The 57,039-nt window shown below is 63.1% G+C and carries 52 protein-coding genes, 3 tRNA genes and 1 other RNA gene (1 of these 56 only partly in view); 40 read left to right on the top strand and 16 right to left on the bottom strand.

Translation table 11 applies throughout. The features are described from left to right. From RM190_RS18305 to RM190_RS18295, 3 genes are all read right to left on the bottom strand, one after another. Positions 1-431, bottom strand: partial view of a PfkB family carbohydrate kinase gene (locus tag RM190_RS18305; protein ID WP_311760905.1) — the 5' end (the start) only. Its footprint begins 481 nt before the window's first position; 431 of the gene's 912 nt are visible here — the first part of the coding sequence; it begins with the start codon at positions 429-431; the stop codon falls past the left edge of the window. Positions 432-494: 63 nt separating this feature from the next. After that, positions 495-591, bottom strand: an RNA gene (gene ffs / locus RM190_RS18300) — signal recognition particle sRNA small type. A gap of 49 nt (positions 592-640) precedes the next feature. Then, positions 641-2,500, bottom strand: coding sequence for a bifunctional 2',3'-cyclic-nucleotide 2'-phosphodiesterase/3'-nucleotidase (locus RM190_RS18295; RefSeq protein WP_311760904.1), 1,860 nt, complete (start codon positions 2,498-2,500; stop codon positions 641-643). A gap of 143 nt (positions 2,501-2,643) precedes the next feature. Between RM190_RS18295 and RM190_RS18290 the strand changes: the two genes are divergently transcribed. After that, positions 2,644-3,102: a hypothetical protein gene (locus RM190_RS18290; protein WP_311760903.1), complete on the top strand. Its 459-nt coding sequence runs from the start codon at positions 2,644-2,646 to the stop codon at positions 3,100-3,102. A 21-nt stretch (positions 3,103-3,123) separates the two neighbouring features. Here RM190_RS18290 and RM190_RS18285 read toward each other — a convergent pair whose 3' ends face one another. Next, positions 3,124-3,996, bottom strand: a complete 873-nt coding sequence (locus tag RM190_RS18285; RefSeq protein WP_311760902.1) for a prephenate dehydratase — start codon at positions 3,994-3,996, stop codon at positions 3,124-3,126. Positions 3,997-4,142: 146 nt separating this feature from the next. Here RM190_RS18285 and RM190_RS18280 point away from each other — a divergent pair, with 146 nt between their 5' ends. From RM190_RS18280 to RM190_RS18255, 6 genes are all read left to right on the top strand, one after another. Further along, complete coding sequence (locus RM190_RS18280; RefSeq protein ID WP_311760901.1) at positions 4,143-4,670, top strand: c-type cytochrome; 528 nt, start codon at positions 4,143-4,145, stop codon at positions 4,668-4,670. A gap of 177 nt (positions 4,671-4,847) precedes the next feature. Next, the gene (locus tag RM190_RS18275; RefSeq protein ID WP_311760900.1) at positions 4,848-6,761 is read left to right on the top strand and encodes an extracellular solute-binding protein; all 1,914 of its coding nucleotides are present in this window, start codon (positions 4,848-4,850) and stop codon (positions 6,759-6,761) included. 35 nt (positions 6,762-6,796) lie between these two features. Further along, positions 6,797-7,942, top strand: a complete 1,146-nt coding sequence (locus tag RM190_RS18270) for a microcin C ABC transporter permease YejB (protein WP_311760899.1) — start codon at positions 6,797-6,799, stop codon at positions 7,940-7,942. Further along, positions 7,942-9,048, top strand: coding sequence for an ABC transporter permease (locus RM190_RS18265; protein WP_311760898.1), 1,107 nt, complete (start codon positions 7,942-7,944; stop codon positions 9,046-9,048). The genes RM190_RS18270 and RM190_RS18265 overlap by 1 nt, the downstream gene beginning before the upstream one ends. Continuing rightward, complete coding sequence (locus tag RM190_RS18260) at positions 9,045-10,640, top strand: ABC transporter ATP-binding protein (RefSeq protein WP_311760897.1); 1,596 nt, start codon at positions 9,045-9,047, stop codon at positions 10,638-10,640. Before RM190_RS18265 ends, RM190_RS18260 begins: the two co-directional genes overlap by 4 nt. After that, on the top strand, positions 10,637-11,854 hold the full coding sequence (locus RM190_RS18255; RefSeq protein ID WP_311760896.1) for a glycosyltransferase: 1,218 nt from the start codon (positions 10,637-10,639) through the stop codon (positions 11,852-11,854). The genes RM190_RS18260 and RM190_RS18255 overlap by 4 nt, the downstream gene beginning before the upstream one ends. On the opposite strand, the gene RM190_RS18250 is transcribed toward RM190_RS18255, so the two are convergent. The 6 genes from RM190_RS18250 to RM190_RS18225 all read right to left on the bottom strand — a co-directional run bounded on the left by RM190_RS18250 (position 11,851) and on the right by RM190_RS18225 (position 16,949). Beyond that, positions 11,851-12,351, bottom strand: a complete 501-nt coding sequence (locus RM190_RS18250; protein WP_311760895.1) for a hypothetical protein — start codon at positions 12,349-12,351, stop codon at positions 11,851-11,853. The genes RM190_RS18255 and RM190_RS18250 overlap by 4 nt on opposite strands. A 52-nt stretch (positions 12,352-12,403) precedes the next feature. Continuing rightward, positions 12,404-13,129, bottom strand: coding sequence for a TerB family tellurite resistance protein (locus RM190_RS18245; protein WP_311760894.1), 726 nt, complete (start codon positions 13,127-13,129; stop codon positions 12,404-12,406). 61 nt (positions 13,130-13,190) lie between these two features. Beyond that, positions 13,191-14,015 carry a sulfate ABC transporter permease subunit CysW gene (gene cysW / locus RM190_RS18240; protein ID WP_311760893.1) on the bottom strand — a complete coding sequence of 275 codons (825 nt, stop codon included), beginning with the start codon at positions 14,013-14,015 and terminating at the stop codon, positions 13,191-13,193. Beyond that, a complete protein-coding gene (cysT, locus tag RM190_RS18235; protein WP_311760892.1) occupies positions 14,012-14,857 on the bottom strand; it encodes a sulfate ABC transporter permease subunit CysT in 846 nt (281 codons plus the stop codon). The genes cysW and cysT overlap by 4 nt, the downstream gene beginning before the upstream one ends. Then, positions 14,854-15,849, bottom strand: a complete 996-nt coding sequence (locus RM190_RS18230) for a sulfate ABC transporter substrate-binding protein (protein ID WP_311760891.1) — start codon at positions 15,847-15,849, stop codon at positions 14,854-14,856. Before RM190_RS18230 ends, cysT begins: the two co-directional genes overlap by 4 nt. Next, positions 15,846-16,949, bottom strand: a complete 1,104-nt coding sequence (locus RM190_RS18225) for a sulfate/molybdate ABC transporter ATP-binding protein (RefSeq protein WP_311760890.1) — start codon at positions 16,947-16,949, stop codon at positions 15,846-15,848. The genes RM190_RS18230 and RM190_RS18225 overlap by 4 nt, the downstream gene beginning before the upstream one ends. Positions 16,950-17,233: 284 nt before the next feature. Between RM190_RS18225 and RM190_RS18220 the strand changes: the two genes are divergently transcribed. The 12 genes from RM190_RS18220 to RM190_RS18165 all read left to right on the top strand — a co-directional run bounded on the left by RM190_RS18220 (position 17,234) and on the right by RM190_RS18165 (position 29,394). Next, positions 17,234-17,731 (top strand): GNAT family N-acetyltransferase, encoded by a 498-nt coding sequence (locus RM190_RS18220; RefSeq protein WP_311760889.1) that lies wholly within the window; start codon positions 17,234-17,236, stop codon positions 17,729-17,731. 44 nt (positions 17,732-17,775) lie between these two features. Next, a tRNA-Arg gene (locus RM190_RS18215) sits at positions 17,776-17,852 on the top strand. A 189-nt stretch (positions 17,853-18,041) separates the two neighbouring features. Next, a complete protein-coding gene (locus RM190_RS18210; RefSeq protein WP_311760888.1) occupies positions 18,042-18,404 on the top strand; it encodes a hypothetical protein in 363 nt (120 codons plus the stop codon). 558 nt (positions 18,405-18,962) lie between these two features. Then, positions 18,963-20,813 (top strand): ABC transporter permease, encoded by a 1,851-nt coding sequence (locus RM190_RS18205; RefSeq protein WP_311760887.1) that lies wholly within the window; start codon positions 18,963-18,965, stop codon positions 20,811-20,813. Beyond that, positions 20,813-21,961, top strand: coding sequence for an ABC transporter ATP-binding protein (locus RM190_RS18200; protein WP_311760886.1), 1,149 nt, complete (start codon positions 20,813-20,815; stop codon positions 21,959-21,961). The genes RM190_RS18205 and RM190_RS18200 overlap by 1 nt, the downstream gene beginning before the upstream one ends. Before the next feature lie 20 nt (positions 21,962-21,981). Then, positions 21,982-23,073 carry an ABC transporter substrate-binding protein gene (locus tag RM190_RS18195; RefSeq protein ID WP_311760885.1) on the top strand — a complete coding sequence of 364 codons (1,092 nt, stop codon included), beginning with the start codon at positions 21,982-21,984 and terminating at the stop codon, positions 23,071-23,073. 63 nt (positions 23,074-23,136) lie between these two features. Next, a complete protein-coding gene (locus RM190_RS18190) occupies positions 23,137-24,243 on the top strand; it encodes an ABC transporter substrate-binding protein (protein ID WP_311760884.1) in 1,107 nt (368 codons plus the stop codon). Between the two features lie 12 nt (positions 24,244-24,255). Beyond that, positions 24,256-25,353: an ABC transporter substrate-binding protein gene (locus tag RM190_RS18185; RefSeq protein WP_311760883.1), complete on the top strand. Its 1,098-nt coding sequence runs from the start codon at positions 24,256-24,258 to the stop codon at positions 25,351-25,353. Positions 25,354-25,413: 60 nt separating this feature from the next. Continuing rightward, the gene (locus RM190_RS18180; protein WP_311760882.1) at positions 25,414-26,253 is read left to right on the top strand and encodes an inositol monophosphatase family protein; all 840 of its coding nucleotides are present in this window, start codon (positions 25,414-25,416) and stop codon (positions 26,251-26,253) included. Positions 26,254-26,342: 89 nt separating this feature from the next. After that, entirely contained in the window at positions 26,343-27,188 is an 846-nt protein-coding gene (locus tag RM190_RS18175) for an inositol monophosphatase family protein (protein WP_311760881.1), read from the top strand. Then, a complete protein-coding gene (locus RM190_RS18170; RefSeq protein ID WP_311760880.1) occupies positions 27,185-27,808 on the top strand; it encodes a dual specificity protein phosphatase family protein in 624 nt (207 codons plus the stop codon). The genes RM190_RS18175 and RM190_RS18170 overlap by 4 nt, the downstream gene beginning before the upstream one ends. Then, positions 27,805-29,394, top strand: coding sequence for a metallophosphoesterase family protein (locus RM190_RS18165; protein ID WP_311760879.1), 1,590 nt, complete (start codon positions 27,805-27,807; stop codon positions 29,392-29,394). Before RM190_RS18170 ends, RM190_RS18165 begins: the two co-directional genes overlap by 4 nt. 3 nt (positions 29,395-29,397) lie before the next feature. Here RM190_RS18165 and RM190_RS18160 read toward each other — a convergent pair whose 3' ends face one another. Continuing rightward, positions 29,398-30,411 carry a LacI family DNA-binding transcriptional regulator gene (locus tag RM190_RS18160; RefSeq protein ID WP_311760878.1) on the bottom strand — a complete coding sequence of 338 codons (1,014 nt, stop codon included), beginning with the start codon at positions 30,409-30,411 and terminating at the stop codon, positions 29,398-29,400. Positions 30,412-30,622: 211 nt separating this feature from the next. Here RM190_RS18160 and RM190_RS18155 point away from each other — a divergent pair, with 211 nt between their 5' ends. From RM190_RS18155 to RM190_RS18140, 4 genes are all read left to right on the top strand, one after another. After that, complete coding sequence (locus tag RM190_RS18155; RefSeq protein ID WP_311760877.1) at positions 30,623-32,281, top strand: Na/Pi cotransporter family protein; 1,659 nt, start codon at positions 30,623-30,625, stop codon at positions 32,279-32,281. An 85-nt stretch (positions 32,282-32,366) separates the two neighbouring features. After that, complete coding sequence (locus tag RM190_RS18150) at positions 32,367-32,741, top strand: DUF488 domain-containing protein (protein ID WP_311760876.1); 375 nt, start codon at positions 32,367-32,369, stop codon at positions 32,739-32,741. Positions 32,742-32,743: 2 nt separating this feature from the next. After that, positions 32,744-33,760, top strand: coding sequence for an NAD(P)H-dependent flavin oxidoreductase (locus RM190_RS18145; protein ID WP_311760875.1), 1,017 nt, complete (start codon positions 32,744-32,746; stop codon positions 33,758-33,760). Beyond that, on the top strand, positions 33,757-34,446 hold the full coding sequence (locus tag RM190_RS18140) for a 5-formyltetrahydrofolate cyclo-ligase (protein WP_311760874.1): 690 nt from the start codon (positions 33,757-33,759) through the stop codon (positions 34,444-34,446). Before RM190_RS18145 ends, RM190_RS18140 begins: the two co-directional genes overlap by 4 nt. 66 nt (positions 34,447-34,512) lie before the next feature. Here RM190_RS18140 and RM190_RS18135 read toward each other — a convergent pair whose 3' ends face one another. Together RM190_RS18135 and RM190_RS18130 are read right to left on the bottom strand one after the other, a co-directional pair. Further along, positions 34,513-35,283, bottom strand: a complete 771-nt coding sequence (locus RM190_RS18135) for a Bax inhibitor-1/YccA family protein (RefSeq protein WP_311760873.1) — start codon at positions 35,281-35,283, stop codon at positions 34,513-34,515. Between the two features lie 122 nt (positions 35,284-35,405). Continuing rightward, positions 35,406-36,353 carry an NADPH:quinone oxidoreductase family protein gene (locus RM190_RS18130; protein WP_311760872.1) on the bottom strand — a complete coding sequence of 316 codons (948 nt, stop codon included), beginning with the start codon at positions 36,351-36,353 and terminating at the stop codon, positions 35,406-35,408. 186 nt (positions 36,354-36,539) lie between these two features. Here RM190_RS18130 and RM190_RS18125 point away from each other — a divergent pair, with 186 nt between their 5' ends. The 5 genes from RM190_RS18125 (at position 36,540) to RM190_RS18105 (ending at position 42,269) form a co-directional block, all read left to right on the top strand. Further along, a complete protein-coding gene (locus RM190_RS18125; RefSeq protein ID WP_311760871.1) occupies positions 36,540-36,899 on the top strand; it encodes a helix-turn-helix domain-containing protein in 360 nt (119 codons plus the stop codon). 76 nt (positions 36,900-36,975) lie between these two features. Next, positions 36,976-37,812, top strand: a complete 837-nt coding sequence (gene hisN / locus RM190_RS18120) for a histidinol-phosphatase (protein ID WP_311760870.1) — start codon at positions 36,976-36,978, stop codon at positions 37,810-37,812. A gap of 76 nt (positions 37,813-37,888) precedes the next feature. Further along, positions 37,889-39,274: a magnesium transporter gene (gene mgtE / locus RM190_RS18115; RefSeq protein WP_311760869.1), complete on the top strand. Its 1,386-nt coding sequence runs from the start codon at positions 37,889-37,891 to the stop codon at positions 39,272-39,274. After that, positions 39,259-39,810, top strand: a complete 552-nt coding sequence (locus tag RM190_RS18110; protein ID WP_311760868.1) for a 5-formyltetrahydrofolate cyclo-ligase — start codon at positions 39,259-39,261, stop codon at positions 39,808-39,810. The genes mgtE and RM190_RS18110 overlap by 16 nt, the downstream gene beginning before the upstream one ends. 923 nt (positions 39,811-40,733) lie before the next feature. Next, positions 40,734-42,269, top strand: coding sequence for a DegQ family serine endoprotease (locus RM190_RS18105; RefSeq protein ID WP_311760867.1), 1,536 nt, complete (start codon positions 40,734-40,736; stop codon positions 42,267-42,269). A gap of 81 nt (positions 42,270-42,350) precedes the next feature. Here RM190_RS18105 and RM190_RS18100 read toward each other — a convergent pair whose 3' ends face one another. Then, positions 42,351-43,124 (bottom strand): invasion associated locus B family protein, encoded by a 774-nt coding sequence (locus RM190_RS18100; RefSeq protein ID WP_311760866.1) that lies wholly within the window; start codon positions 43,122-43,124, stop codon positions 42,351-42,353. A gap of 520 nt (positions 43,125-43,644) precedes the next feature. Here RM190_RS18100 and RM190_RS18095 point away from each other — a divergent pair. Further along, positions 43,645-45,219, top strand: a complete 1,575-nt coding sequence (locus RM190_RS18095) for a helicase HerA-like domain-containing protein (protein WP_311760865.1) — start codon at positions 43,645-43,647, stop codon at positions 45,217-45,219. Here the strand turns inward: RM190_RS18095 and RM190_RS18090 are convergent. Beyond that, entirely contained in the window at positions 45,182-45,526 is a 345-nt protein-coding gene (locus tag RM190_RS18090) for a DUF6477 family protein (RefSeq protein ID WP_311760864.1), read from the bottom strand. The genes RM190_RS18095 and RM190_RS18090 overlap by 38 nt on opposite strands. Positions 45,527-45,737: 211 nt before the next feature. Here RM190_RS18090 and RM190_RS18085 point away from each other — a divergent pair, with 211 nt between their 5' ends. The 9 genes from RM190_RS18085 (at position 45,738) to RM190_RS18045 (ending at position 53,378) form a co-directional block, all read left to right on the top strand. Beyond that, on the top strand, positions 45,738-46,931 hold the full coding sequence (locus tag RM190_RS18085) for a DUF6456 domain-containing protein (RefSeq protein WP_390908636.1): 1,194 nt from the start codon (positions 45,738-45,740) through the stop codon (positions 46,929-46,931). Positions 46,932-46,997: 66 nt separating this feature from the next. Further along, complete coding sequence (locus RM190_RS18080; RefSeq protein ID WP_311760863.1) at positions 46,998-47,747, top strand: TerC family protein; 750 nt, start codon at positions 46,998-47,000, stop codon at positions 47,745-47,747. 132 nt (positions 47,748-47,879) lie between these two features. Then, entirely contained in the window at positions 47,880-48,815 is a 936-nt protein-coding gene (gene lipA / locus RM190_RS18075) for a lipoyl synthase (RefSeq protein WP_311760977.1), read from the top strand. 48 nt (positions 48,816-48,863) lie between these two features. Continuing rightward, positions 48,864-48,947, top strand: a tRNA-Leu gene (locus RM190_RS18070). A gap of 160 nt (positions 48,948-49,107) precedes the next feature. Beyond that, complete coding sequence (locus RM190_RS18065; RefSeq protein ID WP_311760862.1) at positions 49,108-49,308, top strand: CsbD family protein; 201 nt, start codon at positions 49,108-49,110, stop codon at positions 49,306-49,308. Positions 49,309-49,514: 206 nt separating this feature from the next. Continuing rightward, complete coding sequence (lon, locus tag RM190_RS18060) at positions 49,515-51,932, top strand: endopeptidase La (protein WP_311760861.1); 2,418 nt, start codon at positions 49,515-49,517, stop codon at positions 51,930-51,932. A 76-nt stretch (positions 51,933-52,008) separates the two neighbouring features. Continuing rightward, on the top strand, positions 52,009-52,347 hold the full coding sequence (locus tag RM190_RS18055; RefSeq protein ID WP_311760860.1) for an HU family DNA-binding protein: 339 nt from the start codon (positions 52,009-52,011) through the stop codon (positions 52,345-52,347). Between the two features lie 69 nt (positions 52,348-52,416). Continuing rightward, positions 52,417-52,491 (top strand) — tRNA-Val (locus RM190_RS18050). Between the two features lie 506 nt (positions 52,492-52,997). After that, positions 52,998-53,378 (top strand): low affinity iron permease family protein, encoded by a 381-nt coding sequence (locus RM190_RS18045; protein WP_311760859.1) that lies wholly within the window; start codon positions 52,998-53,000, stop codon positions 53,376-53,378. Positions 53,379-53,479: 101 nt separating this feature from the next. Here RM190_RS18045 and RM190_RS18040 read toward each other — a convergent pair whose 3' ends face one another. Then, positions 53,480-54,949, bottom strand: coding sequence for a glycosyltransferase (locus tag RM190_RS18040; RefSeq protein WP_311760858.1), 1,470 nt, complete (start codon positions 54,947-54,949; stop codon positions 53,480-53,482). Positions 54,950-55,257: 308 nt separating this feature from the next. Between RM190_RS18040 and RM190_RS18035 the strand changes: the two genes are divergently transcribed. Together RM190_RS18035 and RM190_RS18030 are read left to right on the top strand one after the other, a co-directional pair. Further along, positions 55,258-56,103, top strand: a complete 846-nt coding sequence (locus tag RM190_RS18035) for a polysaccharide pyruvyl transferase family protein (RefSeq protein WP_311760857.1) — start codon at positions 55,258-55,260, stop codon at positions 56,101-56,103. 61 nt (positions 56,104-56,164) lie between these two features. Beyond that, positions 56,165-56,977, top strand: coding sequence for a hypothetical protein (locus RM190_RS18030; RefSeq protein ID WP_311760856.1), 813 nt, complete (start codon positions 56,165-56,167; stop codon positions 56,975-56,977). Positions 56,978-57,039 lie beyond the last annotated feature (62 nt).

The raw sequence follows: 57,039 nt of genomic DNA, 5'->3' as shown, positions 1-57,039 counted from the left end.
ACCAGCGTTCCGTCCCAGGGCCGGGTGGCGTCGCCCAGCCTGCCATCCTGCAGGGGGGCTAGGATCGCCGGGCCCGCGGCCTCCAGCCCATGGGCATCGGCAATGGCGGCGACCAGCCCACCCGGAGCCTCGATCGCCATGTAAAGATCGGTCGGAAGGGGTCCATCGCGCCACAACCAGTCGGTCGCGACGCCCAGGGCCCGCGTCTCGGCGATCAGGGCCTCTCCGGGCGAATCCCGGCCGACGGCAGAGATGATCGAGGGGGCAAGCCCGTGGCGGGCCAGCGCAACGGCGACATTCAGCGCGACTCCGCCCGGTCGCTGATGAATGCGTCCCGCGACATCGTCTCCGATGCGCAGGATGACCGGACTGTGGCCGATGACATCCCAAAGCATCGCGCCAAGGCAAATGATCCGGGGCGTTTGCGACATGAGGCGGCTCGTCGTGAGGGGCGGTAAGGGTGCGGTCGAATCGCCGCAAGTCGGCGTTCCGCGGGTGAGAGGCTGGACAACGACCCAAGCGGGGCTCGTTACGGCTGCTTCCTTCCGGACCTGACCGGGTTGGCGAGGCGCTCGCCCGCGCCAACCTCTCTCGGCCTAGATAGGCGGGTCACGCGCGGGATGCAACCCGTTCCTGACAGTCAAAGATAAAGACGGAGGTCAAGAAAGCCGTCCGGGGTCTGGCCGATCTGATCATAGCGGAAGCCCAGAAGTTCCAGATGACGCGCGGCACCGGGTCCGGTGGCATAACGGATCGTGGTTCCCGGCATGGAAAGAAAGTTCCATCCCAAGGGGCCGGGTGGCGCAACCATGCGTTGGGTGGCGACATATTGGCGCAGAACATCGCGCGTCCGGGCGCCCCCTTGCAGAACAACCCTGCGCCGCGCGGCGATGGCAGAAAAGACGCCGCTGTCCGACAACCGATAGCTGTTGGTCACCAGCACAAAGCGCTGGTCGGGTGTGACCGGCCGCCCCCGGTGGCGAAGGTTCGTGACGCGCCTTGCATCGGGATCAAGCAATCGCCCGTCCGCGGCATAGCGCGACGGTTGGGACAGGTCCAGTTGCCAGCCGACCCCGTCGATCAGGTCGAAATTATAGCTGGGAAACTCGGGGTCGATCAGCGGCTGATCTTGCGCTCCCGGCGCGATGCGCAGGAAGATGCTGGCTGAACGCTCCAGCCAGCAGGCAACATCCGCGCCCGAGACCAGGATTGCGCATAACCGGTTGGGAAACAGGTACAGGTCGGCCAGGCTGCGCAGGGTCAACGGACCTGCCGGAACATCGGTATAGTGATCCGGCCCGCCGCGCCCGCCCGCGCGAAAGGGGGCTGCGGCCGAAAGGATGGGCAGGTCACGCCAAGGCCCGGCCGCCAGAAGTCGGCGGGCGTGCCAGCGCTGTGCCATGCAGACAAGCCGCAGGCCGGGATCATGTCCAAGCATGGTGAAGAAGCTGGTCAGCGCCACGTCGCTGCGCCCGATTCTGCGCCGGAAATGCTGCAGCGTGGCACGATGCGCGGGCTGGGCCGTCCGGATGACGGGCTGATGCGGGGGCAGGGCGCGCACGGGTTCTGCCCGGCAGCGAAAATTGGCCACGGACCACTTCCCTGCGGAGGATCTTTGCAGCGCAAGTTCGATCACGCCAAGATGCGATCCCCAGAAGCCCGGCATCACGCATGGCTTGCCCGCGAGTGTCCCGCGCTGCGGATCGATTCCCGGACCCGCAGGATGCTGGTCCGAGGGAAAGACCCGATGCGTGTGCCCTGCAATAACCGCATCGATTCCGGGCAGCGCCGCCAGCGCCGTTGCCGCGTTTTCCATCATGGGAACGGGTTGCAAATCCCCAATACCGCTGTGGGACAGGGCAATCACCAGGTCCGCGCCCCCCGTCCGCAATGCGGCAATGCCGGCTTGCGCGTGTTCTAGAATATCCCCGATCCGGGTCGCCTGCCGCAACTCTGGTTCCCAGTCGACGGTCTGCGGGGGCAGGAATCCCAGTATCCCGATCCGCAGCGGCCAGGCTCCGCCCCGGCGATCCCGCATCATCCGTTGCAGCATCACGCACGCGTGGACCGGCAGACCGCGACGGCTGAGAAGATTGGTCGAGACGATCGGGAAATCCGCATCGCGCAGGGCATTGTTCAGATAGCGCAGCCCGTGACTGAAATCGTGATTTCCCAGCGTCGCCGCATCATAGCGCAGTGTGTTCATTGCCGCGATGGCCGGGTGGCCAGACCTGCCGCGCCACCCGGCATCGGCTAGGAAATCCCCCATCGGCCCGCCCTGAAGGCTGTCGCCATTGTCAAGAAGCAGGCTGTTCGCAGCTGTCGCCCGTTCGGTCGCGATCACTGTTGCCGCGCGGGACAGGCCAAAGCGCTGGCTGGGCCGGTCCGCAAGATAATCGTGATCCAGGATGTACATGTGCAGATCCGTCGTGGCGAGGATCTTCAGATCCATCATCACCGGTTCAGATGCGGGCGGGCTGGGGTCTCGCGGGGCGGACATCAGGGCTGGATGCTTTTTTGAGCTGACAATTGCAACCTATGATTGTATCAGCAAAAACATTCCTAGCTGAGCGTGGCGGCCTTGCAATGGCCGGACCGATTTCGTTTAAGAGGGCCATTCCTTTTAAAGCTGCTCGGTGAACGATGAAATTTTCCACGCGCCAGGATACCGATCTGCCCGCCGAGGTGCTGTTCGGGGCGGTCAGCGATTTCGACAGGCTGGAAAGATTGTTGCTGCGCCGCGGCGCAGAGGTGCGGCGCAAGGATGCCGGTCCGGTCAGGGCCGGCACCTCGTGGCAGATCGATTTCGACTGGCGTGGCCGACCGCGAGAGCTTGCGCTGACGCTTGCCACCTATCAGCCGCCCGAGCAGATGGTCTTCGAGGGGCAGTCGTCGCATTTCAACGTCGAGATCAAGATAACCGTCGTCGCGCTGACCCGGACGAAATCCCGGATGCTGTGCGAAATCGACGTGGCACCGCGCGGAATGAAGGCGCGGTTGATGATCCAGACGGCAAAACTGGCCAAGGGACAACTCGACCGGAAGTTCGCGCACCGGATCGAGGAATTCGTCAACCAGATCGCGGTCGGCCAGCCCGGCTGATCCGCGATCCGGGGACGGATTTCAGGCCGTCTGGCCGACGCGTTGTTCCGCCCGCAGCGGATCGGCCGGATAGACGCCCAGGATTTCCAGGCTTTCCGTGAAATAGCCCAGCTCGGCCAAAGCCAGGGCGACCGAGGGATCCTCGGGATGGCCCTCGATATCGGCATAGAACTGGGTCGCGGTGAAGATGCCGTCGACCATGTAGCTTTCCAGCTTGGTCATGTTGATGCCGTTCGTGGCGAATCCGCCAAGCGCCTTGTAAAGCGCGGCCGGGATGTTGCGGACGCGGAAGACGAAGGTCGTCATCATCGTCTGGCCGCCCTGCGCATTCGCGCGGCGGCTGAAATCGGGCTCGCGCGACATGATCAGGAAACGCGTCGTGTTGTTCTGGCGATCCTCGATCCCCGAGGCCAGGACGTCGAGGCCGTAGATCTCGCCGGCGAGGGGAGAGGCCAGCGCCGCCAGCGCCGGTTCGGCGCGTTTGGCCACCTCAAGCGCCGATCCGGCGGTATCCGCGCCGACGATGCCGCGAATCCCGTGCTCGCGCATGAAGCCGCGGCACTGGCCCAGCAGGACCGGGTGGCTCATGGCGTCGGTCACGTCCGAAATCTTTGCTCCGGGAACGCCAAGAAGGGCGATTCTGACCCGAACGAATCCCTCGTCAATGATGTGAAGGCCGCTTTCCGGCAACAGGTGGTGAATGTCGGCGACCCGGCCATAGGTCGAGTTTTCGACCGGCAGCATGGCCAGTTCCGCGCGGCCCTGGCGGACGGCGTCGATCGTGTCCTCAAACGTGCGGCAGGGCAGGACTTCCATGCCCGGCCGGTAAAATCGGCAGGCCTGGTGGCTGTAAGCGCCCGGTTCACCCTGGAATGCGATCACGTTCTTGGTCATGTCGAAGCCTCAAATCCGGCCGTGGCAGGTGACGCACACCGCCGCAGCCTGTTCCATGCGAAGGCACAACTATACCTTGATCCAACAGAACAAAAGCGCCTAGATACGCCTGTTCCACGGACAGACCGCACAAGGGATCCGCAGATATGTTCGACACGATGACCGTCACCAAGGCAGCCGGAGCATTTATCGGCGCGCTCCTGTTTCTTTTGCTGATGAATTGGGCCGCGTCGGGCATTTTCCACGTCGGCTCATCCGGTCACGGCGGCGAGGGCGAAGAACATGCCCAAGCCTATACCATTCCCGTTGCGGAAAGTGCCTCGGCAGGGGACGAAGGCAAGGATGCCGGCCCCGACTTCGCAACCGTGCTTGCTTCGGCCGATGCCGCAGCGGGCGAAAAGGTCTTCAGCAAGTGCAAGGCCTGCCACAAGCTTGACGGCGCGAACAGCACCGGGCCGCATCTTGATGGCGTGGTCGGCCGCCCGGTCGCCACGGTGGAAGGCTTCGGCTATTCCGACGGCATGAAGGCCCATGGCGGCGACTGGACGCCCGAGGCGCTGCAGGAATTCCTGACCAACCCGAAATCGGTGGTCAAGGGCACCAAGATGACCTTCGCGGGTCTGCCCAAGGTCGAGGATCGCGCAAACCTGATCGCCTATCTGCAAAGCCAGTAAACCGTCGCCGGAAGGCCAGCGATTGCAGGGCGCCCCGAAGCGGGCGCCCTTTGTCATTGCAGGAGCGGGACAGTGGATCACGCAATTGCTTGTTGAACCGGGCGGCCCTGCTGCTAGCGTGTCGGGCAAGGGCTGGGATGCGCCGGACCAAACGAGCAAGAGGATCAACAAGACCCCATGACGATGCAGATGCTGCGACATGCCCCGATGTTTGCGTTCCTGGCATTGGTTCCCGGCCTGGCCGCCGCGCAGACACCGCAGCCTGTGCCCGATCCCGGCACCACCCCGCCTGCCGCAACCGCGCCGCAAGCCAACGGCAAGACCATCACCTCGCATGGCATTGCCACATTTGGCGCCCCGGCGCTGCCGGCCGATTACAAGCACCTGCCCTATGTCAATCCGGACGCGCCCAAGGGGGGCGAAATCTCGGAATGGGCGATGGGAGGCTTTGACAGCTATAACCCCTTCACCCATCGCGGGCGCGCAGGACCGCTTTCGGTCATCATGCTTGAACGGCTGATGGAAGATGCCCTGGACGAGCGCGGTTCATCCTATTGCCTTGTCTGCGAGACAATCGAGTATCCCGAAAGCCGGGACTGGGTGATCTTCCATTTGCGCCCCGAGGCGAAGTTCTCGGACGGGACGCCGCTGACGGCGCATGACGTTTTGTTCTCGTTCGAGCTTTTGCGCGACAAGGGCCTGTCTTCCTATCGCACCGGTATCGCCAAGATGGTCGCCAAAGCCGAGGTGATCGACGACCACAGCATCAAGTTCATCTTCCAGCCCGGCTATCCGCGCCGCGACGTGATCCAGCAAGTCGGCAGCCAGATCGTCTTTTCGCGCGAAGATTTCCTGAAAAACAAGCGGGATATCGAGCAAAGCTCGGACAAGCCTTTCGTGGGGTCGGGGCCCTATGTCTTCGACACGGCCGAGATGGGCCGCTCGATGACGGTGAAGCGCAATCCGGATTACTGGGGCAAGGATCTGCCGATCAATGTCGGGCGTCACAATTTCGACCGCATCCGACTGGAGTATTTCGGCGATTACGACAGTGCGTTCGAGGCTTTCAAGGCGGGCGTCTATACCTTCCGCAACGAGGTGTCGTCGATCCACTGGGCGACGCGCTATGATTTTCCGGCGCTGAAGAATGGTACCGTCAAGCAGGAGGTGGTGCCGCGCGGCGACATTGCCTCGGGTCAGGCATGGGTCTTCAACCTGCGCCGTCCGCAGTTCCAGGACATCCGCGTGCGTGAAGCCATGGGGTTGGTGTTCAACTTCGAATGGTCGAACGAGACCCTGTTCTATGGACTGAACACGCGGGTCAATTCCTTCTGGGACAACAGCGACCTGGCCGCCAGCGGCAAGCCGTCCGAGGGCGAACTAGCCCTGCTTCAGCCTTTGGCCAAGGATCTTCCGCCCAGCGTCCTGACCGAAGACGCGGTCGTGCAGCCGGTGTCGGGCAAGAACCAGCTTGATCGCAGCAATCTGCGCAAAGCGTCGAAATTGCTGGACGAGGCTGGCTGGGCGGTCGGCCCCGACGGGCTGCGCCGCAACTCCAAGGGCGAGATCCTGAAGCTTGAAATTCTGAACGACAACCAAAGCTTCGATCGCATCATCAACCCCTATGTCCAGAACCTGCGCGCGCTTGGCGTCGATGCGGTCAATGCCCGGGTCGACGATGCCGAGATGACGAACCGCACCCGCAGCCATGACTTCGACATGGTCACAGACAGTCTGGGCCAAAGTTTCTACATCAGCGGCGGGACCGAGCAGGTCTTCGGTTCCGAAAATACTGCCGATGTCTTCAACCCGATGGGCTTGGCCAATCCCGCCATCGATGCGCTTATCAAGAAGGGGATCGAGGCGACCTCGCAGGAAGAGATGGACACCACCATCCACGCACTGGACCGCGCCCTTCGCAGCCTGCGCTTCTGGGTGCCGCAATGGTACAAGGCAGATTACACGCTGGCCTATTTCGATATCTTCGGCCACCCCGAGAAGATCCCGCCCTATGCGCTGGGTGAGCTTGATTTCTGGTGGTATGACGCGGATAAGGCTGAAAAGCTGAAACAATCCGGCGCTTTGCGCTGAGCCTGCCAAGCGGGCAAGACTAGAGACGGGGCAGGATGGCAGCCTATATTCTGCGGCGGTTGCTGCTGATCATTCCAACGCTGATCGGCATCATGCTGGTCAACTTCACTTTGACGCAGTTCGTTCCCGGTGGTCCGATCGAACAGGTGATCGCCCGCGTCCAGGGCGAAGGCGACGCGTTCCGCAATATCGCGGGCGCGGGCGGCGATACGCAGCAAGCCCAGTCCAGCGAATATGCGGGCGCCCGGGGTATCCCACCCGAGCTGCTGGACCAGCTTGAAGTGCAGATGGGCTTCGCCCGGATCACCTGCACGGCCGAACATCAGGGCGAGCCGGACCTGAAATCGCCCGATTGCCACAAGGAAAAGATCGGCGCGGCGAAACGCTTCATGATCATGCTGGGCAATTACCTGCGCTTCGATTTCGGGGTCAGCTTCTTCCGTTCGATCTCGGTCATCGACCTGGTGCTGGAAAAGATGCCCGTCTCGATCACGCTGGGCCTGTGGTCGACGTTGATCGCCTATTGCATCTCGATCCCGCTTGGTATCCGCAAGGCCGTCAGGAACGGCACGCCCTTCGATACCTGGACCAGCGGTGCGATCATCATCGGCTATGCGATCCCGGCCTTCCTGTTCGCAGTCCTACTGATGGTCGTCTTCGCTGGGGGAAGCTATTGGCAGATCTTTCCGCTAAGAGGTTTGACCAGCGACAATTTTTCTGAGCTGAGCCTGTTTGGTAAGGCCAAGGACTATCTGTGGCACATCACGCTGCCAGTGATCGCGACGACGATTTCCAGCTTTGCCACCCTGACCCTGCTGACCAAGAACAGCTTCCTTGACGAGATCAACAAGCAATACGTGATGACTGCCCGCGCCAAGGGCCTGACCGAGCGCAAGGTGCTTTACGGCCATGTCTTCCGCAACGCCATGCTGATCGTGATCGCGGGTTTTCCGGCGATGTTCCTGGGTGTGTTTTTCGGTTCCAGCATTCTGATCGAGACGATCTTCTCGCTTGACGGGCTGGGGCGGCTTGGCTTCGAGGCGGCGGTTCAACGCGATTACCCGGTCATTTTCGGCACGCTTTATGTCTTTGGCCTGCTGGGGCTTCTGGTCGGGATCCTGTCGGATTTGATGTATGTGCTGGTCGACCCCCGCATCGACTTCGAGAAAAGGGCCGGCTGATGGCGATGACCGAACTTAACCGGCGCCGTCTGCGGAATTTCCGCCGCAACAAGCGCGCCTTCTGGTCGCTGGTGGTCTTCACCATCCTGTTCGTGGCGTCGTTGTTTGCGGAACTGATCGCCAATGATCGGCCGATCGTCGTAAACTTCAAGGGCGGCTGGTATTTCCCCGCCTATCGCTTCTACCCCGAGACGGCCTTTGGCGGTGATTTCGGGACCGAGGCGATCTATTCCGACCCCGGTGTGCAATGCCTGATCCGTACCGGCGGACGAGAGGAGTGCTGGGACGATCCCGATGCGGTCCAGAAGGAAGCGGCCGAGACCGGTATGGTCGCTGGCGAAAAGGTGCAGCAGGGCTGGATGCTATGGCCGCCGATCCCCTACCACTATCGCACCATCAACAACGTGGGCACTGCCCCCAGCGCACCCGACAGCCAGCACCTGCTGGGCACGGATGACACCTCGCGCGATGTGCTGGCGCGGGTCATCTATGGTTTCCGCCTGTCGATCCTCTTCACGCTGATCGTCACCATCGTCGGTTCCACGATCGGCATCGCCGCCGGCGCGGTCCAGGGTTATTTCGGCGGGCGCACCGATCTGGTCCTTCAGAGATTGCTTGAGATATGGGGATCAACCCCCTCTCTTTACGTTATTATCATCCTGTTCGCTATTCTGGGGCGCAGCTTCTGGCTGCTGGTCTTCGTCTCGATCCTGTTTGGCTGGCCGGCGCTGGTCGGCGTCGTCCGGGCCGAGTTCCTGAGGGCGCGGAACTTCGAATATGTCCGCGCGGCCCGCGCCCTTGGCGTCAGCGACCGCAAGATCATGTTCCGCCACATCCTGCCCAACGCGATGGTGGCGACCCTGACGATGCTGCCCTTTGTGGTGACCGGCACGATCTCGTCGCTCGCCGCACTGGACTACCTGGGTTACGGGCTGCCAACCTCGGCTCCCTCGCTGGGGGAGCTGGCATTGCAGGCCAAGCAGAACCTGCAAGCACCCTGGCTGGGCTTCACCGCCTTCTTCTCGTTTGCCATCATGCTGTCGCTGCTGGTCTTCATCTTCGAAGGCATCCGCGACGCCTTCGATCCAAGGAAGACCTTTCGATGACGCCGGTTCTTGAAGTCTCGGACCTGCGGATCGGGTTTCGGCAGGATGGCAAGCTAGTCCCCGCTGTTCGCGGGGTCAGCTTCACCGTGGGAAAGGGAGAAACGGTGGCGCTGGTCGGGGAATCCGGCTCGGGCAAGTCGGTCACGGCGCTGTCGACCGTCGGCCTGCTGGGCGATGCCGCGCAGCTTTCCGGCTCGGTCCATTACCTTGGCAAGGAGCTTGTCGGCGCGTCCGAGGCCGAACTTCGCCGCGTGCGGGGCAATGACATCAGCTTCATTTTTCAAGAGCCGATGACTTCGCTGAACCCGCTTCACACGCTGGAACGCCAGCTTGCCGAAAGTCTTGCGCTGCATCAGGGCTTGCATGGGGATGCGGCGCGGGCGCGTATTGTTGAACTGCTGACCCGCGTCGGCATCCGTGATCCTGAAACGCGGCTGGCGGACTATCCGCACCAGTTGTCGGGCGGGCAGCGGCAGCGCGTGATGATCGCGATGGCGCTGGCCAACGGCCCCGAACTTCTGATCGCGGATGAGCCGACCACCGCACTCGACGTGACCATCCAGGCCCAGATCATGGATCTTCTGGCCGAGTTGAAGGCAGCCGAAGGGCTGTCGATGCTGTTCATCAGCCATGATCTGGGATTGGTGCGCCGCATTGCCGACCGCGTCTGCGTGATGAAGGGCGGCGAGGTTGTCGAGCAAGGTCCGGTCGAGGCGATTTTTGCCGATCCGCAGCACGAATATACCCGGATGCTGTTGGCCGCAGAACCGCAGGGTCGTGCGGATCCTGTTCCCTCTGACGCGCCAGAGGTGGTCTCGACCCAGGATCTGAAGATCTGGTTTCCGATCCAGCGCGGGTTTCTGCGCCGCACCATTGGCCATGTGAAGGCAGTGAACGGGGCAACGCTTGCGGTCCGGGCGGGGGAAACGCTGGGCATCGTCGGCGAATCCGGTTCGGGCAAGACGACGCTTGCACTGGCGATCATGCGGCTGATCGAAAGCGAGGGCAGTATTGCCTATCTGGGGCGTGATATCTCGCATCTGTCGGGGCGGCCGCTGCGCGCGCTGCGCCGGGACATGCAGATCGTGTTCCAGGATCCCTTTGGCAGCCTCTCTCCGCGCATGACGGTCGAGCAGATCATCTCGGAAGGTCTGGGCGTTCACGGGGTCGAGCCGGGCCGGAACCGCCGCGACATGGTGGACGAGATCATGCGAGAGGTGGGGTTGGACCCCGCGACCATGCATCGCTATCCGCATGAATTCAGCGGCGGACAGCGACAGCGGATCGCGATCGCGCGTGCCATGATCCTGAACCCCAAGCTGGTGGTGCTGGACGAACCGACCAGTGCGCTGGACATGACCGTCCAGGTCCAGATCATCGAGCTTTTGCGCAGGCTCCAGCGGCGCCATGGGCTGGCCTTTCTGTTCATCAGCCACGATCTGCGCGTCGTTCGCGCGATGTCCCACCAGATCATGGTGATGCGTGCGGGCGAGGTGGTTGAACATGGATCGACCGATGCCGTGTTCGAAGCCCCGGAAAGTGACTATACCCGGCGGTTGATCGACGCGGCATTCCTTGACCAGCGCAGATGAAAATTCTGCTCGTCCATCAGAATTTCCCCGGCCAGTTCCTGCATCTGGCCCCTGCGCTGGTCGCGCGCGGGCATGAGGTCCTGGCGTTGACGGACGAACAGAACAAGCGGGCCTCGCCGGTGCGCACCGTCCGTTACAAGGCCCCGCCGGCGGAAAAGCCGCCAAGCGGACTGGCGCGCGCCTATGCGGAACATGCCGGGCGGGGGTGGTTGGCGGCGCGGGGCTGCCGCGCTTTGCGCGATCGTCACGGCTATACGCCCGATCTGATCTTTGGGCATAGCGGCTGGGGTGAGACGCTGTTCCTGCGCGAAATCTGGCCGCAGGCGAGGCTGCTGGTCTATGCCGAGCTTCTGTATCGCACGCGCGGGCACGATGTCGGTTTCGATCCCGAAATCAACCCGGATACCGACGATGCGCGCGCATTCGCGATCACCCGCTCGGCCCATTTGATCCAGGGATTGGTGCAGGCCGATGGGGGCTTGGCGCCGACCGCCTATCAGGCCAACTCGTTTCCGCCCGAGCTGCGTCAGAAGCTGACCGTGATCCATGACGGCATTGATTGCGAAAAGGTCCGCCCCGATCCCGAGGCCCGACTGGAATTGCCCGACGGCCGGGTGCTGACCGCGGCGGATGCAGTGCTGAGCTATGTTTCCCGCTCGCTTGAGCCGTATCGCGGCTTTCACCGGCTGATGCGCGCGCTACCTGACGTGTTGGCCGCGCGGCCGCAGGCACAGGTCGTGCTGGTCGGGGGCGATGGTGTCAGCTATGGCAGCCAGCCGCGCGATGCCGCCAGTTGGAAGGACAAGATGCTGGCCGAACTGGACGGTCGGCTGGACCTTGACCGCATCCATTTCCTGGGACGCGTGCCTTACCAGCAATATCTTTCCTTGCTGCGGATAAGTCGGGTGCATTGCTATCTGACCTATCCCTTCGTGCTAAGCTGGTCACTGACCGAAGCGATGGCGGCGGGGTGCTATATCGTCGCTTCCGACACCGAACCCGTGCGTGAACTGGTCACGGACGGAGAAAATGGGCGGCTGGTTCCCTTTTTCGACCAAGAGGCACTGGTGTCGGCGTTGGTCCGTGGACTGGCGGGTGATCCCGAAGCCGCCCGGCTTCGAGCTGCAGCGCGCCGGACAATCGCCGAAGGCTATGACCTGCAAACGCAAAGCCTGCCGCGACTGGTCGATTGGATCGAAAGCTTCGCGCCCTAAAGCTCGATCTCGGTGCCGTTCTGGTCGGGCAGGGGTTCCGGGATATCCGAGGGAGGCGGCTCGCTTGGCGCAGCTTCCGGCTGTCGGGGCTGAGCCTGCCCGTCGCTGGACGGGGAATTTGGGTTCAGAAAATCGCGCAGCGTGTCCCCGATCGGCGGAGGCGGCGGGGCGTCCGCGCGGCGTCGGATCAGGATGTCGCCATTCTCCAGACGCTCGGGCGTTTGATAGTTTCCGACGTCATCCATCAGATCGCCCAGTTCGTCAAAGACCGGTCCGAAGCTGTTTACGGTGTCGTTCAGGTCGCGGCCAAGCTGGTCCAGATGCGGCTGGACCTTGTCCAGCAGCTTGTCCATGAAGCCGTTCAGGCCATCCTCGATCTGGCTTTCCACGTCGCCCTGATGGTTTTCGTCGGCCGGCGGCGGCTCAAAGGTCGACTGGGCGGCGACCGGACCGATGGCCAGACCCGAGACGAGCAAGACTGCAGCAAGACGTTGCATCGGTTTTCTCCTTGATCGAAGGATCAGCGGCCTTGCGGCCGGTGACCGCCTGTCAGGCCGGACGCAATTCCTGCATGTTGCGGAAGGCGTCCCAAGCCTCGTTCAGGGCGCGCGTCCTTGCCTCGGCCAGGCGGATCGCCTCGGGCGGCAGGCCGCGGGCGATGGCGCGGTCGGGATGGGATTCACGCACAAGATCCCGCCAGCGCTTGCGCGCCTCGGGCAATGGGGTGTCGGGGGCGATGCCCAGTACCTCGCACGAGGGGCAGCCCCGGCGACGGTCATAGCGCACGCGGATGGCGGCGACTTGCGCGGGCGCGAGGCCGAAGATCCGCGCGACCTCGTCGATGAAGATGATTTCGGCTTCATGCAGGTCGCCATCGGCGACCGCGATGATGAACAGCCCCTCGATCACGTCGGCAAGCACAGGATCACCCGGGCCAAACATTGCGGCAATACGCCGCGCCCAGGAATCGAAGCCGGCGACGTCCTGCCGTGCCAGATCAAAGACGCGGGCTGCATTCTTTTCCTCGGCCCGAGGGATGATGAAAACACGGCGGAATGCCGCGACCTCGGACCGGGCGACGGCGCCGTCTGCCTTGGCCAGCTTTGCGCCAAGCGCGATCACGGCGATGGTGAATGCCACCGACCTTTCCGGGGGAGATGCCGGACGGCGCGCCCCGACGATCGCCGCAAGGCGATCTGCGATCCGTTGCCAGAAGCTGCGGGGCTTCGGCAATTCGGGGCAGCTGCTGGGTTTGTCTTTCAATGCGGCGTCCATGGCATCAGCCTAGGCGGGGTCCGGGATCAAGTCCACTGACAATACTGCAACTTGCGGTGCTTCACCTGCGGCTTTCCAGCGCAGCTTTGGTGACAAGGACGACCAGCGCGATGACCGTCAGCGTCGACGCTGCGGCAAAGGCTCCGGTCGTGTTCAGGTCGTTGAACATAAGCTCGATCTGCAGCGGCAGGGTATTGGTCTGGCCCCGGATGGAGCCCGACACCACCGAGACTCCGCCGAATTCGCCCACCGCTCGCGCCGTGCACAGAACTGCGCCGTAAAGCAGCGCCCAGCGGATATTGGGCAGGGTGACGCGGGAAAACACCTGCCAGCCGCGAGCGCCCAAGGTGACGGCCGCCTGTTCCTGTTCGGACCCCTGCGCCTGCATCAGCGGCAGAACCTCGCGCGCAACGAAAGGGGCGGTGACGAACATGGTGACCAGCAGGATGCCGGGCAGGGCGAACATGACCTTCAGATTATGTGCGGCCAGCCAGGGGCCAAGCAGTCCCTGCCGCCCGTAAAGCAGCAGGTAGCAGATCCCCGCGATGATCGGAGAGATCGAGAACGGGATCTCGATCAATGTCAGCAGCAGCCGCCGCCCCGGAAACCGGAAGCGGGCGATCAGCCAGGCGGCGGCCATGCCGAAGGCTATATTGACCGGAACCACGATCACCGCGACCAGCGCGGTCAGCCCGATGGCATGAAGCGTCAACGGATCGCGGATATTCGCGATATAGGTTGCCCAGCCCTCGGCAAAGGCGCGCCAGAAGATAAAGGCCAGCGGCGCCACCACGAAGATCGCGGTCAAGACGAAGGCCAGCGCGATCAGCAGGCGCGGTGCGGTGCGGCTTTGGCTTGCGGGCATGGTCAGCGTCCGGGTGGTCATGACCCGACCTCCAGATGGCGGGCCGCGCGGAATTGCAGCAGGTTCGACACGACAAGCAGCAGCAGGGCCAATGCCAGCAGCACAAGTGCGATCGCGGCCGCACCCTGATAGTCGTATTCCTCAAGCCGGATGAAGGCCAGCAAGGCCGCGATCTCGGTCTTGAAGGGCAGGTTTCCTGCGATAAAGACCACCGCGCCGAATTCGCCCAAGGACCGGGCGAAGGCGACCGTCGATCCGGCCAGCCAGGCGGGCAGGATCGCGGGCAGGATCACCCGGCGGAAGATCGCGAAGGGTCTTGCCCCCAGCGTCATCGCGGCTTGTTCCAGTGCCGGGTCAAGATCCTCCAGCACCGGTTGGATCGCGCGGACGACAAAAGGCGTCGAGGTGAAAGCCATCGCCAGCATCACACCGCCCAGCGTATAGACGACCTCGATCCCGGCCGAATGCAGGGTGCCCCCGAACCAGCCATTGGCGGAATAAAGCGCGGTCAGAGAGATGCCCGCGACGGCGGTGGGAAGGGCAAAGGGCACGTCCATCAGCGCGTCAAGGATACGTTTGCCGGGGAAGTCATAGCGCGTCAGCACCCATGCCATCAGCAGCCCGTAAAGCGCATTGAACAGCGTCGCCACCGCCGCGGCGGTCACGGTGACGCGCAGCGCGGCCAGCGTGCGCGGGGCGGTGACGATGGACCAGAACTGCGCGGGTCCGATCTCGGCCCCCTTCAGGACCAATGCGACCACCGGCAGCATGATGACAAGCGCGACATAAAGCAGCGTCGTGCCGAGGCTCAGCGAGAACCCCGGCAGGACACGTTTCGCACGGATGGGTGCGCGCTGGCTCATCTGTTGACGAAGACCTTGTCGAGGATGCCGCCATCGGCCAGATGCTCGGACTGGACCTTGTCCCAGCCGCCGAAAACCTCGTCCACCGTCACCAGCTTCACGTCGTCGAATTCGCCGGCGTGCTTGGCAAACACGTCCTTGTCGGTGACGCGATAGCTGTTCTCGGCCAGGGTCTCCTGCGCTTCGGGAGTGTAGAGCCAGTTCAGATATTCGGTCGAGACCTCAAGCGAGCCGTTCTTTTCCGCATTCTCGGTGACAAGCGCGATCGGGAAGGCGGCGAACAGGCTGAGCGAGGGAGTGACGACCTCATAACCCTGATCGGCATATTGCTTGGCGATGCCTTTGGTCTCGGCCTCGAAGGTGACCAGAACGTCGCCGATCTCGCGCTCGGCAAAGGTCTGGGTCGCGGCGCGCCCGCCGGTGTCGAAGACCGGGACGTTGGCGAAGATCTTGCCGACGAATTCCTGTGCCTTCGCATCGTCGCCGCCATCCTGCGCCAGCGCATAGGCATAGGCCGCAAGATAGGTGTAACGACCGTTGCCGCTGGTCTTGGGGTTCGGGAACACCGGCTTCACGTCCTCGCGCGCCAGGTCCGACCAATCCTTGATCCCCTTGGGGTTGCCCTTGCGCACCAGGAAGGACGGCAGCGAGTAATAGGGCGAGGCACCGTTCGGGAATGCGTCGCGCCAGTTTTCAGCGACCATGCCACCCTTGGCCAGCGCATCGATGTCGGTTTCCTGGTTGAAGGTCACCACGTCGGCCGGAAGCCCCTCAAGAATGGCGCGGGCCTGTTTCGAGGAACCGGCGTGGCTCTGGTCGATGGTGACCTCGCGGCCGCTTTTTTCCTTCCAATGCGCCTGGAATTCGGGGTTCAGCGCCTCGAACAGCTCGCGCGCGACGTCATAGCTGACGTTCAGGATCTTGTCCTGCGCGAGGGCGGGGGTTGTGCCCAGAAGCAGGGCCAGCGCGGCGAAGCGAAGTTTCGGGATCATAGGGACTTCTCCTTGCGGGGGAATTCTTGTTGCCGGCTTTGCACCGGGACCGGCGCGCGCCGGTCGGAAAAGATCGCGCCCGCCTCGGGGCGCAGGTTGGCGCGGGTTCCGACCGCCAGCCCCTGCGCCTCGGGCGCGCGGCGGGGCAGGTCGACGTGAACGGTCGCGGCATCGTCGCTCAACTCGATACGCAGGACTGCGCCATTGCTGGCGCAGCGGACCACCTGCCAGCGCCCGCCGGGATCGGCCACCGGGACGATTTCGGTCGGACGCAAGAACAGCGTTGCCGGGCCGTCGGGCAGAGCGCGGCGGGGCAGGCGGCTGGTATCCAGCCCCGATGCCTCGGCCCGGCCGGAATGCATCTGCACGGGCAATTCGATCGTCGCACCCATGAAGCGGGCGACGAAAGGCGTGGCGGGATGATCGTGGATCTGGTCGGCGTCGCCGATCTGTTCGATCCGCCCATCGCCCATCACGACGACCCGGTCGGCCAGTTCGAATGCCTCTTCCTGGTCATGGGTGACGAAGATCGTGGTCGATCCCGTTTCTTCATGAACGCGCCGCAGCCACGCGCGCAGATCGCGGCGCACGGCCGCGTCAAGCGCGCCGAAGGGCTCATCCAGAAGCAGCACCGTGGGTTCGATCGCCAGCGCCCGACCCAAGGCGACCCGCTGCCTTTGACCGCCGGATAGCTGGCCCGGAAATCGGTCGGCAAGATGCGCGATCTGCAGGAATTGCAGCAGCTCGTCGACCCTTGCCGCAATGACCGCCTTGCCCGGGCGTTCCACCCGCGGGCGGACGGTCAGGCCGAACGCGATATTGTCGCGCACGCTCATATGGGGAAACAGCGCGTAATGCTGGAAGACAAACCCGATGCGGCGGTCCTGCGCGGCAAGGCCCAGCCAATCGCTGCCATTGACCACCAGCCCGCCTGCATTGGGCCATTCCAGCCCGGCGATGATTTTCAGAAGCGTGGTCTTGCCCGATCCGGAAGGTCCCAGCAGGGCGACAAGCTCGCCCGAGTCGACTGTCAGGTCGATCCCGCGCAGAACGGATGTTCCGCCGAAGCTTTTGGTCATGTTTTCTATGACGATCGACATGGCACCTCCGAAATTCCGCCCAGAGGTAGCTTTGACCTTTCGATGCGGCAAGCGGTGCGCCGTGCCCAACCGGTGGCGGGGGGCGAAGGAAGTTCCGGTCTGCGCGTCTTGGCGGATCGCTGTTCCTTGGCCAAGCGCGGGGCGCGGAAGTTCTTTCGTCCGGTTGCCGGGGTGGGCCGCGGATGTCCTTATTTTTTCGATATCTTTGGGTGGTGCTGCAACTGGCCCCTTCTGCCCGCGATCCGGCTTTGATAAGCCCGATTCAACAATGGGAGTCCGTCAGGATGAGTCAGACAAGCGATCGCGACCAGACCATGTGTCTTCGGCGGGAAAGCCCGCTGACCGAGGATCTGGAGCTGCTGTTCCAGCGCCATACGCGCGACATGCATGCCGACACGCCGCCGGAATCAATCCACATGATGCCGCGCGAGGCGCTGGTGCATCCGGAAATCGACTTCTTCGTCCTGCGCGAAGCGGACCGCGCCATCGGCATGGGCGCGGTCAAGCGGATGAACGTGGATCATGGCGAAATCAAGTCCATGCATGTTCTGGATGAGGTGCGTGGTCGCGGCCTGGCCCGGCTTTTGCTGGACGAGTTGATCGGCCATGCGAGATCCGCCGGATTGACGCGGCTTAGCCTTGAGACCGGGACGCAGGCCAGTTTCCTGCCCGCGCGCAAGCTTTATGAGCGTGCCGGTTTTGTGGAATGCGGACCCTTCGGCGACTATCGGCTGGACCCGAACAGCGTCTACATGACCCTGACCCTGTCATCGGGCGAATGAACTGTTGATTAAGGCGCCGGGCTTTGCCATGAAGCGCCCCGTGCGGACCCGTAGCTCAACTGGATAGAGCAGGGACCTTCTAAGTCCAAGGTTGAGGGTTCGAGCCCTTCCGGGTCCGCCAATAAATTCAATCGGTTATATTCATTTTTGGCTTTGGCGCGTTGTTGCGTGTCGTCAGTCTTGATTATGGCAATCGGGCAAGTGGCAAATCTGTCCGACGCAAATTGGACGGTATGTGACGCTCGTTCGGAAAGCTTGCCCGAATCCCTGAAATCTGCAACGAAATAGGGGGGTTAATCAGGAGGTCGGAATGAAGCGGATTATTGGAGTCGTTGCACTGGCCCTGCTTGCGGGAGCCTGCAGCGATACCAGCACTGCCACCAACGAGGACGGAACGCCGATGACGGCGCGTATGGTTGTCGCACCTGGGGATGGTGGCCACCAGATCACCATGACTTCGCGCAAGGGCTTTACCTGTACGGCCCTTTTCGACCAGAAGGCCTATGCCGCGTCCAAACAGCCAAGCCTGGAGCTTCCCGTCACCTGCGACAATGGCGATCGGGGAACCGCGATCTACAGCAACGCCAACTATCGCCAGGAGGTATTCACCCCTGGCCAGACGCAAATCGCCTATCAGCTTGAGAGCGGCGCGAAAGGCTCGATCTCGTTCTGACAAGTGACATGCAAGACTTGCGAGGAGCGCTGCAATGGCGCTCCTTTGCGTTTGGCTTGAAGCGATTCCGCTGCACACTGTCCTTCCTCACGGCGATGGGTCGCCCGCGCCAATGACGGCCGAGGCGTTCGCCCCGCAAAGGGGCCCAGTGATCTGCTCGTTCAAAGAATTTATGCAATCCTGTGCAGTCGCGGCGGCCGCATCATCCGCTTGCGAAGACAGTCTTTCTTGAACGCATCCGTGACCCGGATCAAAGCGAATCCATGCGATTCCCGCTGAGTAATCCCGAAACCCGCATTTGAAAATCCTTATGTGGCCTGCCTGCCGGCAATGATCATTCGCCACCACCGGGCGATGGCTGCTTTATGGTTCCTTGCGATTTGAGCGAATTGATGCACACGAGTGCAATAATTTGTTGACAGCGCGCGATCCCGCCGCAATCCTGAATGCAAGGAGCGCCGCGGACATCACTGCATGTCGGGGCGCGGGCCGTGGGGACGGCCTGGAGGATTGATTAAGGGGGGATCGACTTGCAGGGAATTGCGAGCGCAGTTGTCCATGTCAGGACAACGCCGGGACACGCGCATGTATCCGGCTGATTCCGAAGTCGCCGCGTCACGTAGCGGCCGCCAGCTCCGCTATCGGCTGAAGCTCGCGCTGCGGGATCCGACCACATTGATCGGTATCCTGATGGCGGCGCTGTTTCTGTATCTGATCGTCGTGCCGATCCTGTCGATCCTGTCGGACGCGGCCACCGTACAGTTTGGCGATGAACGCCGGGTCAAGGGCGAGATGGGCAGCTTTACGCTGTACTACCTTCATCGCGCGTTTGCATCGCCGGTGGCGCATGACCTGTTCTGGCGACCGCTGATGAATACGCTGAAGGTCGGCTTCGGGGCGATCCTTGTTTCCGTGACGGTCGGGGGCATCCTGGCCTGGCTGATTGCGCGCACCGACCTGCTGGGGCGGCGCTGGTTCGCGACTGCGTTGATCGTTCCCTATATGCTGCCCGCCTGGACCTTTGCGCTGGCCTGGACCACGCTGTTCAAGAACCGCACCATCGGCGGCCAGCCGGGCTGGCTGGAAAGCATGGGCCTTTCGCCGCCGGACTGGCTGGCCTATGGACAGGTTCCGATCACGATCATCCTGGCACTGCATTACACGCCTTTCGTGATCCTGCTGTTCGGCTCGGCCCTGAAGCGCTTCGACAGCCAGCTTGAGGATTCGGCGCGGATCCTGGGCGCGTCGGGGCGAACCGTGGCCTGGCAGGTGATCCTGCCGCTGATGCGGCCCGCGCTGATGTCGGCCATCGTCCTGATCTTTGCGAAATGCCTTGGCGAGTTCGGTGTGCCCTATGTCCTTGGCCTGCCGGTCAAGTTCGACGTGCTGGCGACGTCGCTCTATCGCTCGATCGGGTCGCGTCAGACCGGGGTCGCCGGGGTTCTGGCGGGGGCGATCATGCTGATCGGGATGATCGCGATCCTGGTCGACGCCTATCTTGCGCGAGAGGCGCGGCGCTTCGTCACCGTCGGCTCGAAGGGTTCGATGAACCGTGTCTCGCAACTTCGGGGGTGGCGCCTGCCTGCCACGGGCTTTGCAGGGGCGATCTTCATGGTCTCGGTCTGCCTGCCGCTGCTGACGCTGGCGCTGTCCACGGTCATGCGCCAACCCGGCAACTTCGCCTGGTCGAACTTCACGCTGGATTTCTGGATCGGGCAGGATCTGCCGACTGTCGCCATGCGCACAGGTATCCTCTTCAGCCCCGACCTGTGGCAGGCGGCATGGAACACGATCTGGATCGTTGGCACTGCCTCGGTCTGCTCGGGTGTGCTGGGGATCCTGACGGGCTATGTCGTGGTCCGCACCACCTTCCGCCCGCTTGCGATCTTTCTGCGACAGGTGACGTTCATGCCTTATCTGGTGCCGGGGATCGCGTTTGCTGCGGCCTATCTGTCGCTGTTCGCGGTGGCACGCGGCCCGGTTCCGGCGCTTTACGGCACCTCGATCATCCTGATCCTCGCGCTGATGGCCGACCAGATGCCCTATGCGTCGCGCGCCGGGATCTCGGCGATGATGCAACTGGGCAAGGACCCCGAGGAGGCGGCCCAGGTTGTGGGCGCGGGCTGGTTCCGGCGCATGATCTGGGTCGTGATCCCGATCCAGAAGGGGTCTTTGGTCACGGGGGTGCTGCTGCCCTTCATCTCGGGGATCAAGGGGCTTTCGTTGTTCGTCATCCTTGCGGTGCCCGCGACTGACGTGCTGACCACCTTCTCGCTGCGGCTGGTCGATTACAACTATACCCAGGCGGCGAATGCGGTCGTGCTGATCATCGCGGGGCTCGCCTATGGCGGAACACTGCTGGCGCAGAAGCTGACCCGCACCAATCTTGCCGAAGGACTTGGAAACTGATGCCCGACATCATTCTCAGCAATGTGCAGAAATCCTATGGCGGCAGCGGACCGAAGGCGGTCAGCGACCTGAACCTGCATATCGGCGACGGCGAATTCATGTGCCTGCTTGGTCCATCGGGCTGCGGCAAGACAACGACCTTGCGCATGATTGCAGGCTTGGAGCACCTGACCGGCGGCGACATCCGCATCGGCGAGCAGGTGATCGACAGCCCTGCGCAGGGCAAGTTCGTCGGCCCTGAAAAGCGTGGCATGGGGCTGGTGTTTCAGTCCTATGCATTATGGCCGCACCTGACGATCGAGCGGAACACGGATTTCGGCCTGCGCCTGCGGAAGGTGCCGCGGGCCGAGCGTGAAGAGCGCGTGGCCAAGGTCATGAAGGCGCTGGATATCGAGAAATACCGCGACCGCTATCCCAGCCAATTGTCGGGTGGCCAGCAGCAGCGCGTGGCACTGGCGCGGATGTTGGCGGTGAACCCGCAAGTCCTGCTGCTGGACGAGCCGCTGTCCAACCTGGATGCGCGGCTGCGCCTTGAAATGCGGGCCGAGCTGAAGCGGATCCATGCGGAATTTCACACCACCATCGTCTTCGTGACCCATGACCAGTGGGAGGCGATGACGCTGGCGACCTCGATCGGGGTAATGAATGAGGGCACCTTGCAGCAACTTGGCAGGCCCCATGATATCTATGACCGCCCGGCAAACCGCTTTGTCGCGGAATTCGTCGGCAGCCCGCCCATCAACATCATCGAGATGGGCGGCGGCCACGCGCTGGACCGCGCCGCGCAGGATTGGCTGCGCCCGCGTCTGGGTGATGCCGGGCAGGTCGGATCGGTCGGCCTGCGCCCCGAGGCGCTGATGCTTGCCTCGTCGGAAGGTGCCGTGCCCCAAGGCAGCTTCGCCCATATGGCCGAAGTGACGGGCATTCTGCCCACGGGCGGCAGCTGGATCATCGAGCTGAAGGTCGAGGGTCGCGTGATTTTCCTGACGACTACCGCCTGCCCCACGCTGACCGGGGGCGAAACGGTCTGGCTTTATGCCCGGCCGACGGCGCTGCACGTGTTCGACAAGGATGGGCAGCGGATGGGAGCTGCGGATGAAGCGCTGTCCCGTGCCGAAGGCGGGGTCCAGGTGGTGCGCAAGGCATGATGAGATCAAGGAAAGCCGGGATGAGACAGCAGGGCGCGCTTGCGCTGATGATCGCATTGGCAGCGGGTGCGGCCCAAGCGCAGGATTTTGATCTGCAGGCCTTGGTCACCGCGGCAAGGTCAGAGCCGCCGACCACGGTCTATGCCGTGACCGGCAAGATCGTCGACACCGTTGCGGCATTCAACGCGAAATACGGGCTGAACGTCACCGGCAAGAAGGTGAACGAGGCCGGTCAGGTGGACCTGCTGATCCGCGAACATCAGGCGGGTGCGGTGACTGGGTCGGTTTCGCTTGCATCGGATGTGGCGGTGATCGCCTCGGACCTGATGTCGCGCGGGGTGGTCGAAAGCTGGGTGCCGCCGGATATTGCCCCGAACCTGACGGACGCGGCGCGCGATCCGCTGGTCGTGGTCAGTGATCCGCATGTCTGGGCCTATAACGCCGAAGCGGGCGAGACCTGCCCGGTCCAGAACGTATGGGAACTGACCGAGCCGGAATGGAGCCGGCGGGTCGCCATCATGGATCCGTTGGAAAAGCCCTTCTATGCCGATTGGTTCAACCAGTTGGCCAAACACCACGAAGCCGAGATGGCCGCGGCCTATCAGGCGCATTTCGGCAAGCCGTTCCAGGGCGAAAGTGCGGCCAAGGCCTGGGTCACGGCCTTCGCCGCCAACGGCCCGCTGGTTTCGGACAGTTCGGGCGTGGCGGATGCGATTGGCGCGCCGGGGCAGGAGAAACCCTTCTTCGGCATACTCTCGACCGCGAAATTCCGGGACAACAAGGACAAGGGGTACAAGCTTGCGATCTGCGCGGGAATGCAGCCATTCAGCGGCTGGCTTTATCCCGGCCTTGGCGTCATCGCCAAGAACACCCCCGCGCCGAACACTGCCCGGCTTTTCGTGCATTACCTGCTGACCGATGAAGGCATTGCGGCCCAAAGCGTGGATGGCAAGGTTCCCGCCGATCCGCGCATCGGCCTGCCTGCGGCAGAGGCTTCGGGCGTTGGCGGGCACCTGGACGAGCTGATGATCTGGGACACGGCCAGTTCGGCCTCGGACCTGGACCGGCGGCAAGACTGGCAGGATCTCTGGATGACCGAGTTGAAGCGTTGAACGCGGCGGCCCCCGGCCGGGGAGGGCAGGGGTTCCGCCGACGATAAAGAGGGAGGACAAGAGGTGAAGACATTCCTGATTTCCGCTCTGGCCCTGACAGCGGGTCTGGGCGTCGGGTCCGGCAGGGCGGCCGATTTCGATCTGAACGCCTTGATCGAGGCGGCCAAGGCCGAACCGCCGCTGACCGTCTATGACAGCACAGGCAAGATCACCGAGATGGCCGACGCTTTTGCGGCGAAATACGGGTTGCAAGCCACGGGAACCAAGACCAAGGCGACCGCACAACTGGAAACCATCATCCGGGAGGTGCAGTCGGGCAATGTCCAGACGGACGTGTCCTTCATCTCGGACGTGCCCGCTGCGATGGGGCAGCTTTTGCCGGGCGATTTCGCGGAAAGCTGGCTGCCGCCCGATCTGGCCGCCGACATTTCGCCCGAGGCGCAGAACCCGCTGCTGATCGTGTCCAGCCCGAACGTCCTGACCTATAATACCAAGCTGTTCGACAAATGCCCGATCACCAACATCTGGCAACTGACCGAACCGGAGTGGAAGGGCAAGGTCTCGATGCAGGATCCGCTGGGGAAGCCGTCCTATACGGATTGGTTCAACCAGATGCGCAGCCATGCCGACGACCGGATCGCCGCCGCTTATGAGGCGAAATACGGTAAAAAGCTGGACGCCGCAGCCGCCAGCGCGACCGAAGCCTTTGTTGCCGCGCTGGCCGCGAACGGGCCGCTGCTGACCGATTCCGACAGCGCCGCGGCCGAAGCCGTCGCTGCGCCGGGGCAGACCCAGCCGTTCGTCGGCCTCGTCTCGGCTGCGAAGTTCCGCGACAATGACGGGGCGGGCTTTACGCTGGGCCTGTGCGACGGCGTGGACCCGATCATCGGCTTTTCCAATGCGACGGTGGGGCTGATCGTCAAGGGCACCGACAGCCCGAATGCTGCGAAGCTGTTCGTCCATTACGCCATGACGGCCGAGGGGATCGCCCCGCAGGCTGAGGATGGCAAGCTTTCCTCGAACAAGACCGTGGGACTGCCCGCCGATGAGCCGTCCGGTGTGGGCGCGCATTTGGACAAGGTGCTGCCCTATGACCCCTCGACCGGGGTCGAGGATTGGGACACGCGGCAGGATTGGCAAGACCTGTGGCGCCTGAACTATAAACGGTAAGGGGGGTGGAATATGACGATAATTCGGATTTCGATTGTCGCGGCCCTGCTGGCGACGCCCGTGCTGGGGCAGGAGTTCAACCTTGATGCGATGATCAAGGCGGCCAAGGCCGAACCGCCGATCACCATCTATGACAGCACCGGCAAGATCGTCGACATGGCCGAGGCCTTCACCGCGAAATACGGGGTGCAGGCCACCGGGCAGAAGGTCAGCGCCAACAGCCAGCTTGAGATGCTGATCCGCGAGGCGCAGGCTGGAAATGTGCAGGGCGATGTCGCGCTTCTGACCGATACGCCCGCCGCCATCGCGCAGCTTCTGCCGACCGGGGTGCTGGAAAGCTGGGTGCCGCCCGATCTTGAGGAGACTATCCCCGCGCGCTATCGCAATCCTCTTGCGATTTCGACCAATGCCAATGTCTGGGCGTATAATACCGGGAAATACCCGGAATGCCCTGTCACCAACATCTGGCAACTGACCGAGTCGGAATGGAAGGGCAAGGTTGCCCTGATCGATCCGCTGACCAAGGGGACCTATACGGACTGGTTCAACCAGATGGCGACCTATGGAGACGAGCCGCTGCGCGCCGCCTATCAGGCGCAATATGGCAAGCCGCTGGAAAGCGACCAACCCTCGGCCGCGGCGGCGTGGCTGGCGGCAATGGGGGCGAACGCGCCGCTGATGGCCGATGGCGATGACCGGATCTCGGAAGCGGTGGGTGCCGCGGGGCAGGAGGCGCCTTTCATGGGCCTGCTGAGTTCCGCCAAGTTCCGCGACAACGCGGACAAGGGCTATCAGCTTGGGCTTTGCGCGGGCATGGATCCCTGGCCGGGCTGGACCTATACCAAGCTGGGCCTGATCGCGTCGGGCACAGACAGCCCGAACGCGGCCCGGTTGTTCATCCATTATATCCTGACCGAAGAAGGCATCATGCCGCAGATGCGGGACGGCAAGATGCCGACCAGCACTGCGATCAAGCTGCCCGAGGACGAGCCTTCCGGCCTGGCAGATCATGCCGAGGCGCTTTTCGCCTATGACGCCAGTTCGGGACTGGACGATTGGGACCGGCGGCAGGACTGGCAGGATTTCTGGCGCGTCCATTACACGCGCTGACCCCTTATGCGCAGCGGCGGGGCGCGCAAGCGGCCCGCCTTACTCTCGACAGGATGCAAGATGACCGACCAGATACTTCGCACCGCCATTGCCGCCGCGCGCCTGCCGGGGCCGGACCTTCTGGCCGCCTTTCGCGGCGACATGCGTGTCGATTTCAAACGCGACCGCCACGACCTGGTGACGGAGCATGACCGCCGCGCCGAGGCGATGATCCGCGATCTGATCTTTCGCGAGGTGCCCGATTCCACGTTCATCGGTGAAGAAGGCGGCTCGACCGGGACGGGCAGGGTCGGGTGGTTCGTTGATCCGATCGACGGTACCTCGAACTTCGCCAGCGGCATCGCGTTCTGGTGCGTCTCGGTTGGTGCGGTGGTTGGCGGCAAGGTGGTGGCCGGGGCGATCTTTGACCCGGTGGCCGACAACCTGTTCTGCGCCTCGGCCGAAGGGGCGTGGCTGAATGGCAAGCCGCTGCGCTCTGCCGGGGCTGCCGCTGAAGAAAACGCGACGCTGGTCTGCGGCTATCCTGTGACGCGGGATTTCAGGCTGGATGGAAAGGATCTGTCCCTGCAACGCTTTGGCCGCATGGTCGAGACCGTGGCGACATTGCGCAGGCCCGGCAGTGCGGCGCTGTCATTGGCCCATGTCGCGGCGGGCTGGGTCGATGCCGCCATGGGGTTCGGCGCAAATCCCTGGGACGTCACCGCCGGAATGCTGATTGTCGAGCAGGCGGGCGGGCGATACCTGCCCTATGCCCTGGGCAAATGCCCGGCTGGCGCACCCGCCCATCACCATCCCGGGTATCTCGCGCTGCGGGGCGGGGCGGATTATCCGACGCTGCAGGGAATCGCGCGGGAGATCTCGCGGCAGCGGGAAGATGAGGCCGTGGCGCGGCAAGCCTGAGGGTCCGGACCCGCGCCGCGCCAGCATTCCGATTTTGATTGCACTGCTGTGCAAAACTGGACATGACGATGTCAGCGAAGGATGTACGCATGACACTTGACACCGAAGCGATCGACCGCCGCGAGGCGTTCCTGATGGACCTTGTCCGAACCGCGGGGGCGCTGGCGCAAGAGGGGTTCTCGCAGCAATCCGGGCGGCCCATCGGGATGAAGGGGCCGCAGGACTACCTGACCGAGACCGATGGTCGGGTCGAGGCGCATATCCGCGGTCGGATCACCGAAGCCTTTCCCGAGGATGGCTTTCTGGGCGAGGAAACCGGCGGCAAGCCCGGCAGTCAGGCCTGGGTCGTGGACCCGATCGACGGGACAGCGAATTTCGCCCGCGTCATCCCGCATTTCTGTATCTCGATCGCCTTCGTCGCAAATGACCAGGTGCAATTGGGGGCGATCGCGAACCCGGTGCTGGGCGAGGTCTATTTCGCGCGCCTTGGGGGCGGGGCGCAGATGAACGGCAAGCCGATCCGCGTCTCCGCGACGGCCGACATCACGGGCACATCCTTCGAGATGGGCTGGTCGAACAGACGACCGACCTCGGACTATATTGCGGCGGTGTCGGCGCTTTTCGATGCGGGCAGCAATGTGCGCCGTGCGGCCTGCGGAGCGCTGGGGCTGGCCTATGTCGCCGATGGCCGCAGCGAGGGCTATGCCGAATTGCACATGAATTCATGGGATTGCCTTGCCGGACTGCTGCTTGTGCGCGAAGCGGGCGGCGTCACCGGCCCGTTCCTGTCCTTGGGTGGGCTGACGCAAGGGGCTCCGGTGCTTGCCGCCAATCCCCATGTCGGCGGCATCCTGTCCCATGCGACGGGCATTCCCCTGCTGGCAGGGCCCGATCTGCTGGCGCAAGGCGATGACAAACTGCTGAGGACCGCATGAAACCCACTGCACGCTATGACCGCCCGCCGATCAGCCCGGTTTATGAGAACCTGCCGGGCTATGGTGTCGATCTTTATGTTGGCGGGCGCGAAGGGGCCTCGGACGTGCCACTGCTGCGCGCGAACGGCATCAGCACTGTGCTGAATTGCGCGGTCAACCTGGACTTCAACTATGTCGCGACCCCCGACGAGGTGTCGCATGACAGCCGCGTCGGATACGGCCCGGCGCTGATCCGCTATTACAAGCTGGGGATCGTGGACGGGCCGGGCAATCCCGATACGATGATGCTGGCGGGCTATTACCAGTTGCGCGGTGCGCTGGAGCAGGTGATGCCGGAAAAGGCCAGCTACCCGTTGCGCGAACGCGGCAACGTTCTGGTGAACTGCCGGGCGGGGCGCTCGCGCTCGGTCGTCCTGGCGGCGCTGTTCCTGCACCTGCATCTGCCGACCGAGTTTCCGACCCTTGCCGCCGCGATCGACCATGTCCGCGTCAGGCGGGATCTGCATCCTGACGAGTGGCACGAGACGCCGAAGCCGATGCTGATTGCGGCGGCCGAACGCACCGCCCACTGGGTAGGACTGGTCGAGGCCGCGCGCGCCAAGGAAGAGATCCCGGCGTGATCCGTGTCGCGGTCATTGCCGACCCGCATGTGCACGATTGTGGCTGGGCCCCATCCGGAACAAGGCTTGGCGGCGCCATTCGCAGCTTTGGCGACACCGCAGCCTCGACCCGTGTCTTCAACGAAAGCCTGCCCGCCTTTCGCGCCGCGCTGGAACGCGCGGTGGCCGAGGGGGCAGGGCTTGTCTTGCTGGTGGGCGACCTGACCGATGACGGGCAGGCGCCGAACATCGCGGCGGCGCTGTCGCTGATCGGGGAATTCAGGCAGCGCCACGGGCTTCGCGTACTGGCGACCCCCGGGAACCACGATCTATTCGCAATCCGTGGACGCCCGCAGGAGAAGACCTTTTTGGCGGTGGACGGAGCGCCCGTGCTGTTGCGTAGCGCCGATTGCCCCGAGGCCGCGACGCTGGGCACCCATGACGCGCTGGCTCTTATGCAGGGCTTGGGCTATCGCCCCGAACCCGCGGACCTGCACTGGGAATGTCCATTTGGCACCGATCCTTCCTGGCAGGCGCGGGAATATCCTGTCTCCAGCCCTGATGGCCGCGTGACTGTGCGGATGATCGACGCCTCTTACCTGATTGAGCCGGCCGAGGGGCTTTGGGTCCTGTCGATCGACAGCAATGTCTGCGCGCCGCGGAATGGGGTGACCGACATGGCCGACGCGGCCAGTTTCCGCGATCCGACCGGAGCGGGCTGGCCCGCTGTCCTGCGCCATCGCGCGCATCTGCTGCCCTGGATGCGCGATGTCGCCGCGCGGGCGGCACGGCTCGGCAAGCAATTGGTCGCGTTTTCGCATTACCCGGTGCTGGACGTTTTGGCCGGCACCGGAGAGGACGAGATGCAGGCCTTTGGCCCGACCGGACTGGCCCGCCGTGTGCCACCGCCCGAAGTTGCCATCAGCTTCGCCTCGACCGGCGTGCCGCTGCATTTCTCGGGACACCTGCATGTCAACGACACCGCGCGTCATATCGGGCAGGGGCAGGGGTTCTTCAACATCTCCGTGCCCAGTCCGGTCGGGTTCTGCCCGGCGATGAAGATTGCAGATCTTGACGGCGCGCAGGTCAGGATCCGCAGTTTGCCTTTGGTCAAGGTGCCGGGTCATGACCTGGCTTTTGCCGCCTATCTGGCCGAGGCGGGGCTGGCCGGCCATCCGGCACCGCCCGCATCCTGCGCACCCGATCACGGCAGCTTTCTTGACCGCCATCTGGTTGAACTGGTCCACGGCCGCTATCTGCCGCGTGAATGGCAGGTGGACATGGCAGAGTTCGTGTCGAACCGCCGCATCCCCGACCTCGTGACGCTGCTGGGGCTTTCATTGGGGCAGGTGCCGGATTTCAGCCTGCGCCATCTGGTCGAGGACTGGTATCGCCTGCGCAAGGGCGGCACGCTGGGCATGGCCTATGTCGCGCCGGACCGGTTGGAGTTCTATCGCCATCTTTGCGCCAATCTGCCCGAGTTTGCAGATGACGGCCTTTCATCGCGACTGGTCGCCTTTCTGCGGATCATGCGCGGTTATCTGGGTCGGCTTCCGAATGGAGATTTCACGCTGGATTTGCGCGATCTTTCGATCAGCGGGAATTGAAGGTCAGGGGCGCACGGTTCTGCGCCAGACGACGCGCGCCGGGAAATGCATTTGCGCAGGGCCGCCGTCTTCGTCTTCAAGCATCCCGGCGATGTGGTCCGCGATCTCGGCGATGGGTTGGCGGAAGGTGGTCAGGTCATAGCCAAGCCAGCCTGCCGCAGCGATGTCGTCAAAGCCCATGACGCACAGATCCTCGGGGATGCGCAGGCGGAATTCGATCCGGGCGGCGTCAAGAAAGCCAAGTGCCAGCAGGTCGGTCACGCAGAAGACCCCGTCCGGCCGGTTCGCGCCTGCAAGCAGCTGGCGCGCGCTTTCCGCCCCCGAGGCATAGCCGGTCGGCCCGGCGCGGTTTACCAGAACCTCGATTCCCGCGGCCTGCGCCGCGTCGACGAAGGCGGTCTCTCGCGCGACGATGCTGGGCGTGCCAGCGGTCGAGCTGACCACCGCCAGCCGAGTGCAACCGGCGCGGCGCAGGATGAAACAGGCCTCGGTCGCCGCGGCCTCGTTCTCGATCATGACGAATTGCGGGCCTTCGATCGCATCGTTGCGGTTGATCAGGATGACGCGCTGGCCATTCTCGATACAGGTTTCGACAAGGGATCGCGGCGGCGCGCCCGAAACGACAACGGTCGCTTCGGCGCGATAATTCAGCGTCTGGCGCAGGGCGGCCTCGACATTCGCAGGCTTGCCGGCCGTGTTCAGGACCATGACCACCTTGCCCTTGTCCTGCAGGCTGCGGGTCGCGGCCTCGACAAAGCTTGCCTGAAAGGGGGTCTGCATCTCGGCCACGATCAGGCAGACGATGCCCGAGCGGTGGTGGATCAGGCCGCGCGCAAGATGGTTGACGTGGTAGCCCAGCTTTTCGGCCGCAGCCAGCACCTTGGCCCGTGTCTCGGGCGAGACGCTGGCGCCGTCAGTGAAGGTGCGCGACACGGCCGAACGAGACACGCCCGCGACCTCGGCCACCTTGCTGGCGCTGACCGAGGACTTCTTGGGTCTGAGCTTTGCTTTCGCCACGGTCACCTCATATCGCGGTCCTGCGGAGCGCCTTGCCTGCGTGCGATCTGTCGCCGGATCCTACGACGTTCATTCAGGACATGCAGCGGAAAAGCAAGCCGAGGCAATGGGCTGCAAAATCCTGTTGCACTTTCTTGCGACAAACTTGCACTGCTGTGCAACAACTGTCAATCTGCGATGCAGAGGCTACCGCCGGATAAGGGAGCGGCCCGTGAATTCGACCATTCAGCTGATTGACCTTCTGGGTGCCGCGGCGCTGCTGCTGTGGGGGTTGCGCATGATCAAGACGGGCGTCCTGCGCGCCTATGGCGCGGTGCTGCGACAATGGCTTGCTCGGGGCGCCGGAAACCGTGTCGCCGCGGCCTTCTGGGGGTTTGTCGCGACGCTGGGCCTGCAATCCAGCACGGCGACAGCGGTCATCATCGGGTCCTTCGCGGGACGGGGCATCGTGCAGCCGCGAATGGGGCAGGCGATGATGCTGGGGGCCAATCTGGGCACGGCGATCGTCACGCTGGTGCTGTCGGCGGACGTCCATTGGATCGGCAGCGCGGCGATCTTTCTGGGCGTGCTGACCCACAACCTGTCGCGGGGGAACCGCAGCCGGAACCTGGGTCGGGCCGTGCTTGGCCTTGGCTTCATGCTGTTGGCCCTGCAACTTCTGGGCCATGTGACCGAACCGTTGCGCGACTCTCCGACGGTTGCGGCGATCCTGTCGGGGCTTGGCGACGCGCCGGTCTTTGCGCTGCTGCTTGCCGCCGGTCTGGCCATCCTTGGATCATCCAGCCTGGCGGTGGTGGTGCTGGTCATGCTGCTGGCGGGGGCGGGTGTCGTCGGTCCGGAACTGGCGCTGTGGCTGGTGGCGGGGGCCAACCTGGGCGGCGCTGTTCCGCCTTGGCTTGCCGTCCGGGCCGAGGGTGCGGCTGCCGAGCGCCTGACCCTGGCGAACCTGATGGTGCGGGCGTTCGGCGCGCTTCTGGTGTTGATCCTTGCGGGGCCGATATCCGATGGCTTGGGGCAGCTGCTTCCCGCGCCCGCCAGTTTCGTGGTCGGGGCGCATGTGGCCTTCAACCTTGCTTTGCTGCTGCTCTTCCTGCCCTGCCTTTCCCCCGTTGCGCATCTGGCGGCGCAGCTGGTCCCCGACCCCGTTGACAGCCCCGAGGCGAAGACTCATCTGGACGATGCCTTGCTGCCCATGCCCGAGATGGCGCTGGCCGTCGCCGCGCGGGAAACACTGCGGCTTGGCGATCTTGTCGACGAGATGTTGGGCCGCACCGTCGCTTCGTTGCGGGATGCGGACGAGGCGCCGATTGCCGAAGTGTCCCGACTTGAGGAGCAGGTCGACCGCCTGACCGAGTCGGTCAAACTGTATGTCGCGCGGCTGAGCCGGGGCGAACTGGACGAGGCAGAGGCGCGACGGGCGACCGAGATCGTCTCCTATGCCATCAACCTTGAGCATGTCGGCGACATCGTCGAGGGCGGGATCGCCGAGATCGCGACCAAGAAGCTTCGCAAGAAGCTGACCTTTTCCGCCGAGGGACAGGCAGAGATTTCGGCCTTCTTTCTGCATACTCAGGAAAACCTGCGCATGGCCCAGGCGATTTTTCTGTCGCGCGATGCGGCGCTGGCGCGAAGGCTGGTGGCCCGCAAGGTCGAAAGCCGGCGGATCGAGGCGCAGTCGGCCGATTGCCACATGGCCCGCATGCGGATCGGGCGCGCCGAAACGCTGGAGACGAGCACGATCCACCTGGACATTCTGCGCGATCTGAAGCGGGTCAACGCGCATATCGCCTCGGTCGCCTATCCCATCCTGGAAGAGCTGGGGATGCTGGAAGAAAGCCGGCTGAAGGGCGACCTGGTCGCCGCCCGCTGATTGCGCAATTGCCGCGTCGGAAACGGGTGACGGGGGCGGAAATTCCTGAAACACTTGTCGGACGCGATGTCCCGTCGAGCCCCTGATGAGCACTCTGTTCCCGATCCATGTCGCCCGTGTCTATGATCCGCCCGATGTGCGGATCGGCGCGACGATCCTGGTGGACAGGCTGTGGCCGCGGGGCGTCGCTAAGGCGAGCCTGCGGTTGGACGATTGGCCGAAGGACGCAACCCCTTCGACCGAGCTGCGCAAATGGTTTCACGCCGACCCCTCACGCTGGTCCGAGTTCGGCGAGCGTTACCGCGCCGAGCTTGCCCGGTCCCCGGACGCCCTGGATCCGGTTGTGGATCTGTGCCGCAAGGGGCCGGTGACGCTGCTGACGGCCAGCCATGACCGCGACCACAACCATGCGGTCGTGCTTCGGGATTACCTGATCCATTTGCTGCAGAAGGAGGCCTGACTATGGCCCGAACCTCGCCCCTTTCCACGCCGCTTTGCGCCTTGCTGGGGTGCGAGGTGCCGATCCTGCTGGCGGGTATGGGCGGCGTCGCGCGTTGGGAACTTGCTGCTGCCGTCGCGAATGCGGGCGGGTTCGCGCAGCTTGGCATGGTGCGCGAGGATCCCGCCCTGATCGCGACCGAGGTCAGGGCCTTGCAGGCGGCGACGGACCGGCCTTTTGCGGTGAATGTCATCCCCTCGGCAACCGAGCCCGGGTTGCTGGACCGCCAGATCGGTACTTGCCTTGACCTTGGCGTCGGGACGTTTTCGTTCTTCTGGGATGTGGTGCCCGAGGTGGTGCGGCGGGCCAAGGCGGCTGGGGCGCAGGTGATCCATCAGGTCGGGACGCCCGACGCCGCCCGCATGGCCGAGGATGCCGGTGCGGATGCCCTGATCGCGCAGGGGGTCGAGGCAGGCGGACATATCCACGGTGAAACCGGGATGCTGCAACTGGTCGAAACCGTGGTCCGGGCGGCGTCGGTTCCCGTTGTCGCCTCGGGCGGGATTGCCAGCGGCGCGGGACTGGTTGCCGCGCTTGCGGCGGGGGCGCAGGGCGTCCAATGCGGCACCGCTTTTCTGGCGACCACGGAATCCTTTGCGCATGACTATCACAAGACCCGCGTCACCGGCGCGCGCGCGCAGGATACGCTGAGAACCGATATCTTCGTCCTGAACTGGCCCGCCCATGCGGCGGTGCGGGTCATCGGGAACAGCGTGACGCAGGCGCTGGGATTTCATCTGATGGGCCATGACCCGGACGCGCTGCCCCGAGAGGTGATCGCCGACGAAGGTGGTCGCCCGATCCTGCGCTACAGCACGGACTCGCCGCTGCGCATCACCACCGGAGATCTTGAGGCGATGGCCCTGTTCGCGGGTCAGGGCGTCGACGCAATCAACGACATCCCCCCGGCCGCCGAACGCCTGCATCGCATCGTCGCCGAGGCCGAGGCGATCCTGAACGGATTTCGGGCGAGGGCATGACACGGGGGCCGAAGCCGACGGGCGACGCAGGCTCGCCCCCCTGTCTCGCGGCAGAAATCGCGCCGGATTACTTTGACCCTCTGGGCGTCGATGCGCGGCAGGCCGCAGATGTTGCGCGCTGGCGCAAGGCACGCCGGGGCGAGTTGCTTCTGGCCCGCGCGGCACTGAGCATCGCGGATCGCCAGAGCGCCGCCGCGCGGATCGGGGATCATCTGGACCGCCTGCTTGAGGATCGCTTTGCCGATCTTTCGGGCAAGGTGATATCGGGATACTGGCCGATCAAGGCCGAGCCGGACCTGCGCGGCTGGATGGCGCGCTGCCTTGCGCTGGGGGCGTCGCTTGCCCTGCCGGAGGTGGAGGAAACCAACCGCCCGCTGGTCTTTCGTCCGTGGCGTCCTGGCGCCGCAATGCGGCGAGGGCATTGGAATATACCGGTCCCGGATACGGCCGAGACACTGACGCCGGATATCGTCCTGGCCCCGTTGGTGGGCTGGGATGCGGGCGGGTACCGGCTGGGCTATGGCGGCGGGTATTTCGATCGCACCCTTGCCCGCATCCACCCTTTTGCGATCGGCGTCGGATTGTCTGCGGGCAGGCTTGCCTCGATCTATCCCCAGCCGCATGACGTCGGACTTGACGCTATCGTCACGGAGGCGGGCGTCGACTACCTTCGCGACAGGGTCTAGCGTCCGGGCGCAATGAAAAAGGCCGGGCAATTGCCCGGCCTTTCCTATTCTTCCGTGGCAGTGCGATCAGTCGCGATTGCCCAGGAATTGCAGCAGGAACATGAACATGTTCAGGAAGTCCAGGTAAAGCTGCAGCGCGCCCATGATGGCAGCCTTGCCCAGGAAATCCCGATCCGAATTCGCCAGTTGCAGATAGGTGTTCTTGATGTTCTGCGTGTCAAAGGCGGTCAGGCCGGCGAAGATCAGCACCCCGATGACCGAGATGGCGAATTGCATCGCACCCGATTTCAGGAAGATGTTGATGATCGAGGCCACGATCAGGCCGATCACGCCCATCATCAGGAAGGTGCCAAGACCCGACAGGTCACGCTTGGTCGTATAGCCGTAAAGCGAGAGACCCGCAAAGGCGATGGCCGTCACCAGGAAAGTCTGCACGATCGACACCGAGGTGTAGACGGCGAAGATCCAGCTGATCGACACGCCCATCATCGCGGCGAAGGCATAGAACAGCGTGGTCGCACCCTGCACGGACAGACGGTTCAGCGCGGCGCCGAAGGCAAAGACCATCAGAAGCGGCGCGAACATCACCACCCATTTCAGGGGCGAAAGGTAAAGCACCTTGCCGAACTCAGTCAGGAATTGGCCATTGCCAAGCGAGTAGGGCGTCTGGACATCCGACAGCGCAAGACCCGCCATGCCCCACGCGGCGCCAGCGGTCACGAGCATACCCACAGCCATCAGGCTGTAGACCTTGTTCATGTAGGCACGAAGGCCCTCATCCACGGCAGCCGAGCGCGTCGCGGTCCCGGCCGTGCGGATCGAATTGTAGTCTTGCATAGGTTCTCCCCGGTCGAAAAACGCGGTGCGGCCCGTCAGGCCCACCATCTGCTTCGATATTGGCAAACCCTGCCGGTTTTTCAATGTTTCTGACAGGGTTTCCCGAGTTTTTGACATGGATTTCAGATCGTGATGACGATCTTTCCGATGGCGCGGCGGTCGCGCAGCAGCTCATAGGCTGCGGGCAGATCGGCCAAGGGTAGGGTTGTTCCAACATGCGGATTGATCCGCCCATCCTGGAAAAGGCGCATCAGCTCCTCGATGCTGCTGCGCATCATCGCGAGGTTCAGTTGGCGATAGGCGCCCCAATAGAAGCCGTGGATGGCGATGTTCTTCACCAGCGCGTGGTTCAGTGGCAGGTCGGGCGGTGTTCCGGCGGCAAAGCCGATCAGCAGGAAACGCCCGCCCGGACGCAGCGCGCCAAAGGCCTGCCGCCCCGGATCGGCCCCGACCGGGTCATAGACCACGTCGACCCCACCAGCCTCGCGCAGGGCGGCGCGCAGGTCGGGAATATCGTCGCTGTCAAGGACATGATGCGCGCCTGCCTTGCGCAGGACAGCCAGCTTGTCCGCCCCCCGCGCTACGGCGATCACGCGCGCGCCCAGGGCGGCGCCGATTTCGACCGCAGTCAGTCCGACGCCGCCAGCCGCGCCCAGCACCGCCAGCGTTTCGCCGGGTGTCAGCAGGGCGCGGCGGGTCAGGGCAAGGTGGCTGGTGCCATAGGCGACCAGAAAGCCCGCCGCCTGCGCATAGCTCATCGAGTCCGGTATCGGGTGGCACCACGCAGCGGGAAAGACATTCGCCTGCGCCATGGTGCCCTGACCCAGCACGGCGACCCGCGTGCCGGGGCGCAGATCGCAATCCGGCCCGGCCTCTACAACCTCGCCCGCGCCCTCGATTCCGGGGATGAAAGGCGGGGGAGGCGTGTCCTGATATGCCCCGGTCTGCATCAGCAGATCGGCAAAGTTCAGGGCGGCGGCATGCATCCGCACCACCACCTCGCCGGGGCCCGGATGACCAAGCGGCAACTCGCCCCATGAGGGCGGACTTGCCTTTTCAGACAACCTCATCACTTTCCAGTATTCAGGCATGAAGCTCCCTGTCATATATCGCTAAGGTGCCGCTTTGAGCCGCAAAATCTCGGGTATCAGCCTGCAGGCCGGGGAAAGTTAAACTTCTGGTCACTTCAGGTCTTTGCTACTCGTAAGTTGCGGTATCATATTGTAGCGCCCGTGTAGATTGAGTGAGGTGTTACCATGAAGCATAATGTCGATGTCCATGTTGGAAAGCGAATCCGTCATCGCCGCTGGATGATCGGAATGACCCAGCAGCAGCTGGCCGAAAAAGTGGGCATCAAGTTTCAGCAGATCCAGAAATATGAAACCGGGATGAACCGGGTCTCTGCTTCGCGGCTTTGGGACATAGCACAGGCCGTTGACGTGCCTGTCAGCTTCTTCTTCGAGGGGATCGAGGACGCCAAGCTGCAAAGCACCGTCGAGGGGGACATCCTGGCCGACAAAGAGGCGCTTCAGCTGGTCCGCGCCTATTACGCGATGCCAGAAGCGCAGCGCCGCCAGATCTTCGAACTTGCGCGGGTTCTGTCCGACGCTGCCTGAAGGCGGCATGACGGGTTTTCTCTTTACCCGGTCCCGGCTAATCCTGCGGTAAGCAGGATCTAGACAGGGACAGTCCATGGGACAGGATCAGGACACGCGGTCGGACAGGATCGCGACCGGTATTTCGCCAGAGATTGCCGATAAGATCACCGCGACGGCCCACCGGCTGGCGGACGTCGCGCGGCAGGAAACCTTGCGCTGGTTCCGCAGTCCGGACCTTCACCCGCAGAACAAGGCCCAAGCCGGGTTCGATCCGGTGACGGATGCCGATCGCGCCAGCGAACGGGCCATGCGGGCGATCCTTGATGCCGAACGGCCCGAGGACGCGATTTTGGGCGAGGAATTCGGCGCGCGTGCGGGGCAAAGCGGGCTTACCTGGGTGCTGGACCCGATCGACGGCACTCGTGCCTTTATGGCGGGCGCACCCAGTTGGGGCGTGCTGATCGGTGTCACCGACGACCGTGGGCCGATCTATGGCATCGTGGACCAGCCTCATCTGGGCGAAAGATTCGAGGGCGGGTTTGGTCGGGCGGTGCTGACGGGACGCGATGGCACGACGCCCCTGCGCGCGCGGCGGGGCGTGGACCTGTCCGAAGCGACCCTGATGAGCACCTATCCGGAGGTCGGCAGCGCCCATGAGCACGCGGCATTCCGTCGCGTGGCCGATCGGGCGCGGCTGACCCGCTATGGTCTTGATTGCTATGCCTATGCGCTGCTGGCTGCGGGTCATGTCGATCTGGTGATCGAGGCAGGGTTGCAGTCCTATGACGTGGTTGCGCCCATCGCCGTGGTTCAGGCCGCAGGTGGCGTCATTACCGACTGGACCGGCGGCGACGCCCATCACGGTGGCCGCATCATCGCAGCCGGATCGCCCGAGTTGCATGCGCAGGCGCTTGAACTTCTTGCCGGTTGACGCGCCCGATTGAGGCCGCCATCAGCCGCGACTATGGTGCGGCGAATGTGAATGCCCCGTCCAAGAGGAGCCAGCCATGATCGAGCAGCGTGAAGCCGAGCCGGAGGTCCACGAGGACGAATTCCAGCTGAGTCAAAGTGAGCTGGAGGCAATCGGCCGCGCCATCGACGATGGCGACCGCACCATGCTGGACAAGCTGCTGGACGACGTCCACGCCGCCGACATCGCCGACCTGATCGAACAGTTGGCTCCGCAGCGGCGGCGAAAGTTCCTGGATCTGTATTCCGGCGAGATCGACGGCGAGATCCTGTCCGAGATCGACGAATCCATCCGCGAAGAGGTGGTCGAGCAGCTGCCCCGCGAAGTGCTTGCCGAAGCCGTGCGCGAGATGGACAGCGACGACGTCGTCGACCTGATCGAGGATCTTGAGGCGCCGGAACGTCAGGTCATTCTTGAGGCGCTGGACGAACCCGACCGTGCCGCGGTCGAACAGTCACTGACCTATCCCGAATATTCGGCCGGACGCCTGATGCAGTCCGAGACGGTGACTGCGCCAGAACACTGGACGGTGGGCGAGGCCATCGACTTCCTGCGGCAAGAGGATTGGCTGCCCGACCAGTTCTATCACGTCATCCTGGTCGATCCCCGGCAGCATCCGATCGGCTATGTCACGCTTGGCAAGTTGCTGGCCTCTCGCCGACACATCCCGCTGCGCGAGATCACCGAGGACAGTTTCCGCACCATCTCGGCGCGCGAGGACGAAGGTGATGTCGCCTATGCCTTCAACAAATATCACCTGATCTCGGCGCCGGTGGTTGACGATCACGACCGGCTTGTCGGCGTCATCACCATCGACGACGCCATGTCGGTTCTGGACGAGGAGCACGAGGAAGACTTCCTGCGCATGGCCCGCGTGTCCGACGACAGCCACGTTTCGGACGGGCCGCTGGAAACCGCCAAGCAGCGCTTGCCGTGGCTGATCATTAACCTGTTCACCGCTTCGTTGTCGGCGCTGGTCATCTCGCGCTTTGAACAGACACTGGCGCAGCTTGTCATCCTGGCGGCGCTGATGCCCATCGTGGCCTCGACCGGTGGGATTGCGGGAACGCAATCGCTGGCGGTTGCCGTCCGGGCGCTGGCAACGCGTGAACTGACCAGTTCGAACGCGCGGCGGGTGATCCTGCGCGAGCTGCTGGCCGGGCTGCTGAACGGGCTGGGGCTTGCGCTGATCCTGACGCTTGCGGGGACGTTCATTCTTGGCGACATCCAGATCGGTCTGGTGCTGGGCATGGCGATGATCGCAAACCAGATCGTCGCCGCGATGGGGGGGGTGCTGGTGCCGCTGGGCCTTGGAAAGCTGGGGCTGGACCCGGCGCTTGCCTCGGGCACCTTCGTGACCACGATGACCGACATGATGGGGTTCTTCGCATTTCTGGGGCTGGCGTCATGGATACTGGTCTGAAGGCCGCGCTGCGCCGGCAGGCGCTTGTGGCGCGCGCAGAGGGTGGCGACCCCGCGGCCTTGACCCGCAACCTGTCGGACGCGCTTCTTCCCTTCCGCGGGCGCGTCCTGGCGGGCTATTGGCCCATGCGAACCGAGGCCGATCCGCGCCCCGCCATGGCGGCCCATGACGGACCCGTCTGCCTGCCGGTGGTGCTTGGCCCCGACCTGCCGCTGCTGTTCCGTCTGTATGACGGTCGGCTGGAAGGCGGCGGGTTCGGCACCAGCCATCCGCCCGAGGATTGCCCCGAGGTCCTTCCCGACGTGCTGATCGTGCCGCTGGCGGGTTTCGACGGGAACGGGCATCGGCTGGGATATGGCGGTGGGTTCTATGACCGGACACTGCATATGTTGCGCGCGACAAGGAAGGTCGCGGCCATCGGATTCGCCTTCGCCGTTCAGCAAGTCGACCCGATTCCCGCTGAATCGACTGATGAGCCACTGGACCTTATCGTCACCGACCGCGAAATCCTGACTTTTCCGCAGCCCGCGCGCTGAGGCGGTTCGGGGAACCAAGCCCGAACAATTCTCGCGGGGTGCTTGTGGAAAAGGTCTGGGGGTGCTGTTGGAAGCTGCGACGCAGCCTGCATTTTTCTGGACCCGCTGGCTGTTAAGTCCGGTTAATCCAAGGGTAGGGCGAATCCGCACGGTGAAATGCAGGCCCTCCTGTCAATTTCCAATCTTTCCATCCGCGCAAATAAATCCGTTGAATATGACCGAGGCAGGGTGCAGTTTGTGGCAGTTGCTGCGGAAACCACCAGATCTTGTCTATACTGGCAGGTTTCGCGGATAGACACGGGTTTGCGCCGCTGTATGGCGGTGGGTGCATGGTCAAATTTCGCCTCCCCGTTGGGGAAAGGGCGGGAAACTGTCGGGCGGCGGATATCCGGGACAAGTTCCGGGGGACATCAGACCGCGCAGGCAAGCGATCAGATCGGGCGAAACGACCCGACGCTTGGCAAAACGGACGATCCGGCGAACGGGTCGCCCCGACATCGAGCGGGTTCGGGAATGAAGGCCGTCCGCACTGCCGCAGACGCGGCAGGACTGGCACGACATTGAACGAGGGGCATCGCCGCGGACGGGACCGAAGGCGCCGGCACAGCCGGTTTCGGTCCGGCCCGCGGCCTTGTCACATTCCAGTGCATTGCAGGCGCGCTCGTGCCGGGAAACGCGACATATCCGCGCGGATCCTCTAGGCTTTGATCGCGTGATCTTTGTTGCTTCGCGATTTTCCCCAAACGCGAAGGCCTTGCCCTGTTTTCTTGCTGTAACCATTGACGAATCTGACGTTCACAAGTCACGATCAGTTCATTCTTTGCGAGCGTGGTTCATTTGCAACGGGCCTGAAAATCCCCTTGAAAGTGAGCATATTGCCGGGGCGACCGAGGGGCCGCACGGTATCCAAGGAGACCACTCAGATGAAGAACCTTTCTCCCCGTCATTTCCTGACTGCTTCGGGTCTGGCGTTGTTGGTGGCGCTGTCCCCGGCGATCGCGCAGCAGGCCGTGGCGCCCGCGGACGAGGCGCAGGCGGCGGCGAATGACAACAAACCTCTGGCGGCGCCCGAAAGCAACGCCCGCAAGGAACAGGTGATGCCCGAGACCTTTGCGGATCTCGTGGATCAGGTCAGCCCGGCAGTCGTCAACATCACCACCACCGCGACCGTCTCGACGCCGCTGGCTGGTGGCCCGCAGCTGCCCGAGGGTAGCCCGTTCAGTGATCTGTTCCGCGAATTCGGTTTCCCCGGCTTCCCTCAGGGCGGTCCGGAGGGGCAGGGCCCCAGTGAGGAACAGCGCTCGAACGCGCTTGGTTCGGGCTTCGTGGTCTCGGCCGAGGGGCTGATCGTTACCAACAACCACGTCATCGACGGTGCCGACGAGATCGAGATCGAATTCTTCTCGGGCAAGACCCTGCCCGCCAAGGTCATCGGCAAGGATGACAAGACCGACATCGCCGTGCTGAAGGTCGAAAGCGACAAGCCGCTGCCTTTCGTCAGGTTCGGCGACAGCGACAAGGCCCGCGTGGGCGACTGGGTACTGGCGCTTGGGAACCCGCTGGGGCAAGGCTTCTCGGCATCGACCGGGATCGTCTCGGCCCGGAACCGGGCCCTGTCGGGCACCTATGACGACTTCATCCAGACCGACGCCGCGATCAACCGCGGGAACTCGGGCGGGCCGCTGTTCAACATGGATGGCGAAGTCATTGGCGTGAACACCGCGATCCTGTCGCCCAATGGCGGCTCGATCGGGATCGGCTTCTCGATGGCGTCGAACGTGGTCAGCAAGGTCGTCGACCAGCTTGAGGAATTCGGTGAAACACGGCGTGGCTGGCTGGGCGTCAAGATCCAGCCGGTGACCGAGGATATCGCCGAATCGCTGGGTCTGGCGGAAGCCAAGGGTGCGATGGTCACCGATGTGCCGACCGGTCCTGCGCTGGATGCGGACATGAAGGCGGGCGACGTGATCACCAGCTTTGGCGGCAGCAACATCAAGGATCCGCGCGATCTGGTGCGCCGCGTGGCCGATGCGCCGGTCGGCAAGGCGGTGGACGTGACCGTGCAGCGCGATGGCAAGCCTGTCGACCTGCAGATCACGCTGGGCCGCCGCGAAATCGCTGAAGGCGGCGACAGCACGGATTCGAAGAAGCAAAGCGAGAATCCGTCGGACATCATGGGCATGTCGGTTGTGCCGCTGACCCCCAGCCTGGCCGGAGAATTGGGCGTGGCCTCGGATTCGAAGGGGTTGGTGGTCCAGTCGGTCGAACCCGAGGGTGCTGCCGCCGACAAGGGGCTGAGCCGTGGCGATATCATCACTGAGGCCGGGCAGCGCCCGGTGACTTCCCTGGATGACCTGAAAGCGCGGATCAGCGAAGCCAAGGATGCGGGGCGCAAGTCGCTTCTGCTGATGGTTCGTCGCGAAGGCGAGCCGCGCTTCGTCGCACTGTCGATCGAGTGAAACGAAAAGGGCCGGGAATATCCCGGCCCTTCTTGATCTTGCTGACTGGACGGGCGCCCTGAACGGGCGCCCTTTTCCATATCAAGGTTTGGGGGCCGGCGCAGGGGCCGCGGCCGGATCGGCGGGGGCAGGGACCGGCGTCGGCGCGCCATTCGGTGCGGGGATCCCGCCGGGAACGTCCTTGTTCGCCGCGACCAGCGCGTCGAAGCCCGAGGTGAAGCCCTTGAGCGAGAGCGACAGCTTGACCAGTTGGTCCTTTTTGGCGCCGAAAGGCAGCAGCGACACCGTGGCGGAGCTGCCGCGCTTCATCGGTGCAAGCTCGGCATCGGTCATGCCGATCCGCGAGATACAGCCCACGGGAGCGCACAGCATGAACGGATAGCGCGCGGCCTTGCCCGAATCGATCTGGAGGCCAAGGCCCGCCTGAAGGTCGGTTTCCAGCGGTGCGACGAAGGTCACGACTGCCTGCACCTCGCCGGACATCGGCAGGATCGACGCCTCGGCAACGGCCGAGCCGTGTTCGTCCTTGAGCAGTTGGTAAAGCTCGCACGGATCCTGGCCGCTTTCGGTTTTCATGCAGCGCAGCAGCCAGTCACCGTGGGTCGACTTGGCATAGGTCTGGCCGACCTGCGGTGTGGTGCCTTCGGGGACGGTGCCACCGGGGCCGGTTGCCGGGGCGGCTGCCGGGGCCGCAGCCGCAGGGGCTTCGGCAGTGGCGGCTGCGGGGGCGGTGGCCTCGGCTGCGGGCGCCGTTGCGGGCGCGGGCGATTCGGCGGTCTGCGCCATCGCACCCCCGGCCGTGCCGGCAATGGCAAAGATGGCGGCAAGCAGCGCCGCGGACGTCCTGTTGGCCATGGTTCTCTTCCTTTGGTCCAAGTTGTCGCGCTTGGTCCTATCACGCGGCCAAAGCCTTGTCAGTCGGCTTCACCGGACCCGGCGTCAACTTTGCGTATCCCCGCCGCTGGGCTGGCCAAGTCATTCCGACACCCCGTTCAGGTTGTGTTCAGACCTGTTATCTAAAGATAAAATTGAAGAAACCCGAAGCACTTCGCGATGCTCCGGGTTCCAGCGCTTCCCTTCCCTGCCGGACTGGCCGGTCTTCATTGTGCGGAAAGCTAGTGGACCCCGACTGCACGGTCAACTGTCCTATTCGACAGCTTTGTGACGTATCGCGGCCCATCCTCGAACATGGCGTAGGGGGGATCGTGCCCCCTCGAAAAAAGAACCGCGCCCGAAGGCGCGGCAGTCCAACAGGGAGGAAAGCCGGGGAAGGGAAACAATCCCGGCTCCCGGCATAACTACACTGGCACAAAAAGGTTTCGCTTGTATTCTGCTTTTCTGCAGGCCCGCGCATTTTTGTCCAGGCGAGGAAAACATGGCACAAATCGTCGATCCGGATGCTGGAACCGTCTTTGTCGGAGGAGGCGGTGAGGGCCATGCGGCGGCGCAGAACCTGCTGTTGAAATTTGCCAACCGGCATGGGCTGATCGCTGGTGCGACAGGGACCGGCAAGACGGTCACGTTGCAGACACTGGCCGAGTCGTTCTCGCTGGCTGGCGTTCCTGTCTTCATGGCGGATGTGAAGGGCGATCTAGCCGGCATTTCGAAATCCGGCAATACCGAGTCGGCACTGAACGACGCCTTCCAGAAGCGTGCGACCCAGATCGGAATCACGCTGGATTATCAGGCCATGCCGGTGACGTTCTGGGATATCTGGGGTGAGCGCGGTCATCCGGTCCGCACCACCCCGGCCGAGATGGGGCCGCTGCTGCTGGCGCGGCTGATGGACCTGTCCGACGCGCAGGAAGGCGTGCTCAACATCGCCTTCCGGATCGCCGATGAAGAGGGGCTGGCCCTTCTTGACCTGGCCGACCTTCAGGCGATGCTGGTCTGGGTCGGACAGAATGCTAAGGATCTGAGCCTGAAATACGGCAATGTCTCGACCGCTTCGGTCGGGGCGATCCAGCGCGCGCTGATGGTGCTGGAGAATGAGGGGGGCAAGCTGCTTTTCGGTGAACCGGCGCTGGCGCTTGCGGACATGATGCGGTGCGATGCCTCGGGCAAGGGGATGGTGAACATCCTGTCGGCCGAAAAGTTGATGAACTCGCCCCGGCTTTACGCGACATTCCTGCTTTGGCTGATGTCGGAACTGTTCGAGCAGCTTCCTGAGGTTGGCGATCCCGAGAAGCCCTGCATCGCCTTTTTCTTCGACGAGGCGCACCTGCTGTTCGACAATGCTCCGCCCGCGCTGGTCGCAAAGATCGAGCAGGTGGCGCGGCTGATCCGCTCCAAGGGCGTCAGCTTGTGGTTCATCAGCCAGAACCCGGCAGACCTGCCCGAAGATGTGCTGGGCCAGCTTGGAAACCGGGTCCAACACGCGCTGCGCGCCTTTACCGCGAAGGACCAGAAGGCCCTGCGGCTGGCGGCCGAGAATTACCGCCCGAACCCCGCATTTGAAACGGCCGAGGCGATCCAGTCCGTCAGTACCGGCGAGGCCGTAACCTCTTTGCTGGAGGCGAAGGGCGTTCCGGGCATGGTCCAGCGGACGCTGATCCGCCCGCCGTTGACACTGCTTGGTCCGATCCCCGATGCGGATCGCGCTGCGCTGAACCAGGCCTCTGACATGGCGGCGAAGTACGGCAAGACGGTGGACCGGGAATCCGCCGCCGAATTGCTGAAGAAACGGGCCGAGGGTGCCGCGCAGGAAGCGGGCAAGACCCAGGCTGTGAACGGCGACGACGACTTGTGGAAGATGGAGCCGGAACACAGCCGCGGTCGCCGCTATGATCCTTCGATCCAGATCCCGGCAGAGCCTAAACCGCGAGCGAAAGCGTCAAACCGCGATACCATCGCCTCGGCCTTCGGCAAGAGCCTTGCCCGGCAGCTTGGCACCAAGACCGGGCAGGCGCTGGTCAGGGGTGTGCTTGGATCGCTGTTCCGGGGCAAGTGACCGGCACGGGCGCTGCCATCCGAAACTCGGCCAGGATGGCGATCAGGATCAGGATATGGCGCTGCAGGTCGTAATCGGCCTGCGCTTCGATCCGCGCGGCGTTCAACTCGGCCTCTTCTGATCTCAGTCGCTGAAGGATGACGCGGTCATCCGGCAGATCTTCGCATTTCAGGATGCGGGGCAGATCCCGCCGCCGCTGATAGGCGCCCAGACCGGCGCGGGCCGCCTGCGCCAGCAGCCGGGGTCGCCGCAGGTTGCCGGGCGCGGCTGCCGAGCGGAATTGGATCACGTTGCATATCATCGTCATGTCGCACCTCGCTGGTCTGATGCGGAAATGTTCTGCAATCTATGCGTGTGTTGCGCCCCAAGCCTGACCAGCGCGCGCCACGGCAAGAATTCTTTAGGAGTTGTTAGCAATTAATCACTCATCCCGGCGGCCCCAGCTCATCCGGTGATGATCAGTCAACGCTTGGCCGAGCACCTGCGCCGCTCGCCCTCACAAGAACAAGGGAATAATCATGACGTTTCAGACGGGTGACCTGAACCTGGATGCGATGCTGGCCGGCACTTCCGGGGGCGAACCCGCTGCGCCCGCTGTCACGCCGTCCCTGACGGTGCTTGCCGCTTCGGATGCGGGTGATCTTGGGCTTTATCTGCGCCATGTCGAGGGTGGCGAAAGCATCCGGGCGATCGCCCGCGAACTGGGCTGCCACGCCTCGACCATCCTGCGCCGCATCCGCCGCTTCAAGGCGCGGCGCGATGATCCTTTGGTTGATCAGGCCATCGAACGTGTCGCGGCCGATCCCTTGCCGCCGAAGCCACAGAGGGCGGGCTCGCGCACCATCGGGCGGCAAGGGATCAGACAGGTCGCTCGCATCCTGCGGCGGCTTGCCGAGCCGACCGCGCAGCTGGTTGTCGCCCAGGGCATGGAAAAGGCCATCGTCGTGCGTAACGATATCCGCACCGCCATCCTGGATCGCGAACTGGCAGAGCATATGGCCCTGCGGCAATGGGTCCAGATGGTCGGGCAGGGCAGGGTCAGCCGCTATGTCATCTCGTCGCAAGGGCGCGATGCGTTGCGTGGACTGATCGCTGCCGGTCCCTCGGCCGTGTTGCCCCAACGGCCCGATTTTGCGCTGGCCGAGCCGGTGACTTCCGACCCTGCACCGGGGCTTGCCGAGGAGGCAGCGCCGTTCTCTCATGCCGACAGCCACCGGATCTGGGAGGAGCGCGAGATCCAAGACCCCGAAGATGGGCGCCGTCGCCGGACGCGTGTGAACATCGCGGAAAGCCCGCTGCTGATGCTGGCGCGGCGCCGAGAGGCCGATGGCCAGCCCTTCCTGTCGCCGGATATGGTCGCTGCGGAAGAGCGCCTGCGCGAGGATTATGAGCTGACGCAAATGGGGCCGCGGCTTGCACAGAACTGGGACCGCTTCCTGACTGCCGGGATCGACGTCTCGCGCGGCGGGGCCGGCTATGGCGGGGGATCGGACAGCGCCCGCGGCCGCGTCGCCGCCGCCCTGCGCGAGTTGGGGCCGGGAATGGGCGATCTTTGCCTGCGCGTCTGCTGCTTTCTCGAGGGGATCGAAATGACCGAGCGTCGGCTTGGCTGGTCTGCGCGTTCGGGCAAGATCGTCCTGCGCCTGGCCCTGATGCGGCTGGAACGCCACTATCGCGAGTCTTATGGTTCGGGTTCGCCCTTGATTGGCTGAGCCCGGTTGCAGGACAGGGTGACAATACACAACTAGGCCTGCGGACACAGTTTTCCGGAAGGACCTATGGAAACCATATTCGCCCTTGTTCAGAACCCGGCAGCTTGGGTTGCCCTTGCCACACTGGTGGTGATGGAGGTGGTTCTGGGCATCGACAACCTGATCTTCATTTCGATCCTGACCAACAAGTTGCCGGAACATCAGCGCGAGCGTGCCCGCAAGATCGGCATCGGACTCGCGCTGATCATGCGCCTTGGACTGCTTGCCACCGTCGCCTGGATCGTGCGCCTGACCGAGCCGGTCATCACGATCCTGGGCAATGAGCTTTCCTGGAAGGACATTATCCTGATCGTTGGTGGTCTGTTCCTGGTCTGGAAGGCCACCAAGGAAATTCACCACCATGTCGATCCCGGCGACCCCGAGGATACTCTGATCGGCGCAGCCGTTGCGACCTTCGGCGGTGTCATCGTGCAGATCCTGATCCTCGACCTCGTCTTCTCGATCGACAGCATCATCACGGCGGTCGGCATGACGCCCCATATCCAGATCATGGTGATTGCGGTCGTGTTTGCCGTCACGGTGATGCTGCTGGCCGCGACTCCGCTGGCGAACTTCATCGAACGCAACCCAACCATCATCATGCTGGCGCTGTCGTTCTTGCTGCTGATCGGGACGACGCTGATCGCCGAAGGCCTGGGCGTTTATGTTCCCAAGGGCTACATCTATGCGGCGATGGCTTTCTCGGCATTGGTCGAGATGCTGAACATGTGGGCGCGCAACGGCCGCAAGCGCAGGCGTCTGGCCGAGAAACGCTGATCGGGCAAGCTTTCCACGGGCGCGGCATGGCTGCGCCCGTTCCCTTGCCGGGGTGGCGTTGCGTTCGCCCGGGCAAGGGGTTATCTCTGCGGCAACCGCGACCGAAAGGACCAGATCTTGCGCGATCTTCGGATGCCCGACCAGCGACACCCTGAAAAAGCCCACCGGCCCGATCAGGCTCAGCCAAAGAAACCTTCGTGGATCCGCGTGAAGGCCCCCACCTCCGAGGGCTACAAGCAGACCCGCGACATCATGCGCGAGAACCGGCTTTCGACCGTCTGCGAAGAGGCGGGTTGTCCCAACGTCGGCGAATGCTGGAGCCAGGGGCACGCGACCATGATGATCATGGGCGAGATCTGCACGCGCGGTTGCACCTTCTGCAACGTCGCGACCGGCAAGCCCAACGCGCTCGACGTGTTCGAGCCGGGCAGGGTGGCCCATGCGGTCCAGAAACTGGGACTGAAGCATGTCGTCATCACCTCGGTCGACCGCGATGATCTTCTGGACGGCGGGGCCGAGCATTTCGCCCAGACCATCCGCGCGATCCGCCACCGCTCGCCCTCATCCACGATCGAGGTGTTGACGCCGGACTTCCTGAAGTCGGACTCCTCGGCGCTTGAGATGGTAGTCGAGGCACGGCCCGACGTCTTCAATCACAACCTCGAAACCGTTCCCGCCCTTTATCCGACGGTGCGGCCCGGCGCCCGCTATTTCCACTCGCTGCGGCTTTTGCAGAAGGTCAAGGAACTTGACCCCGGGATGTTCACCAAGTCGGGCATCATGGTCGGCCTGGGCGAGGATCGCTCGTCAGTGTTGCAGGTCATGGATGATATGCGCGCCGCCGACATCGACTTCATGACCATCGGTCAGTATCTGCAGCCGACGCCCAAGCACCACCGCGTGGACCGTTTCGTGACGCCCGAAGAGTTCGCGGGCTATGAGAAGGCCGCCTTTGGCAAGGGCTTCCTGATGGTTTCGGCGACACCGCTGACGCGGTCCTCGTATCACGCTGGCGATGATTTCGCCCGCCTGCGCGAGGCGCGGATGAAGAAGCTGGGCCGCGCTTAATCGCGGCCCTTGCAAAAGCTTCGAATGCCCCTTAGTCGGGGGTGGCAGGCCCGAGTGGCGGAATGGTAGACGCAGCGGATTCAAAATCCGCCGACGCAAGTCATGTCGGTTCGAGTCCGACCTCGGGTACCAGCCTGTTCTCCCAATCAAATTCCTGAAACCCGGCAGGCCATCTTCCTGGTGGCCAATGATCACTGCGGCTCACGACTGCGTGTGGGGGCGCAACCTCACCCGGCGTGGATCCGTTCCCCTGTCTCAGACGATAACGCAGTCCGAAACGGAGGAAGACGCCATGAACTGGGATATCATCCAAGGCAAATGGAACCAGGTTAAGGGCTCGGTGAAAGAGAAATGGGGCGACCTGACCGACGACGATCTGACCGAGATCGAGGGCCGCAAGGACCAGCTGACCGGGAAGCTTCAGGAGAAATACGGCTGGACCAAGGAAGAGGCGGACCGCCAGGTCACGGACTTCTTCCGCGAAAAGGTCTGATTCCGGCTTTTCCGGATTGTGAATGAAAGGGCCCCCGCGTTGGCGGGGGCCCTTTCCACATCCATTTTCCTCTCTGATCAGCTGGAACAGAGGGCGAACCAATGAGCCATTGAACCCAGCGCGCAGCCTTCCTATCTTGTCCAGAAGCAGGAGGCATGCGCTGCCTATCTCGGGGCCACGCCTCTTGGCGAGAAAGGACTGATTCCATGAACGAATTCGCCCAGACCACTCATCCTGTCCTGCCTCTGCGGGACATCGTGGTGTTTCCCCACATGGTCGTGCCGCTTTTCGTGGGGCGCGAGAAATCCGTGCGGGCACTGGAAGCCGTGATGGAGCAGGATCGCCCGATCCTGTTGGCTGCACAAAAGGACGCCGCGGTTGATGAACCCGCCGCTGACGGAATCTTCCGCACCGGCGTGCTCGCGAATGTCCTGCAATTGCTGAAGCTGCCGGACGGCACCGTCAAGGTGCTGGTCGAAGGCCGCGAACGTGTGCAGATCAACGACTTCATCGCGAACGAGAATTATTTCGAGGCGACGGCCGTGCCGCTTGCCGAAATCGAAGGCGACGAAGATACCCGTACCGCGCTGACCCGCGCGGTTGCCGAAGAGTTCGAACGCTACGTCAAGGTGCGCAAGAACATTCCCGAGGAAGTCGTTTCTGCCGTGGCCGAGGCGCGCGAACCTGCGCGGCTTGCCGACCTGGTCAGCGGCCATCTGGGCATCGCGCTCGACAAGAAACAGGATCTTCTGGAAACCCTGAACACGGCTGAGCGCCTGGAAAAGGTCTATGGCCTGATGCAGGGCGAGATGTCGGTGCTGCAGGTCGAGAAGAAGATCAAGTCCCGCGTCAAGACGCAGATGGAGAAGACCCAGCGCGAGTACTATCTGAATGAGCAGATGAAGGCCATTCAGAAGGAGTTGGGCGACGGTGAGGATGGCTCTAATGAGCTGACCGAGCTGGAAGAGAAGATCGCGAACACCAAGTTCAGCAAGGAGGCCCGCGAAAAGGCCGATGCCGAGCTGAAAAAGCTGAAGTCGATGTCGCCGATGTCGGCCGAGGCCACGGTAAGCCGCAACTATCTGGACTGGCTGCTGGCGCTGCCGTGGGGCGTGAAGTCGCGGATCCGCAAGGACCTGGGCAAGGCCGAGGAAGTCCTCGATGCCGACCACTTTGGCCTGGAGAAGGTCAAGGAACGCATCGTCGAATACCTGGCCGTGCAGAACCGCTCGACCAAGCTGAAGGGGCCGATCCTGTGCCTCGTCGGCCCTCCGGGCGTCGGCAAGACCAGCCTTGGGCGTTCGGTGGCGAAAGCGACGGGGCGTGAATTCATCCGCATCAGCCTTGGCGGCGTGCGCGACGAATCCGAGATCCGTGGCCACCGTCGGACCTATATCGGCTCGATGCCCGGCAAGATCATCCAGGCGCTGAAAAAGGCCAAGACGACGAACCCGCTGATCCTGCTCGACGAGATCGACAAGATGGGGCAGGACTTCCGCGGCGACCCGGCTTCGGCCATGCTGGAGGTGCTGGATCCCGAACAGAATGCGACTTTCGTGGACCACTATCTTGAAGTGGAATACGACCTGTCGAACGTGATGTTCGTGACCACGGCCAACAGCTACAACATGCCTGGCCCGCTGCTTGACCGGATGGAGATCATCCCTCTGGCCGGCTATACCGAGGACGAGAAACGCGAAATCGCGCGCCAGCATCTGCTGCCGAAGCAGATCAAGGCGAACGGTCTTCGCAAAGGCGAATTCTCGGTCAGTGACGAGGCGCTGACCCACGTGATCCGCTATTACTCCCGCGAGGCGGGCGTGCGGTCGCTGGAACGCGAAATCGCCAAGCTGGCCCGGAAATCGGTGACCGAGATCCTGAAGGGCAAGGTCAAGTCGGTCGACGTCGACTCGGACAAGGCCGAGGAATTCCTGGGCGTCCGCCGCTATCGCTACGGCCTGGCGGAAAAGGACGATCAGGTTGGCGTGGTGACGGGCTTGGCCTGGACGCAGGTCGGCGGCGATCTGTTGCAGATCGAAGCGCTGAAGCTGCCCGGCAAGGGCCGCATGAAGACGACCGGGAAGCTGGGCGAGGTGATGAAGGAATCGATCGATGCCGCATCGTCCTTTGTCCGCTCGATCAGCCCGCAGATCGGGGTGAAGCCGACCAAGTTCGAAAGCGTGGATATCCACGTTCACGTGCCTGACGGGGCGACACCCAAGGATGGCCCTTCGGCGGGTCTGGCGATGGTGACCTCGATTGTGTCGGTGCTGACGCAGATCCCAGTCCGCAAGGACATCGCGATGACGGGTGAGGTTTCTCTGCGCGGCAATGCGATGGCCATCGGCGGGCTGAAGGAGAAGCTGCTCGCCGCGCTGCGTGGCGGGATCAAGACCGTTCTGATCCCCGTCGATAACGAGAAGGACTTGGCCGAGATTCCGGCCAACGTGAAGGAAGGGCTGAAGATCATCCCGGTCAGCCATGTGCGTGAAGTTCTTGAACATGCGCTGGTCAGGAAACCCGAGGCGATCGAATGGGACGAGGCCGCCGAAGAGGCGGCCGAGGCCAGCCGATTGGCCGCCGCGCGTGAACAAGGCGGCGGGGGTGCCACTGTAGCCCATTGATTTGGTTGAACCGCGCGGATACCCTCCGCGCGGTTTCTTTTATCCAGTAGCTGCATCTTTCCGTGCAGGAGGTTTCATGTCAGGACATAGCCGTGTCGACGGAGATGATCGACTATCGCGGCAGCGGGAGGATGCCCTCCCGGAACCGGCGAATGCGACGGTTCTTCAAAAGCGCCAGTTTCTGAACCGCATTGCGCAACGGACCGGCCAACGCAATGCAGACATCCGAAACATTGTCGAGGCGACGCTCGCCGAACTGGGCGACGCGATTGCCGCAGGCCAGACCCTTGCGCTGCCACCCCTTGGACGTGCCCGGATCAATCGTCAAAAGGACGTTTCCGGGTCCGAGGTCATCATCCTGCGCCTGCGCCGCCGCAAAGGCGACATCGCGTCATCGGCCCAGGACGAAGAATAAGGCGCATCGTGAAAAATTCTGCCTGAACCCCTTGCCGGCAGTTCCGACAGCCGTTATTCAGCGCGAACCGGGCGATTAGCTCAGCGGTAGAGCGCTTCGTTCACATCGAAGATGTCAGCGGTTCAAATCCGTTATCGCCCACCATTATTTGTGAATGGCCTTCGTATCTTAACTGATGCGGAGGCTTTTTGCATTCTCATGCAGAATGTCCCGCCGTTCCTGGAGCTGGGTTCTGGCGAGAAAATCACGAAATCCAGCACTTCGCCGGCACTATTCAGGCGCTCCCGAGCGCGATAGGCCGACCACGGGGATGGCGGCGTTGTTATGCCGATGCCATTCGTCGCTCAGGGCCACGGGCCCTCGAGCCGGACGGATGCTGTGCTGAACAGGCGGCAGTCCTTTCCGCCCCAACCCCGCGATAGACATGGCGCTCCTTCCAGAGCCATCCCCACTGGAGAGTTGCGCCACCCACTTTGTCTGTGAAGTCGCCGGGCTATCATGTCAGGTCCTGAGTGGGAGCGCCCTCACTGATTGACTGAGGAACCGTCCCTATCAGAAGAAATTTCGGGGTCGTGTTGGGCGTCGGCGTCGAACCGAATCCACTTGCCGATGGTTAAGCCAACGGTCTTCCCACAGGGACACGCTCGGCCATGGAAAAGTTCTTTACACGCCTCGCCGGTCGAATCTCTTACTGGGCAGGGTCGCCTCTGGCTTTTGTGGCCTGCGTAGGATTTGTCGCGCTGTGGCTGGCAAGCGGTCCAGTGTTCGGCTTCTCAGATACCTGGCAACTGATCATCAATACGTCGACGACCATCATTACCTTCTTGATGGTCTTCCTGATCCAAAACACCCAAAACCGCGACAGTGCAGCCCTGCATGCCAAGATTGACGAACTGATTCGCGTTTCCAAGGCGCGAAACAAGTTCATCGGCATCGAACACCTCACCGAAAGCGAACTCGAGGAAATTCGGAAGACCTGTGAACGCGCAGCAGCACGCGCCGATAATCTGGCAGGGGATGAGACGGACTGATCATGCAAGCGGGTGGTCAGCTCGCATGATCAAGACTGTTCCGGGCATCCTTGCCAACAGGGAGGCACGGATGGCGACCGGGGCCGCCGTCAGCCATTACCTCAATGCGTCAGGCTTGAAACCAGCGCATCGTAATTCTCGACATACTTCTTGCGTGAGTAGTTATCCAGGCCGTCGCTGCATCCGGCAGAATACTTCTCGGGGTTCTTCAGGATTTTCCGCATCGCCTGCGCGATCTGGTTAATGTTTCCGGGCTGGACCAGTTCGCCATTCACGCCGTTCCGGATCATTTCCTTGGGGCCATAATCGACGTCATAGGAGAGCACCGGGCAATCCTGTGAAAGCGATTCCAGGATCGCAAGCCCGAACCCTTCGGTCAGCGTCGGATAAAGTGAGGCGATCGCGTTGCTGAAGACCGACATCGGGTCAGTGGTATAGCCCATCAGCTTGACACGCCCACCCATCTTCAACTGTTTGATCAGCCCGACCAGTGGTTTGCGACCCGTCCCCTCGCCATAGATCAGGTAGTTGCAGTCGGGGAACTCGTCGGCGATCTTAGCGAAAGCCTCGATGCATTCGGCGATGGGCTTGCCCACCGGATCAAGGCGAGACACCGTGATCAGGTCCTTGCGCTGGGTGGTGATTGCACGCTGCTGGTCGCAGAAATGCGGTAGGACGACGATCGGCTTGTTGGGAACGAAGTCCGTTTCCAGCGCAAGCTTGTGTACATTGGTCGCGGTGATGATCGCATCGCCGTCGAAATTTTCGACCGCATGCTTTGCGCGGATCACGAAATTCCCGTTCGGTGCCTTGTGATCCGCGTGCAGAAACAGAACTTTTGATCCCTTGATCATGTCGGGGCTATAGGGGATCGTCACGCCGTCGATGAAGGTGACATTGTTTCCCTGCGTGACGATCTGGACGAAGCTGGAAAAGAACTTGTCCTCAGCCTCGAAACTTTTTCCGGTGATGAAGTTCAGTCCGGTCAGGAATTTCCCATCCACATAGCGCGCGGTGGACACGGGGCGCCCCTGCGCGCAGTTGACGACCTGCTGCTCGTTCCCGTTCGAAGTCACTGTGATGGATACCGGTTTCGCCTCCGCGACATGGATCGCGCGCACGGGGCTTCCCTTGTCATACAGGGTGCGGGTGAAGATACTCTTCGTCTCGCCCTTTCGAAAGTCATCAAGCCCGGAAACGATACCATCCCTGTAATAGACGGTGCGCGCCTTTCCGACGATCTTGTAATCATGATCGGGAACCGGAACCGCGATTTCGGGATAGGGGGTTTCACGAACTTCTGCCGCGGCATCGAAAACGGATTTATAGTGAACGCCCTTGGCTATTTTGCCCAGCTTCACCAGTTCGCGGAATACGGAACGCTGATGAACGTCATGGTTGATATTCAGGAGAACCGGTGTGTGCGTATTGTTTTCAGCAATGGCATTCAGACGGTGATAGACGGCCTTGATTTTTCCGCCGCCGCCCAAGCCGAGCTTTTCGAAGATGCAGTAAACATTAGCCAAGGTGCTGCTCCAATATCGCTGTCGGTCAGTGTCGGGCCCATGCAATCCACGGTCGTTAACACTTATACAAACCCAACAGCAGAGTGCAACGATGGGTCGGGCGGTTCTCCGCCTGTGTCAGGCGCGTCGAATGCACAATTTCAGGATGTGCACGCGGTGGGGTAGGCATGCACGATGCCCACAAGGCGCCCGGCCCGCAATCGCAGTTCTTTTTCCCAACCCTGCCGGGGACGACAGACCGGCGCCGAACAGTCCATCCACCGCGCGCGGAGGTCCGCTTGGCCCGCCAATTACTGGTTGCAGTCCGTTCGATTCGCTGCGAACTAACTGCTGCACAAGCTGAAAGGGGCAACATGTTCGGGATCGAGCGTCCGACGGCCGAGGAGCACAACCTACTATCTCAGGGTGGGCTCGACGATCACAACATGTACTGGGCCTGGAGCAAGTTTCGCACGAATTTCGGCGACTGGATCGGCCCCTATCTCTATCTGAAAAAGACTGGAGTGAAACCGCGCCTTGCAACCGCTGCGGTCGTGAAACCTCCGCGGATCGTGCATTTCACATGCGGGAGTATTCTTCAGCAAATTCAATCCCCCGATGTGGCCATCGTCTGGGGATCAGGGATCATGGATTTTTCCAGATCCTTCGCTCGGCCGAAGGAAATTCACGCTGTTCGGGGACCTTTGACACAAAAGCGTCTTGAACAGATGAAATATGATGTTCCAGACGTTCTCGGCGATCCCGGTATCTGCATGCCGAAACTCTATTCTCCGAAATCGACGGAGAAAAAATACCGGATCGGCATCATTTCTCATGTCGTCGACACGCCTTTCTGGCGCAGCATCGAGAAGTTTCTGCCGGAAGGGGTCAAGGTCATTTATCTGAATGGCCGCTTCGATGCCGCGATTGACGATATTGCCGCCTGTGAATTTACCGTCTCATCATCGCTGCATGGCGTGATCATATCCCATGCCTATGGCGTTCCATCGGCATGGGCGGATTCCTGTACGCGGCCATTGGCCGGAGACGGGACCAAGTTCGCCGATTACTTCCAGTCCGTCGGCCTTGACCTGACCGAGGCGGACCGGGTGTCGATCAAGTTTCCCTTCCGCCCCGAGGATTATCGGGATGCGGCGTCCTTCCCTCCGGTCGACATGGGCAGGATGGCCGACCGCCTGCTGGAGGCATGTCCGTTCTGACGCGAGGCCGGGGGAACGGGAAATCCATCATTCAATTTCACAGATCAGTGGCTGGGGTCGAATGGCTGAAAACCTAAGACAAGTCGTCGATATCGTCGGTGACTCTCATACCATGTTCTTCAAGTCCGATCTGCGGATCCTGCGTCGCATCGGGGTGAACCGGTCGATCCGCTACATGCCGCGTGTCCAGCAGGTGAACGGTGCTTCGTTGACCGGGGTGCGCAAATACGCCTCGACCCTGCGGCTCAAGGAGATCATCGAAGAGAAGGCCAAGACATCGTCCCACATGGTCGTGTCGCTTGGACAGGTCGACCTGGAACTGGGGTTCTACTACCGTCAGGTGGTCAAGGGCGAAACCTGGCAACCGGCGGATTATGTCGAGTTTCTGGCCGATATCTACAAGGGTTTGCTGGAGGGGATCGGCGGGACCGGGTGTCAGGTCGCGCTGAAGGGCGTCAACCTGACGGTCCTTTCCACGCGCCTGTTTTCCAAGCGCTATCTCAGCCGCATCCTGACCGAGAAATCTCCGGACACCAGGGCCGAGGCCGAGGCAAAACTGACCGGACTGATGCTGGGCGAACCCGCGCAGAACGCATTTCATCTGGCCTTCAATGCCCGCATCGCAGCTTTGGCTGCCGAGCACGGCGCGCGTTACTTCGACATCAATGACCGGGTGGCCGCGCGCAATCCCCGTGGCGTGATCCTCCAGCCCATGCGGCTTGCGACGGCACATCAGCCGATCGCCTTCGATCACCACCTTGCACCGACCATTCACGTTCACCGGGCGCATTTCGATGCTTTGCAAGCCGTATTCCTACAGACCGAGGCCACAAAAGCCGCGGATCTTCATGTGGTTGACGGGGTAGGGGTCTGACATGTGCGGGATCATTGGCATTCTTGGGGGTCACGAGGTTTCTCCGCAGCTGGTCGAGGCGT

The organism is Paracoccus broussonetiae, from assembly GCF_031854425.1.
Classification (GTDB): Bacteria; Pseudomonadota; Alphaproteobacteria; order Rhodobacterales; family Rhodobacteraceae; genus Paracoccus; species Paracoccus broussonetiae.
Note: the sequence above shows the minus strand (reverse complement) of the source record. Positions and strands in the feature narration are given on the sequence as shown.

Bases quoted from the DNA above. Each gene is read 5' to 3' on its own strand.
- RM190_RS18110 (WP_311760868.1), top strand. From the start codon at position 39,259: ATGGATACTGGTCTGAAGGCCGCGCTGCGCCGGCAGGCGCTTGTGGCG.
- RM190_RS18100 (WP_311760866.1), bottom strand. From the start codon at position 43,124: ATGGCCAACAGGACGTCCGCGGCGCTGCTTGCCGCCATCTTTGCCATT.
- RM190_RS18220 (WP_311760889.1), top strand. From the start codon at position 17,234: ATGAGTCAGACAAGCGATCGCGACCAGACCATGTGTCTTCGGCGGGAA.
- lon (WP_311760861.1), top strand. From the start codon at position 49,515: ATGAACGAATTCGCCCAGACCACTCATCCTGTCCTGCCTCTGCGGGAC.
- RM190_RS18205 (WP_311760887.1), top strand. From the start codon at position 18,963: ATGTCAGGACAACGCCGGGACACGCGCATGTATCCGGCTGATTCCGAA.
- RM190_RS18200 (WP_311760886.1), top strand. From the start codon at position 20,813: ATGCCCGACATCATTCTCAGCAATGTGCAGAAATCCTATGGCGGCAGC.
- RM190_RS18085 (WP_390908636.1), top strand. From the start codon at position 45,738: ATGACGTTTCAGACGGGTGACCTGAACCTGGATGCGATGCTGGCCGGC.
- RM190_RS18045 (WP_311760859.1), top strand. From the start codon at position 52,998: ATGGAAAAGTTCTTTACACGCCTCGCCGGTCGAATCTCTTACTGGGCA.
- RM190_RS18170 (WP_311760880.1), top strand. From the start codon at position 27,185: ATGAAACCCACTGCACGCTATGACCGCCCGCCGATCAGCCCGGTTTAT.
- RM190_RS18270 (WP_311760899.1), top strand. From the start codon at position 6,797: ATGGCAGCCTATATTCTGCGGCGGTTGCTGCTGATCATTCCAACGCTG.
- RM190_RS18255 (WP_311760896.1), top strand. From the start codon at position 10,637: ATGAAAATTCTGCTCGTCCATCAGAATTTCCCCGGCCAGTTCCTGCAT.
- RM190_RS18265 (WP_311760898.1), top strand. From the start codon at position 7,942: ATGGCGATGACCGAACTTAACCGGCGCCGTCTGCGGAATTTCCGCCGC.
- RM190_RS18245 (WP_311760894.1), bottom strand. From the start codon at position 13,129: ATGGACGCCGCATTGAAAGACAAACCCAGCAGCTGCCCCGAATTGCCG.
- RM190_RS18105 (WP_311760867.1), top strand. From the start codon at position 40,734: ATGAAGAACCTTTCTCCCCGTCATTTCCTGACTGCTTCGGGTCTGGCG.
- RM190_RS18175 (WP_311760881.1), top strand. From the start codon at position 26,343: ATGACACTTGACACCGAAGCGATCGACCGCCGCGAGGCGTTCCTGATG.
- RM190_RS18030 (WP_311760856.1), top strand. From the start codon at position 56,165: ATGGCTGAAAACCTAAGACAAGTCGTCGATATCGTCGGTGACTCTCAT.
- RM190_RS18180 (WP_311760882.1), top strand. From the start codon at position 25,414: ATGACCGACCAGATACTTCGCACCGCCATTGCCGCCGCGCGCCTGCCG.
- RM190_RS18065 (WP_311760862.1), top strand. From the start codon at position 49,108: ATGAACTGGGATATCATCCAAGGCAAATGGAACCAGGTTAAGGGCTCG.
- RM190_RS18055 (WP_311760860.1), top strand. From the start codon at position 52,009: ATGTCAGGACATAGCCGTGTCGACGGAGATGATCGACTATCGCGGCAG.
- mgtE (WP_311760869.1), top strand. From the start codon at position 37,889: ATGATCGAGCAGCGTGAAGCCGAGCCGGAGGTCCACGAGGACGAATTC.
- RM190_RS18225 (WP_311760890.1), bottom strand. From the start codon at position 16,949: ATGTCGATCGTCATAGAAAACATGACCAAAAGCTTCGGCGGAACATCC.
- RM190_RS18135 (WP_311760873.1), bottom strand. From the start codon at position 35,283: ATGCAAGACTACAATTCGATCCGCACGGCCGGGACCGCGACGCGCTCG.
- RM190_RS18275 (WP_311760900.1), top strand. From the start codon at position 4,848: ATGACGATGCAGATGCTGCGACATGCCCCGATGTTTGCGTTCCTGGCA.
- RM190_RS18080 (WP_311760863.1), top strand. From the start codon at position 46,998: ATGGAAACCATATTCGCCCTTGTTCAGAACCCGGCAGCTTGGGTTGCC.
- RM190_RS18290 (WP_311760903.1), top strand. From the start codon at position 2,644: ATGAAATTTTCCACGCGCCAGGATACCGATCTGCCCGCCGAGGTGCTG.
- RM190_RS18210 (WP_311760888.1), top strand. From the start codon at position 18,042: ATGAAGCGGATTATTGGAGTCGTTGCACTGGCCCTGCTTGCGGGAGCC.
- RM190_RS18150 (WP_311760876.1), top strand. From the start codon at position 32,367: ATGAGCACTCTGTTCCCGATCCATGTCGCCCGTGTCTATGATCCGCCC.
- cysW (WP_311760893.1), bottom strand. From the start codon at position 14,015: ATGACCACCCGGACGCTGACCATGCCCGCAAGCCAAAGCCGCACCGCA.
- hisN (WP_311760870.1), top strand. From the start codon at position 36,976: ATGGGACAGGATCAGGACACGCGGTCGGACAGGATCGCGACCGGTATT.
- RM190_RS18295 (WP_311760904.1), bottom strand. From the start codon at position 2,500: ATGTCCGCCCCGCGAGACCCCAGCCCGCCCGCATCTGAACCGGTGATG.
- cysT (WP_311760892.1), bottom strand. From the start codon at position 14,857: ATGAGCCAGCGCGCACCCATCCGTGCGAAACGTGTCCTGCCGGGGTTC.
- RM190_RS18035 (WP_311760857.1), top strand. From the start codon at position 55,258: ATGTTCGGGATCGAGCGTCCGACGGCCGAGGAGCACAACCTACTATCT.
- RM190_RS18230 (WP_311760891.1), bottom strand. From the start codon at position 15,849: ATGATCCCGAAACTTCGCTTCGCCGCGCTGGCCCTGCTTCTGGGCACA.
- RM190_RS18280 (WP_311760901.1), top strand. From the start codon at position 4,143: ATGTTCGACACGATGACCGTCACCAAGGCAGCCGGAGCATTTATCGGC.
- RM190_RS18185 (WP_311760883.1), top strand. From the start codon at position 24,256: ATGACGATAATTCGGATTTCGATTGTCGCGGCCCTGCTGGCGACGCCC.
- RM190_RS18260 (WP_311760897.1), top strand. From the start codon at position 9,045: ATGACGCCGGTTCTTGAAGTCTCGGACCTGCGGATCGGGTTTCGGCAG.
- lipA (WP_311760977.1), top strand. From the start codon at position 47,880: ATGCCCGACCAGCGACACCCTGAAAAAGCCCACCGGCCCGATCAGGCT.
- RM190_RS18095 (WP_311760865.1), top strand. From the start codon at position 43,645: ATGGCACAAATCGTCGATCCGGATGCTGGAACCGTCTTTGTCGGAGGA.
- RM190_RS18195 (WP_311760885.1), top strand. From the start codon at position 21,982: ATGAGACAGCAGGGCGCGCTTGCGCTGATGATCGCATTGGCAGCGGGT.
- RM190_RS18145 (WP_311760875.1), top strand. From the start codon at position 32,744: ATGGCCCGAACCTCGCCCCTTTCCACGCCGCTTTGCGCCTTGCTGGGG.
- RM190_RS18130 (WP_311760872.1), bottom strand. From the start codon at position 36,353: ATGAGGTTGTCTGAAAAGGCAAGTCCGCCCTCATGGGGCGAGTTGCCG.
- RM190_RS18125 (WP_311760871.1), top strand. From the start codon at position 36,540: ATGAAGCATAATGTCGATGTCCATGTTGGAAAGCGAATCCGTCATCGC.
- RM190_RS18140 (WP_311760874.1), top strand. From the start codon at position 33,757: ATGACACGGGGGCCGAAGCCGACGGGCGACGCAGGCTCGCCCCCCTGT.
- RM190_RS18285 (WP_311760902.1), bottom strand. From the start codon at position 3,996: ATGACCAAGAACGTGATCGCATTCCAGGGTGAACCGGGCGCTTACAGC.
- RM190_RS18090 (WP_311760864.1), bottom strand. From the start codon at position 45,526: ATGACGATGATATGCAACGTGATCCAATTCCGCTCGGCAGCCGCGCCC.
- RM190_RS18250 (WP_311760895.1), bottom strand. From the start codon at position 12,351: ATGCAACGTCTTGCTGCAGTCTTGCTCGTCTCGGGTCTGGCCATCGGT.